The organism is Nonomuraea sp. NPDC050404 (assembly GCF_040655495.1).
GTDB lineage: Bacteria > Actinomycetota > Actinomycetes > Streptosporangiales > Streptosporangiaceae > Nonomuraea.
This window is the reverse complement of sequence record NZ_JBFAKB010000029.1, coordinates 62338-120008: the sequence shown is the minus strand read 5'-3', so window position 1 is coordinate 120008 and position 57671 is coordinate 62338. Positions and strand designations below refer to the sequence as shown.

The 57671-nt window shown below is 67.9% G+C and carries 46 protein-coding genes, 4 tRNA genes and 2 pseudogenes (1 of these 52 running past the window's edge); 20 read left to right on the top strand and 32 right to left on the bottom strand.

Features of this window, described 5'->3' with window-relative positions:
- The 5 genes in view from AB0I81_RS50910 to AB0I81_RS50890 are tightly spaced (at most 12 nt apart) and all read right to left on the bottom strand, a layout consistent with a single transcriptional unit that may run on beyond the window.
- Positions 1 to 762: the 5' portion of a methyltransferase domain-containing protein gene (locus AB0I81_RS50910; protein WP_360674520.1), read on the bottom strand. It extends 366 nt beyond the left edge of the window; only the first 762 of its 1128 coding nucleotides appear in the window; its start codon is at positions 760 to 762; its stop codon lies beyond the left edge, outside the window.
- Positions 759 to 1199, bottom strand: a complete 441-nt coding sequence (locus tag AB0I81_RS50905; RefSeq protein WP_360674517.1) for a lasso peptide biosynthesis B2 protein — start codon at positions 1197 to 1199, stop codon at positions 759 to 761. Before AB0I81_RS50905 ends, AB0I81_RS50910 begins: the two co-directional genes overlap by 4 nt.
- A complete protein-coding gene (locus tag AB0I81_RS50900) occupies positions 1196 to 1450 on the bottom strand; it encodes a PqqD family protein (RefSeq protein WP_360674514.1) in 255 nt (84 codons plus the stop codon). The genes AB0I81_RS50905 and AB0I81_RS50900 overlap by 4 nt, the downstream gene beginning before the upstream one ends.
- On the bottom strand, positions 1428 to 3278 hold the full coding sequence (locus AB0I81_RS50895) for an asparagine synthase-related protein (RefSeq protein ID WP_360674512.1): 1851 nt from the start codon (positions 3276 to 3278) through the stop codon (positions 1428 to 1430). Before AB0I81_RS50895 ends, AB0I81_RS50900 begins: the two co-directional genes overlap by 23 nt.
- A 12-nt stretch (positions 3279 to 3290) precedes the next feature.
- A complete protein-coding gene (locus AB0I81_RS50890; protein WP_360674509.1) occupies positions 3291 to 3425 on the bottom strand; it encodes a lasso RiPP family leader peptide-containing protein in 135 nt (44 codons plus the stop codon).
- Positions 3426 to 4684: 1259 nt separating this feature from the next.
- On the opposite strand from AB0I81_RS50890, the gene AB0I81_RS50885 reads away from it, so the two are divergent.
- The 5 genes from AB0I81_RS50885 to AB0I81_RS50865 all read left to right on the top strand — a co-directional run bounded on the left by AB0I81_RS50885 (position 4685) and on the right by AB0I81_RS50865 (position 10592).
- The gene (locus AB0I81_RS50885; RefSeq protein WP_360674506.1) at positions 4685 to 6019 is read left to right on the top strand and encodes a helix-turn-helix transcriptional regulator; all 1335 of its coding nucleotides are present in this window, start codon (positions 4685 to 4687) and stop codon (positions 6017 to 6019) included.
- Positions 6016 to 6558 (top strand): GNAT family N-acetyltransferase, encoded by a 543-nt coding sequence (locus AB0I81_RS50880; RefSeq protein WP_360674503.1) that lies wholly within the window; start codon positions 6016 to 6018, stop codon positions 6556 to 6558. Before AB0I81_RS50885 ends, AB0I81_RS50880 begins: the two co-directional genes overlap by 4 nt.
- A 1004-nt stretch (positions 6559 to 7562) precedes the next feature.
- On the top strand, positions 7563 to 8336 hold the full coding sequence (locus AB0I81_RS50875; protein WP_360674500.1) for a hypothetical protein: 774 nt from the start codon (positions 7563 to 7565) through the stop codon (positions 8334 to 8336).
- Positions 8337 to 8640: 304 nt separating this feature from the next.
- On the top strand, positions 8641 to 8892 hold the full coding sequence (locus AB0I81_RS50870) for a helix-turn-helix domain-containing protein (protein ID WP_360674496.1): 252 nt from the start codon (positions 8641 to 8643) through the stop codon (positions 8890 to 8892).
- Between the two features lie 5 nt (positions 8893 to 8897).
- Positions 8898 to 10592 (top strand): tyrosine-type recombinase/integrase, encoded by a 1695-nt coding sequence (locus AB0I81_RS50865; RefSeq protein WP_360674493.1) that lies wholly within the window; start codon positions 8898 to 8900, stop codon positions 10590 to 10592.
- A 750-nt stretch (positions 10593 to 11342) separates the two neighbouring features.
- Here the strand turns inward: AB0I81_RS50865 and AB0I81_RS50860 are convergent.
- The 9 genes and pseudogenes from AB0I81_RS50860 to AB0I81_RS50820 form a co-directional block, all read right to left on the bottom strand.
- The gene (locus AB0I81_RS50860; protein WP_360674490.1) at positions 11343 to 12125 is read right to left on the bottom strand and encodes a tyrosine-type recombinase/integrase; all 783 of its coding nucleotides are present in this window, start codon (positions 12123 to 12125) and stop codon (positions 11343 to 11345) included.
- Positions 12126 to 12175: 50 nt separating this feature from the next.
- Positions 12176 to 12406: pseudogene (locus tag AB0I81_RS50855) on the bottom strand (transposase); the annotation flags it as partial.
- Between the two features lie 139 nt (positions 12407 to 12545).
- Positions 12546 to 13760: a cytochrome P450 gene (locus AB0I81_RS50850; protein ID WP_360674487.1), complete on the bottom strand. Its 1215-nt coding sequence runs from the start codon at positions 13758 to 13760 to the stop codon at positions 12546 to 12548.
- Positions 13761 to 13949: 189 nt separating this feature from the next.
- Positions 13950 to 14924 (bottom strand): 4-hydroxy-3-methylbut-2-enyl diphosphate reductase, encoded by a 975-nt coding sequence (locus AB0I81_RS50845; protein WP_360674485.1) that lies wholly within the window; start codon positions 14922 to 14924, stop codon positions 13950 to 13952.
- Positions 14925 to 14960: 36 nt separating this feature from the next.
- A complete protein-coding gene (ispG, locus tag AB0I81_RS50840) occupies positions 14961 to 16073 on the bottom strand; it encodes a flavodoxin-dependent (E)-4-hydroxy-3-methylbut-2-enyl-diphosphate synthase (protein WP_360674631.1) in 1113 nt (370 codons plus the stop codon).
- A 17-nt stretch (positions 16074 to 16090) separates the two neighbouring features.
- The gene (gene dxs / locus AB0I81_RS50835; RefSeq protein ID WP_360674482.1) at positions 16091 to 18073 is read right to left on the bottom strand and encodes a 1-deoxy-D-xylulose-5-phosphate synthase; all 1983 of its coding nucleotides are present in this window, start codon (positions 18071 to 18073) and stop codon (positions 16091 to 16093) included.
- A gap of 91 nt (positions 18074 to 18164) precedes the next feature.
- Positions 18165 to 19268: a terpene synthase family protein gene (locus tag AB0I81_RS50830; protein WP_360674479.1), complete on the bottom strand. Its 1104-nt coding sequence runs from the start codon at positions 19266 to 19268 to the stop codon at positions 18165 to 18167.
- Between the two features lie 41 nt (positions 19269 to 19309).
- Entirely contained in the window at positions 19310 to 20374 is a 1065-nt protein-coding gene (locus AB0I81_RS50825) for a polyprenyl synthetase family protein (protein WP_360674476.1), read from the bottom strand.
- Between the two features lie 148 nt (positions 20375 to 20522).
- Positions 20523 to 21893, bottom strand: coding sequence for a cytochrome P450 (locus tag AB0I81_RS50820; RefSeq protein ID WP_360674628.1), 1371 nt, complete (start codon positions 21891 to 21893; stop codon positions 20523 to 20525).
- Positions 21894 to 22415: 522 nt separating this feature from the next.
- On the opposite strand from AB0I81_RS50820, the gene AB0I81_RS50815 reads away from it, so the two are divergent.
- On the top strand, positions 22416 to 23996 hold the full coding sequence (locus tag AB0I81_RS50815) for an IS1634 family transposase (RefSeq protein WP_360674625.1): 1581 nt from the start codon (positions 22416 to 22418) through the stop codon (positions 23994 to 23996).
- Between the two features lie 147 nt (positions 23997 to 24143).
- Here AB0I81_RS50815 and AB0I81_RS50810 read toward each other — a convergent pair whose 3' ends face one another.
- The 3 genes from AB0I81_RS50810 to AB0I81_RS50800 all read right to left on the bottom strand — a co-directional run bounded on the left by AB0I81_RS50810 (position 24144) and on the right by AB0I81_RS50800 (position 25418).
- Positions 24144 to 24530, bottom strand: a complete 387-nt coding sequence (locus tag AB0I81_RS50810) for a hypothetical protein (RefSeq protein WP_360674474.1) — start codon at positions 24528 to 24530, stop codon at positions 24144 to 24146.
- Between the two features lie 47 nt (positions 24531 to 24577).
- The gene (locus AB0I81_RS50805) at positions 24578 to 24814 is read right to left on the bottom strand and encodes a hypothetical protein (protein WP_360674471.1); all 237 of its coding nucleotides are present in this window, start codon (positions 24812 to 24814) and stop codon (positions 24578 to 24580) included.
- Positions 24815 to 25013: 199 nt separating this feature from the next.
- Positions 25014 to 25418 (bottom strand): hypothetical protein, encoded by a 405-nt coding sequence (locus tag AB0I81_RS50800; protein WP_360674468.1) that lies wholly within the window; start codon positions 25416 to 25418, stop codon positions 25014 to 25016.
- A gap of 583 nt (positions 25419 to 26001) precedes the next feature.
- On the opposite strand from AB0I81_RS50800, the gene AB0I81_RS50795 reads away from it, so the two are divergent.
- Together AB0I81_RS50795 and AB0I81_RS50790 are read left to right on the top strand one after the other, a co-directional pair.
- Positions 26002 to 27306 (top strand): helix-turn-helix transcriptional regulator, encoded by a 1305-nt coding sequence (locus AB0I81_RS50795; protein WP_360674465.1) that lies wholly within the window; start codon positions 26002 to 26004, stop codon positions 27304 to 27306.
- A gap of 543 nt (positions 27307 to 27849) precedes the next feature.
- The gene (locus AB0I81_RS50790; RefSeq protein WP_360674462.1) at positions 27850 to 28314 is read left to right on the top strand and encodes an STAS domain-containing protein; all 465 of its coding nucleotides are present in this window, start codon (positions 27850 to 27852) and stop codon (positions 28312 to 28314) included.
- On the opposite strand, the gene AB0I81_RS50785 is transcribed toward AB0I81_RS50790, so the two are convergent.
- From AB0I81_RS50785 to AB0I81_RS50760, 6 genes are all read right to left on the bottom strand, one after another.
- Positions 28298 to 28552, bottom strand: a complete 255-nt coding sequence (locus AB0I81_RS50785; RefSeq protein WP_360674459.1) for a hypothetical protein — start codon at positions 28550 to 28552, stop codon at positions 28298 to 28300. The two genes, AB0I81_RS50790 and AB0I81_RS50785, sit on opposite strands and share 17 nt — an antisense overlap.
- Positions 28553 to 28696: 144 nt before the next feature.
- Positions 28697 to 29128: a calmodulin-binding protein gene (locus tag AB0I81_RS50780; protein ID WP_360674456.1), complete on the bottom strand. Its 432-nt coding sequence runs from the start codon at positions 29126 to 29128 to the stop codon at positions 28697 to 28699.
- 279 nt (positions 29129 to 29407) lie between these two features.
- Positions 29408 to 29818: a hypothetical protein gene (locus tag AB0I81_RS50775; RefSeq protein ID WP_360674453.1), complete on the bottom strand. Its 411-nt coding sequence runs from the start codon at positions 29816 to 29818 to the stop codon at positions 29408 to 29410.
- Positions 29769 to 30062 (bottom strand): hypothetical protein, encoded by a 294-nt coding sequence (locus AB0I81_RS50770; protein ID WP_360674451.1) that lies wholly within the window; start codon positions 30060 to 30062, stop codon positions 29769 to 29771. The genes AB0I81_RS50775 and AB0I81_RS50770 overlap by 50 nt, the downstream gene beginning before the upstream one ends.
- An 885-nt stretch (positions 30063 to 30947) precedes the next feature.
- Positions 30948 to 31023, bottom strand: a tRNA-Lys gene (locus tag AB0I81_RS50765).
- 49 nt (positions 31024 to 31072) lie between these two features.
- The gene (locus AB0I81_RS50760) at positions 31073 to 32227 is read right to left on the bottom strand and encodes an acyl-CoA dehydrogenase family protein (protein WP_360674448.1); all 1155 of its coding nucleotides are present in this window, start codon (positions 32225 to 32227) and stop codon (positions 31073 to 31075) included.
- A 100-nt stretch (positions 32228 to 32327) separates the two neighbouring features.
- Here AB0I81_RS50760 and AB0I81_RS50755 point away from each other — a divergent pair, with 100 nt between their 5' ends.
- Positions 32328 to 32633 carry a PspC domain-containing protein gene (locus AB0I81_RS50755; RefSeq protein WP_360674445.1) on the top strand — a complete coding sequence of 102 codons (306 nt, stop codon included), beginning with the start codon at positions 32328 to 32330 and terminating at the stop codon, positions 32631 to 32633.
- A gap of 36 nt (positions 32634 to 32669) precedes the next feature.
- On the opposite strand, the gene AB0I81_RS50750 is transcribed toward AB0I81_RS50755, so the two are convergent.
- Together AB0I81_RS50750 and AB0I81_RS50745 are read right to left on the bottom strand one after the other, a co-directional pair.
- Positions 32670 to 33953 carry an MFS transporter gene (locus AB0I81_RS50750; protein ID WP_360674442.1) on the bottom strand — a complete coding sequence of 428 codons (1284 nt, stop codon included), beginning with the start codon at positions 33951 to 33953 and terminating at the stop codon, positions 32670 to 32672.
- Between the two features lie 110 nt (positions 33954 to 34063).
- Entirely contained in the window at positions 34064 to 34405 is a 342-nt protein-coding gene (locus AB0I81_RS50745; RefSeq protein ID WP_360674439.1) for a metallopeptidase family protein, read from the bottom strand.
- 90 nt (positions 34406 to 34495) lie between these two features.
- On the opposite strand from AB0I81_RS50745, the gene AB0I81_RS50740 reads away from it, so the two are divergent.
- The 7 genes from AB0I81_RS50740 to AB0I81_RS50710 all read left to right on the top strand — a co-directional run bounded on the left by AB0I81_RS50740 (position 34496) and on the right by AB0I81_RS50710 (position 42192).
- Positions 34496 to 36028, top strand: coding sequence for a metallophosphoesterase (locus AB0I81_RS50740; protein WP_360674436.1), 1533 nt, complete (start codon positions 34496 to 34498; stop codon positions 36026 to 36028).
- Positions 36006 to 36078, top strand: a tRNA-Glu gene (locus tag AB0I81_RS50735). The genes AB0I81_RS50740 and AB0I81_RS50735 overlap by 23 nt, the downstream gene beginning before the upstream one ends.
- Before the next feature lie 96 nt (positions 36079 to 36174).
- Positions 36175 to 36249, top strand: a tRNA-Asp gene (locus AB0I81_RS50730).
- 5 nt (positions 36250 to 36254) lie between these two features.
- Positions 36255 to 36328, top strand: a tRNA-Phe gene (locus tag AB0I81_RS50725).
- 143 nt (positions 36329 to 36471) lie between these two features.
- Positions 36472 to 37878: a hypothetical protein gene (locus AB0I81_RS50720; protein WP_360674433.1), complete on the top strand. Its 1407-nt coding sequence runs from the start codon at positions 36472 to 36474 to the stop codon at positions 37876 to 37878.
- Positions 37879 to 38352: 474 nt separating this feature from the next.
- Positions 38353 to 39288 (top strand): DUF4394 domain-containing protein, encoded by a 936-nt coding sequence (locus AB0I81_RS50715; RefSeq protein ID WP_360674430.1) that lies wholly within the window; start codon positions 38353 to 38355, stop codon positions 39286 to 39288.
- A gap of 141 nt (positions 39289 to 39429) precedes the next feature.
- Complete coding sequence (locus AB0I81_RS50710; RefSeq protein WP_360674427.1) at positions 39430 to 42192, top strand: BTAD domain-containing putative transcriptional regulator; 2763 nt, start codon at positions 39430 to 39432, stop codon at positions 42190 to 42192.
- Between the two features lies 1 nt (position 42193).
- Here AB0I81_RS50710 and AB0I81_RS50705 read toward each other — a convergent pair whose 3' ends face one another.
- Together AB0I81_RS50705 and AB0I81_RS50700 are read right to left on the bottom strand one after the other, a co-directional pair.
- The gene (locus AB0I81_RS50705) at positions 42194 to 45124 is read right to left on the bottom strand and encodes a BTAD domain-containing putative transcriptional regulator (RefSeq protein WP_360674424.1); all 2931 of its coding nucleotides are present in this window, start codon (positions 45122 to 45124) and stop codon (positions 42194 to 42196) included.
- 110 nt (positions 45125 to 45234) lie between these two features.
- Positions 45235 to 47274, bottom strand: a complete 2040-nt coding sequence (locus AB0I81_RS50700; protein WP_360674421.1) for a cellulose binding domain-containing protein — start codon at positions 47272 to 47274, stop codon at positions 45235 to 45237.
- A gap of 110 nt (positions 47275 to 47384) precedes the next feature.
- Between AB0I81_RS50700 and AB0I81_RS50695 the strand changes: the two genes are divergently transcribed.
- Positions 47385 to 48356, top strand: a complete 972-nt coding sequence (locus AB0I81_RS50695) for a LuxR C-terminal-related transcriptional regulator (RefSeq protein WP_360674419.1) — start codon at positions 47385 to 47387, stop codon at positions 48354 to 48356.
- Positions 48357 to 48490: 134 nt separating this feature from the next.
- On the opposite strand, the gene AB0I81_RS50690 is transcribed toward AB0I81_RS50695, so the two are convergent.
- Positions 48491 to 52051, bottom strand: coding sequence for a S8 family serine peptidase (locus AB0I81_RS50690; RefSeq protein WP_360674416.1), 3561 nt, complete (start codon positions 52049 to 52051; stop codon positions 48491 to 48493).
- Positions 52052 to 52188: 137 nt separating this feature from the next.
- Here AB0I81_RS50690 and AB0I81_RS50685 point away from each other — a divergent pair, with 137 nt between their 5' ends.
- Positions 52189 to 52845, top strand: a complete 657-nt coding sequence (locus AB0I81_RS50685; RefSeq protein ID WP_360674413.1) for a maleylpyruvate isomerase N-terminal domain-containing protein — start codon at positions 52189 to 52191, stop codon at positions 52843 to 52845.
- Positions 52846 to 52860: 15 nt separating this feature from the next.
- Here AB0I81_RS50685 and AB0I81_RS50680 read toward each other — a convergent pair whose 3' ends face one another.
- The 3 genes from AB0I81_RS50680 to AB0I81_RS50670 form a co-directional block, all read right to left on the bottom strand.
- Positions 52861 to 53676, bottom strand: a complete 816-nt coding sequence (locus tag AB0I81_RS50680; protein WP_360674410.1) for a hypothetical protein — start codon at positions 53674 to 53676, stop codon at positions 52861 to 52863.
- A gap of 172 nt (positions 53677 to 53848) precedes the next feature.
- Positions 53849 to 54343: a hypothetical protein gene (locus AB0I81_RS50675; RefSeq protein WP_360674408.1), complete on the bottom strand. Its 495-nt coding sequence runs from the start codon at positions 54341 to 54343 to the stop codon at positions 53849 to 53851.
- 105 nt (positions 54344 to 54448) lie between these two features.
- Positions 54449 to 55003 carry an exonuclease gene (locus AB0I81_RS50670; RefSeq protein ID WP_360674405.1) on the bottom strand — a complete coding sequence of 185 codons (555 nt, stop codon included), beginning with the start codon at positions 55001 to 55003 and terminating at the stop codon, positions 54449 to 54451.
- Between the two features lie 293 nt (positions 55004 to 55296).
- On the opposite strand from AB0I81_RS50670, the gene AB0I81_RS50665 reads away from it, so the two are divergent.
- Both AB0I81_RS50665 and AB0I81_RS50660 read left to right on the top strand, forming a co-directional pair.
- Entirely contained in the window at positions 55297 to 56034 is a 738-nt protein-coding gene (locus tag AB0I81_RS50665; RefSeq protein WP_360674402.1) for a methyltransferase, read from the top strand.
- Positions 56018 to 56845: a hypothetical protein gene (locus AB0I81_RS50660; RefSeq protein ID WP_360674399.1), complete on the top strand. Its 828-nt coding sequence runs from the start codon at positions 56018 to 56020 to the stop codon at positions 56843 to 56845. Before AB0I81_RS50665 ends, AB0I81_RS50660 begins: the two co-directional genes overlap by 17 nt.
- A gap of 125 nt (positions 56846 to 56970) precedes the next feature.
- Here AB0I81_RS50660 and AB0I81_RS50655 read toward each other — a convergent pair.
- A pseudogene (locus AB0I81_RS50655) lies at positions 56971 to 57671 on the bottom strand (hypothetical protein); the annotation flags it as partial.

Below are 57671 nucleotides of genomic sequence, written 5' to 3'. Positions count from 1 at the left end.
AGGGTCGGTGGGGGCCTGCTGGGGGCGCGGGCCATACAGGGGGTCGCCGGCAGCCATGAAGTCGCTGGAGGTGACCCCGCGGCCGACCAGCCCTCTTCGCTCCTTGAAGGTGATCGCGAGGGTCGGGTGGAACCCGGCGTGGAAGGTGGGCGCCAAGATCATTCCGTTGGGTGCTAGCTGGGAGAGCCAGCCGGGGCTCACCCCGGTGATGCCGCAGGTGACCACGATGCGGTCGTAGGGACCGCGTGAGGGGTGGCCGAGGTAACCGTCCGCCACGTGAGCTGTTGCGTTCCGGACACCGGCTCGTTGCAGACTGGCGTTGGCTTCGGAGACGATGACGTCGCTGATATCGACGCTGTCGACGGGCCCTTCCGTGATCGCTGCGATAAGGGCGGCGTTGTAGCCGGTGCCTGCACCGATTTCGAGCACGCGGTGGCCTGGCCGAAGGTCGAGGGCTTCCAGCATGCGCCCGACGACTCTGGGCATGCTGGCAGAGGACGGGCGACCGGCGGCGTCGTGCGGCCGGTGGGTCATGAGGGCGATGTCGGAGTAGATCTTGTTCAGCAAGTCGTCGCTGAGGTCTCCGTTGACCTTGATGTAGGCGTTGTCGTTCTCGTAGAAGCCGGGGATGAACAGGTGCCGTTGGACGTTGCTGAATGCTCGGTGAACGACTTCGCTGCGGATGGCGTCGATCTCCCGCAGATTGTCGGCGAGCGCCGCCATCCGATCGGCCACGCTCGCGGGTGTGTTCCGTGCTGTCATGCGGTTTCTCCTGACGGGACAGTGAAGACGACGGTGTAGAGGGCGATGGTCGATGGGTCCTCGCCGATGGGACGTCCCTCGGCTTCGAGCCACGCGTGGGACATGAGCGGCGGATAACGCATGCCAGTGCGCCAGGTGGGCCAACTCCGGTGACGGCGTTGGCACAGGAACGCGGTGGCGGTGGAGCGCAGGAGGCAGCCGCGGTCGCTGCCACACCGGGGGCTGATGGTCGTGATGACGGATCGGGCGTAGGCCGTCTGCTCGGCGGTCGCCGCTGTCATCGTGCGGGCGCGTCCGGCCAGATAGGCGGCCAGCATGCGCGGGGAGTCACGGTACAGCAGTAGCAGGTACCACGCGGATATCAGCGCCAGGCGTCCCTCGAGGTGTTCTCGGCGTGTCAGGGGAACGGGCTCTGGCAGAGCGGCGAGGCTGCTCATGTGATCCTCTCCATCAGCAGGTCGGCACGGGAGAGTTGGCTGACGAGCGCCTTGACGTCAGCGTGCGCCTGGGTGCTGGTGACGACGTAGGCGTTGCTGAGCTTGTCGGCGGCCTCAGCGAGGCTGCGTCCCTCGATGAGGGCATCCACGACGAGGGCGGCGGTGGGGTTGAGCGCGAAGTATCCGCCGGCCTCGACATCGAACAGCAGGTGGCCGTGACGCCGGACGTTAGGCCCCAGATGCCAGGACATGCGCACCTTCTCCCTTGAATGTTCGAAGCCACAACTCCAGGGCGATCGTCTCGGTCAGGAAGGCCAGGGGAACGTTGCCGACGATCCCGTCCGGCCCCACGGAATCAACGGCGTGGTGCAGAGCGGCAGGGTCGATCAAGCCTGCTTGGGCCAGGGCACATCCCGGGCCGAAAAGGTCCAGTACGGCGTCTCTGTTCTTCTTCAAGCCGTGGAGGAGGTCATGGTTGTGGTGGCCTTTGTCTCTCCGGGTCAGGAGGTCTGGAGCCGCGGGGTGCAGGGCTGTGGCAAGCAGTGGCTTGGGTCGGTACGGGGTTGTGCGCTCCTCGGGCCTGGTGCCGAGGCACGCTTCGATGACCGACTGGTCGAAGTAGGGAAAGTGGCTGGCCACCCCCAGCCGGGTGAGCGCCTCCTGGTAGAGGCCGGAGCGCCGCGCGCTCGCGTTGATCAATGCCAGCGTGGCGTGGGTGAGCCGATCTCCGCTGGGTCGCGGGACGGATCTCGTGACAGCGAGAACCTGGTTGACCGCCTCCGGCGTCGCCCACGGGGGCATCTGGGCGCGGGCTTCCCACCCGAGGAGCGTGGGCGGTTGGCCGTCGGGCCGCCAACGGCCGGGGCGGTGGGAGACGCCCCGGGTGCTGACAGCGATGCTGGCGAGCAGAGAGAGCGCGGCTATGCCGTGGAGAGCGGCGTATCCGCGGAGGTGGCGGATGCCGACCCTGGGGTTGCGCCATAGCCCGGAGAGGTAGGCCAAGGGCGCGAGAAGAACCTCATCCCCGCCCTGGCCGTTGAGGTGTGCTCCGCTTCCGTATCCGGCGATGACCGTCGCGGTATGGCGGACGCGGGCGCAGGAGACCGCGAAGGAGATCGGCTCATCGAGGGTGATCGCCGTCTCGGCCATGTCGTCGAACAACGAGGGGTACCTGCTGGCGTGGAGTACTCGATGTTCGACGCCGGCCAGCCGGGTTGCGCAGCGCTGGGCCCACCTGGCATCAGGGTTGTCCGGTGTGGCCGAGGCGACGGTGAGGAGCAGGGTGTCGCCGGTGGGCCTGGCGAGGCTCGTCAGCGCGGCCAGGGCGGTGGAGTCCAAACCTCCGGAGAGTTGAACGCTCACCTTCGGTGCGGAGGAGGCTCGGATGGCCACCGCGTCAGTGAGCGCCACGGAGAGCCGCTCTGCGCCTTCGGCAAGGTGAAGTGTCGGTTCCGGTGGCGACCAATACCGCTCGACCGTGACCGCTGCTCCGCCGAGCTGGATGCGGTGTCCCGGCGGAACGGGTGTAACGCCCCGGAAGGGGGAAAGCATCGAGCACCGCAGCGTCGCAGGCATTTCCGGGGCGAGTAGCCGTGCCGCCAGCCAACGCTCGTCTATCTCGCTGCCCACCAGCTCGGCGAGAACGCCGGCCCGGTTGCCCGCGATGACCTTGTCGGCGAACTTCGCATAAAACAGACGGGCCAGCCCTGCAGCGTCGCCATACGCCTGCGTTTTCCCGCCCTCTGAGAGGATCAGGTAATAGCTTCCGGGCAGCCGGGCAAGGCGGTCGTGATGGCCGTCCTTGGCGGCCTGGTCAACGGCGCGTTGCAACTCCTTCGCCGATATGGGGCAGAACCCGGCGACCGCTACGCGGAACGGTCCACAACTGGAGAGGCGAAGGTCGTTGCTCTGGTGCCCGGACGGGTTCTCCCGATAGCCCCGCCCGACGATCCAGGGGCGTCCTGTGGCGTGGCGAGCGAGAACATGCCCTCGAACGACCAGAGATTGTCGGGCCGCCCGAGGGAGGTTCTCGTCAGGCAGCACGCAGAACCATGCAGGCTGCTGCTCGACGAAACTCATTGGCTACCTTGGCTATTGGGTGTAGTACTGGCCAGCGTCGGAGTCGTCGCTGTTGCCGGTGCTGACGGTGCCCATCGTGCTGGCGGCGAATGACCCGACCGGGATGACCTGAGGGGGCTGGTACGAATCTGTGGTGCGGGATCGCATGGTGTCCTCCTTGTGGGGGAGCGGAAATTCATCATGGCGTGCAACGGGCCGCCTTTGTGGGGCTTGCGCAGCGCTGATAGATGGCTGTGAAAGGTGTGCGGCCTCCTCGCTGGCCTCCTTTCGTGGCCGTGTAGGCGGGCGAATTGCTAAATGGCTGGCGACGTCATACGCGGATCATTCTGCGCGGCTTTGCAACGGCATGGAACTGGCCGCTCGCAGGCGTTCGTGCGCCGCTTTAGCAGCCTCCCGCAGACCTTCGAGGTCGGGTTTCTCCGTCTGGCGTCGCTCAGCTTGGCCAGGCAGAGGCGAGGGCGGCGCGGTTGGTGGAACGTACGGCATGGCTATCAACTCCGAGGCACGTTGGCGGCTCTTGGCCCGTGCTAGTCGTCGTCGCGCTTCCTTGCGAGGGAGCGCGGACAGTCGGGGTGGCGGCATCGTGGAGGAAGGCAGAAGACACCAGGGGCTGATGCTTCTGCCTTCCCCGCCTGGCCGACGACTGCACGCATCTGCCACGACTCGCGCAGTCGGAAGATGAGCGGCCAGGGATGGTCGTCCCGCAGCTTGCAAGGGACGGTGTTGTTCGGATCCCACCTCGACGTCTGCGGGACGAACGGCACCCGCCAGCCAGAGCGGTGTCTGTCTGGTGGACGCCTGGCTGCGCGATTGCGGCGAATCTCCCCATCGCCCAGCAGTCGCGCCAAGACGTGACGCCGCCGCTGCCGTTCCTCGATGGAGCAGCAGACCGGTCGCCCACGTCTCGTTTCATAGCCTGCCCCTCTGTCTCGGGACAGGAAGCACGCCGGTCGGAGGGGCTGATCGCGCATAAGCTGCGGCGACCGCGTTGAGCCACTGGGGCGGGCCCTCACGGACGAGGCAATCCCAAAGTTCCTGGGGTGTGGGTCGCATGAACCAGATGCCCCGCACCGCAGGCCCCTGATAGAACGCGGTGAGCTGCTGCCTGTAGGGCCCCCACAACACCAGCCACCAGCCTGCCGCCCGCGATTGCACCGCAGCGGCCCAAGCAGATCCCGTCGTGTGATCAACGGGACGGGCGCCGCGCTGCTCGTGTGCGGTCCCAGGCATGTTCGGTGTGACGGTCATCAGGGCCCTCGCGTTTAGAGAGAAAGGGATCACCGCACGTCCTCCGATTACGTGCGTGTTCTTTTCTGTGGTGCCATCATGAGATGGCGTCTGGGACGCGAGAAAGCTGCACTCCACGGTCAAATGAAATGACCGGCTGACCGCAAACAGGTGTTCGCATGAAAAATGATATTGGCCCAGAAGATGGAATGATGTCCGCAAAGCGTCTTTTGGGCGCTCTGATGGCGCATTGGCGTAATCTTCGCGGCTACAGCTTGGGTGACGTCGAGAGAGAGTTGCGTATCGACGGCTCGAACCTGAGCAAGATGGAGCAGGGCAAGCGACTCGTGCCGGAGCCGGTGCTGAAAGATCTTGATCGTTTCTATGAGGCCAGCGGGTTGCTTATCGCCGTCCGGGATCTGGTCATTTCAGTTGACCGTATGACCGGGGTTTCCGGCGAATCGGACATCGGGCATGCTGAAGACGTGGACAAGGTGCGTCGCCAGCTTCTCGCGACCCTCGCGGCCTTGAGCGGAGCAGCGGTGCTCCCGGTTGAGGGGATCGGGAACCTCAGATTTGTCATCGACCGTCATGCCGCTTCGACAAGCGTGCAGGACTGGGAAGAGATCGCCTGGGAATATGCACATCGGCTGAAATCGCAGCCCATCACCGACGTGATCTACGATCTGACGCTGGACGTGGCTGATCTGCAGAAGATCTTCGGATCGGTCGACCGCACTGCCGGTTGGGGGCGGGTGGACGCACAGTTCAAGTTCCTGCTCGCCCGCGCTCTCGGATTGGCCGGGCAATCGCGGGAAGCTCGCCACTGGTGGAACACGGCCAGACACGCCGCCCAAGAGAGCGGAGATCGCCAACTGGTGGCGCTATGCCGAGGCTGGGAGAGCACGCACGGCATGCATGAAAACCGACCACCGGCCTTGCTGCTCGCTCACACGGAGGAGGCCCTCGCGGTGGTCGACGGTGTCCCCTGCGCAGGGGCCGCCGAAGCGCTGACGGCCCAGGCCCAAATCCGGTCCATGCTGGGGGACGATGCTGGCGCCCGCAGGTCGCTGGACCAGCAGGCTCGGATCTTCGAACGACTGCCCGCGTCGGTGACTGAAGACCGGGGCTCACTCTTCGGCTGGCCGGTCACCCGCATGCTGCATACCCGCGCATATGTCGCCACCCGAGGTGATCACGGCAACGCGGCCCAGGTGCAGGAGGAGGCACTCAACGCCTACGCGCCGACTGATCTGCGCGCGATCACCCAGGTAAAGCTCTACCAAGCCAGGGCGCAGGTTGCCGGCGGAGATGTCGGCCAAGGGATGGCTCACGCCCGAGACGCTCTTGGGGAACTTCCGCCCGATCAGCGCACCCTGTTCACGCACTACAGCGCGACGCTGGTACTCCATGCTGTCCCGGCCGAGCTGGATCGCCGGGCTCGTCCGGCGGTTGAGGAGTATCGAGAGCTCCTGGCGCTGCCGCAGCCCTCCCAGAAAGTGCGTGATCAATGACTATCGATTTTCGACATCGCCTGGGCCCGGACGCCGCCGAGGCAGTGTTGAGCGTGGACTATGTGGACACCTACGAGCTGATCTACTCCGAGCCGCCCTACAGCGGCCTCTCCCCGTACACGCGCGCCGAATTCGTGGCACGGACGACTGCTCAGATGAAGCGTCCAGGCTTCGAACTGGTGACGGCGCAGGATGGGGCGGCCCTTGTCGGCTTCTGTATCGGGTTGACCATGGAAGCAGGTCGCTGGTGGGGCGGTGCGACAACCGGTGCACCGAGCGAGGTGCTCGACTCGCCCAAGGCAGCCATCATCGAGTTGATTCTTCGCAAGGAACACCGCGGTCGAGGCCTCGGCAAGCGGCTCCTGAGCGAGATGCTCGCCGGCCGCACCGAGCCGTATGCAACCCTGGCAGCTCACCCCTCCGCCGCAGCGCACGCGATGTACGAGCGGTGGGGATGGCAATCAGCAGGCCCATCGCAACCCGTGGCGGACGGCCCCACACTGGACCTGATGGTTCTGAACCTTCGCGAGGAATCCTAATCCGACCCGAGCCATGGGGCGAAGATCCCTCCATCGGCAGCTTGATCACGGAGAACTCGCGGAGGTGCGCGGCAGCCGTCGTCCGGTCCTCTGCCTATGGCTGGCTGTGTTAATCGCCGGAATCGGATCCTTTGCGACAATCTTGGCGTCTCGGTCGTCCACCCGTCGCTGGCATTACGGCGGTCAGCTCGGTCACCGTGGTACTACGTGACCACCGTCTCCCGAGCAGAATGTTCTTTTGCAGCGAAGGTTGAGCATTGTCATCGAAGGTTGAGTGGCCGCCAGGTTTCTCACCGATGGTTGAGCGCGCAGGTCGGAGCGCTGCATCGAAGGTCCGGGCGGGGAACCGCTACGGCCCCAGGCACCTGCGCGGCCGTGCCGCCACTCCTTGAAGTGCTGCACAGCCCTTCCACCTGCGGTTTCCCCTCACTCAAGGTTCAGTGAGAACGCTCAAACTTCGCTGCGAGCGGTCACAGAAGGTGCGCTAGTGGCCGGTGACGGGCGTTGCCCGGAAGCTGCCCGAAACAGCCGTGACCTGCGAAAACATGTGCTCTGAAGGTCTTCCGGGGATGGGAGGTGCGAGAGTTCGGGTCGCTATCTCGTAGTGCGGTCACACCAGATGCTCGTGCGAGCATTTGACCGGTTCGGCGGGCCACCGACGGTGGTTGAGGGGCCGGGAGCCTGCGAGTGGTGACGTCTGGCGGAGCCGCGCCAGGGGTGGCATTGCCGAAGCTTTGCTGGACGGCTTGTCTTAACTCGGGGGTCGCGGCAGGTATTTGGAATAGTGACAGGGATCGGTGGCCCGGCACTTCGGGGGCCACACCCGCATGACCAAACCGATGACGACTACCTCAACCGCTTCCACGTTCACCAACTCTTCCACTGTTTCTGGGCCTGCCACGGCCGGCCCCTCATCTATCGCATCCGAACCAGACGCACGCGAGCCTGACGTCCGACTGGTTCGCCCGGCACACGACGCGAAGCGGAGGCATCTGCCGCAGTCGGTGTGGCTGGCGGCAGCCGACACCGAAGCGGTCGCGACCTGCCCGGCGGGCTGCTGCCATCCGGCCAGCGGCCCGCTGGCCCGGCATCTGGTCGCGGCGTGCGTTCAGCCGGGCGAGACCGTGGTCCATCTCGGGGCGAGCGATCACCAACTCGCCTCGGCAGCGCTGACGGCGGGCTGCTTGCCGGTGGCCGTGTTCACTGACGCGGCCCTGGCGGGCGTGTCCTGGGCTTGTCTGGCCCGCATCCACGCCCATCACGACTTGGAGGCCGCCGAGCTCCGCGTCACCGATCCTGACGAGTCTCCGGCGCTGGCCGATCTCGCAGGCAGTGCGGGGTTGGTCGTGGCGGAGCAGACCTGCTGGCAACCCCTGGGCCGGTCCACCGGACGGCCGAATTCAGAGACCGGAGCCGAGGTTTTCGGCGTCGCCTGTGCGGCGGAGCTGATCCAGCTCGGCGGGCATCTGGTGGTGGTCACCGGCCTGCACCAGGAAGAGAGGGTGGCCGATCCGGTGCCGGAGATCATCGCTCTCGCCCGCGCGGCAGGGCTGGTGTATCTGCGGCACATCATCACCCAGCGGCATCCCGCGCGGGGCGAACGGATCGGCCTGGATCTGTCCCGCCGAGCCCAGGCCGCGATCGAGGAGCCGCCGGGGTACGCCGAGTTGCCGCCGAACACCCGCACCCACAGCGGCCTGGTCATCTTCACCAAGCCCAGGAGGTCCGCGGGTTCACCGAACCTGAGGGATCTTCGAGCTGAGCGCGAGCTGGAGTAGCGCCGATGGTTCCCGGCGTCCTGGCCCGCAATTCGGGCCGGGCGCTGGGGCGCGGCGTGAACCTACGGATTCTGGCTTGACGCGGGCCATGGAGGTGGGCGTCGATACCGCCGCCACCAGCCCGCCCGCACCGGAACCCCGTGGTGATGGGGCTGTGGCCGCCCGTCCATGAACGGCCGGTCACACCCCACCCCGGGATGCCGGACAGGACCGGGCGGGGGCGTAGCGCCCACCACAGCCCGCCATGACCGAAGGGGTCGCGCATCCGACGCGTCCCTGTTCATCAACATCACGGAGGTGATGCATGACCACCAGCACAACCCCACCCGGCCCCTCGACACAGCAGGAGCCGGAGGTGATCAGCCTGCTCGCGGCCGGTCGGTTGCTCGGCCTGAGCCGTTCCACGATCTACCGCCTCGCCAAGGCAGGGACGTTTCCGTGCCGGGTGCTGCGCATCGGCGGCCGGTACGCGGTGCCGGTACGCGGGCTGCGGACGCTACTCGACCACACCAACCAGGACGGCAGCCAGAGCCGTCCGGCATGCGAGGAAGGATGACTACGATGACGAAAGATGCCAAGAGGGCGGCGGGCAAGGAGTTGACCGTCGCTAAGGGCACCACGTTCAAGATCTGCAGGTGCATCGACCCCGAGACGGGCAAGAACATCAGCAAGACCTGTCCCAAGCTGCGCCGCTCGCATGGGGAGGGCGGCGGCCGGTGGAGCACCACCCACGGAACCTGGGCCTACCAGCTCGAACTCCCCGCCCACGCCGACGGCAAGCGACGTAACCCGCTGCGGCGCAGCGGGTTCACCACGTTGGAGGATGCCGAGGGCGAGCTGGATCACGCCCGTGGCCTGCTCATGCTCGACGCCGATCCGGCCGTGCGGCGGCAGATCACCCAGTTGATGCTGTCGGTTCTGAAGGACACCCGGGGCCTGCCGGATACCGAGGAGGTGCGGCGTAAGGTCCGCACCCACCAGGACCTGAACCGGCACATCACGGTGGCCGAGTGGCTGGAGGAGTTCCTCAAGCGCAAGCGGTCGATCGAGGCGACCACGAAACGCTCCTACGAGTCCCACGTGCGGCTCTACCTGAAGCCGTACCTGGGGGAGATCCGGCTGGACAGGTTGCGGGTCTCCGACATCGCGGGCATGTTCGACGCGATCGAGGAGTTCAACGACATCATCGCCACCGAACGCGCCAGCGGCGACCCGGCCCGCATCACCTCGGTCCGGTACCGGCGGCCGGTCGGCCCGACCACCCTGCACCGCATCCGGGCGACGTTGCGGCACGCGCTGAACATCGCGATCAGCCAGGACCGGCTGCTGGACTTCAACCCGGCCGCCGTGGTCGAGCTGGCGCCCGCCGTCCGCCCTAAGCCGGTCATCTGGACGCAGGAGAAGGTCACCCAGTGGCGCAAAGACCATGCCGGGCACGTGGACCGGCTCAAGCGGGCCCGCGCGGGCAAGCGGGTGGACCCGATCGCCGCCTACATCGGCGCGACCCGGCCGTCGCCGGTGATGGTATGGACACCCGAGCAGACCTCGGCGTTCCTCGCCTACGCGCGCCGCGACCGGCTGTTCGCTCTGTATCGGCTGATCGCGGTACGCGGTCTGCGGCGCGGTGAAGGAGTGGGAGTGCGCTGGCCGGACGTCATCTTCGAAAAGGGCAGGATCGGCGTGCACTGGCAGATCACCCAGCTCGGCTGGGACCCGATCCAGGGCACCCCGAAGACCGACGCCAGCGACCGCGAGATCGCCGTCGACGCCGAAACGATGGCGATCCTGAAAGAACACAAGAAGCGCCAGACCAGCGAGCGGCTGGCCGCGGGCGAGGACTGGATGAACTCGGGGTTCGTCTTCACCGACGAGATCGGCCGTCCACTGCACCCGCAGCAGGCCACCGACCGCTTCTACTGGCTGTGCTACCAGGCCGGGCTGCCACCGATCCGGCTCCACGATCTCCGCCATGGCGCGGCCACCACGATGCTCGCCGCCGGGGTGGACATCAAGATCGTGCAGGAGACGCTCGGACACAAGTCCTCGGCCTTCACCCGCGACACCTATACCAGCGTCTACCCCGAAGCAGCCGCCGCAGCAGCCGAGGCGACGGCAGCGCTGCTCGCCGTACAACCGTTGCCCGCGCCGACATCGTTGCCGTCGGTGCCCCGCACCACCCGATCCGGAGCAGAGAACGGGCCGGGTGATGCCGGTGGGTCGGTGATCCAGCTACCACCGGCGCGACGGCCCCGCTAACCTTCGGGAGGCAGATGTGGTCGGGGAGGCGGGTCGGTCGACCTGCCTCCCCGATCTTCTTGCCGCATTGCCTTCTGTGTTGTCAGGGGTATCGGGGCCACCTGTCCAGCCAGATGTCGATGATCGGGTTGTCCGGCTCGTCGCATTGTCCGATGTGCTCGCGCAGCAGTTGGTCCCAGACGGCGCGTGCTTGTGGATAGCGACCTCGTGCTGTTTCTTCACGGTGGCCGGTGCAGGCGCGTCGCAGCACCAGATAGTGTCCGCCCTGGCAGGCGAACTCCAGTGCGCCGCAGCGGCATAGGCCCCTGGTTCGAGGTGGGTCGCCGGTTGAGCTGTGGTACGGCTCCCACTTGATCATGGTGTTTCGTCTCGACGGTCTGCGTCGTACACGACTGGATTCGGACCCACCGTCCAGATAGGGCCCAAGGGCATGCTCCTTACTGGTACTGAGAGGGCCGGTCAGGTGGGACGGAGGCCGCAGCCGTGCCTGTGGCGCAGAAGCGCATCCGCGTCGAGCTGCGTCCGTCCGCGCGGCGAGGCGGGTTGGTGGAGGGGGAGGTCATGCCGCCGATTGAAGCCCTAGCCCCGTTTTCCGCATGTGAGTGATCTTCAGCGGAGGTCTCGTGGATCGATGTCTAGAAGGTCCAGGAGATGGAGTTGGAGGTCGGTGGGTTGCGGGATGGTCGAGGGTGATTGGGGTGCCGTTAACGAATGTGTTATCGGCCGCCAAAAGGCCTATGGCCTGGCTTGTTAGTTGGACGCGTGGTCCCGGCGTCGGCGTGCGGCGCGGATCTCGGCGTCGGCGATCTTGTCGTCGAGCAACGCGTACAGCTGCGTCGTCTCGGTGGAGGCGTGGCCGAGGCGGCGGCGGACGGCCTCGATGGAGACGCCCGCATTGATGAGTTCGGTCGCGTGGGCGTGGCGCAGCTGGTGGATGTCGATCTCGACTCCGGCCTGCGCGCAGTAGGTCTGCCAGCGGTGGTGGGCGGCATCGTAGGACAGCGGGCCCCCGCGGCCGTTGATGGAGGCGCGAAACAGCGGCCCGGCGCTGTAGCCGGCGCGGTACAGGTAGAGCTTGAGCAAGGTGACGTAGCCGCGATCGTCGAGCAGGACGGTGCGGACGCTGCCGCCCTTACCGTGGACGCGGACGTGTTCGTCGTCCAGCCGCAGATCGAGGTCCTCGACGTACAGGCCGCAAACTTCGGAGGCGCGGGCGCCGCACACGTAGGCGGTCTCGAACAGCACCCGATCGCGCAGCCGGTCCAGCGGCAGATCTTTACGCGGCCGCCGCGAGCAGATCACCGCCAGCACCTTGGCCACGTCGGCGGCCGCGGCCGGACGGGGCAGGCGCTTGGGCACCTTGACGGTGTCGATGCGGTCCATCGGGTTGGCGGCCAGCAGGTTGTGGCGGACGGCCCACTTGGCGAAGGAGGCGACGGCGGCGCGCTTACGCTTGCGGCTGGCCGGCGACAGCCAAACGAGAGCGGATCGCGGTGGTGCGCGAGCAGATCCGACGACCGTGGGACTGAACATCTCAACAGCCAGCGCGTCCGTGAATCACCCGCATGCAATATCGCAACAGCCACGGTTCCTGCGCGGGTGTCCCACTCGCGCCGCCGATAGCCGTTGCGCGAGTTGACGCGCTGCTCCGACACCTCGCCGTAGCCGCCGGTGCCGTAGGGCTGCTCGACCTCGGCGTCCATCATCATCTGCGCCATCCGCACGACCATCTCACGCAGCACATCGGGCGAGGCGGTGGCGAGGGTCTCGTCGAACCACTCACCCTGAGCAGGCAGAATGTCTTTAGCGGCCACTTCTCGTTCTCCTTCTTATGCCTTCGACAGCTGTGAAGGATCGCGGAGTGGCCGCCCTCATGTCACATCGATCTTCCCGCACGGGCATTAAGGTGACGAACAGGTCCAAATCAGTACACCACCCCCGTGGACGCTAACGTCACCAGCAGACCGGAACCTCGCGCAGGCGGCCGGTGAGCAGTCCGTCCACGCGCTCCAGTTGCGTTTCCGGCACGGCTAAGTCCAGAGTCGGCAGTCTATGTAGCAGCACCTCCAGTACAACCTGTAGCTCGGTGCGGGCCAGCACTTGCCCTAGACACGTGTGCGCACCGACGCCGAAGGTCATGTGCGGGTTGGGATTGCGGGCCAGTTGGAACTGCGTGGCGTCTTCGAACACGTCCTCGTCGCGGTTGGCCGAAGTTTTCTCGCAGATTACGGTGCTGCCCTTGGGTATGCGGATGCCGCTGACCTCAGTCTCGTCCCTCAGGTATCGGGGGTCGCCGAAGCCGGCGTTGGCATCCATCCGCAGCGACTCCTCCACAGCGGTGCGCACGAGCGAAGGGTCGGCCAATAGCGTCTCCCATCGGATGCGTTCGGCCAGTAGCATGGCTACCATCTTGCCGACCATGCTCGCGGTGGTGTCGTGCCCCGCGATCAGCAGGGCTATGCCAGCGCCTAGTATCTGTGAGTCGGGTAGCCCGCCGTCCTCAGGTCCGCCCTCCGCAATCAGCTTGCTCAGCAGGTCGTCTCCCGGGGCGGCGCGCTTGGCGGCGATGTGGTCGGACAGGTACTGGAAAAACTCGACCTGCGCGGCGTCGATCTCCGACTTTTCGTAGCGGGTGAGGTTGAGCATGGCGTCCGACCAGGAGGAGATACGGTGTTGGTCGGCGCTGGGCACACCGAGCATGTCGCAGATCACGTAAGCCGACAGCGGGAAACCCAATGCAGCCTGCAGGTCCGCGGGAGCACCGCGCGCGACCATGTCGTCGATCAGGGTTTCGGCGGTCTGCGCTATAGCGGGCCGTAGCGCGTTCATCCGCGTGGTGGTGAACCACTTGATAACCAGCCGCCGCCAGTGCTGGTGCTCTTCCTTGCCGTCGGGCAGGATCGCGATCAACTGACTGTTGAGCACTCCACCATCTTCGGTGGTCGACAGCCGGGCCGCGTCGGGCTCGGTCAGCCGCCAGGTGAAGCGGGGATCGGAGAGAACCTGCTTGATGTCCTCGTAGCGGGTCAGCAGCGTCGCCGGGTCGCCGCTGGGTAGTGTCACCTGAGCGACGGGACGTCTCTGGCGCAGCTCTGCCCATTCGGCGGGAGGGTCGAGTGCGGCGTTGCCGCTGAACGGATAGTTCAAGATTTGTTCGTTGGTACTCATGCGATACCTCCTTTGAGGCACCTCGCGGATGTCGTCATCCCGGCACTGCTGATGGGCCAGTCAAGGGTGGCCGGCATGGGGCGCTCACTGTCGCCTCTGCGCTGAGCACCTCCCACGCCTCAGCGTGGCGTCAGCCTTTATGTTGCTCGGTGGTCCGCGGCACCGCCGTCAGCGGAAGTTCGGGACTGCCTACTCGCTCGTGGCCGGATGGGCGTGCGTCGCGTTACGCAGGTCGTGCCGCAACTCACGGGGCAGCGAGAAAATCATGTGTTCGGTCACGGGTGTGATGTCTTCGACCTCCTCGAAACCATACTTCGCGAGGTGGACGAGCACTCCTTGGACGAGTTCCTCTGGCACCGACGCGCCGCTGGTCACTCCAATGGTGCTGACCTCGAGTAACCAGCTCTCATCGATCTCGTTGGCATGATCGACGAGGTAGGCGGCGGCGGTCCCATGCTCGCGTGCCACTTCCACCAGGCGTACGGAGTTCGATGAATTCGCCGATCCCACAACGATGACCAGTTGGGCGCGGGCGGCGATCTCCTTGACTGCCGTCTGTCTGTTTTGCGTGGCGTAGCAGATGTCGTCGGATGGGGGATCGGTCAGCATCGGGAATCGCTCACGTAGCTTGGTTACAGTGGCGAGGGTCTCGTCCACCGACAAGGTGGTCTGGGCCAACCACGCCACTTTGTTGGGGTCGTGCACCTGTATGGACGCCGCTACGTCGGTGCCGTCCACCAGATGGATATGTTGGGGAGCCTCACCCATCGTCCCCACGACCTCTTCATGACCTTCATGTCCAATCAGCAGAATGTCGTACCCCTCCGCCGCGAAGCGTGCGGCTTCCTTATGGACCTTTGTCACCAGGGGGCAGGTCGCATCGATGGTGCGCAGTCGAAACGTGGCGGCCTCCTCACGGACGGCGGGTGCGATGCCGTGGGCGGAGAAGATTAGGGTCGCTCCGGGCGGTACTTCCTCGGTCGTGTCCACAAAGACAGCGCCCAACGTTTCCAGTCGTTGAACGACGTATACGTTGTGTACGATCTGTTTTCGCACGTAGATGGGTGCTCCGTAAGTTTGGAGCGCGTATTCGACGGTCTTGACGGCGCGATCGACCCCGGCACAGTAGCCGCGAGGTGTCGCGAGCAGGATACGGCGAGGCATGAAAGCACCTTTCATCATCGTGCTTGCCAGGAAGAGCTATTCGGCTGAAGAGGTATCGTCCGCCCCTTGTGCAAGGCAGAGCGCCTCTTCAATCAGCGTTTCGACGATCTGCGACTCGGAAACAGTCTTGACGACTTGCCCCTTGACAAAGATTTGCCCCTTTCCGTTGCCAGCGGCTACTCCGAGGTCTGCCTCGCGTGCTTCGCCAGGGCCGTTGACGACGCATCCCATGACAGCGACCCGAAGAGGGATGGGAAAGTCCTGGAAGGCAGCGTTGACCTGCTCGGTCAGTTTGTAGACATCGACCTGTGCGCGCCCGCAGGAGGGGCAGGAGATGATCTCGAGGCGGCGTTCGCGTAAGCCGAGGGCCTCCAGGATTTGAATGCCCACCTTGACTTCATCGACGGGAGGCGCTGATAGGGACACCCGGATGGTGTCGCCGATGCCCTCCGCCAACAGCACGCCGAACGCCACCGCCGACTTGATCGTCCCTTGGAACGCCGGGCCCGCTTCCGTCACCCCCAAATGCAAGGGGTAATCACACTTCGCTGCCAGTTGCCGGTACGCCTCAATCATCACCATGGGATCGTGGTGCTTAACCGAAATTTTGATGTCGTGGAAGTCGTGCTCTTCGAACAGTGAGCATTCCCACAGAGCACTCTCCACGAGCGCCTCCGGTGTCACCTGGCCATACCGTTCGAGGATCCGCTTGTCGAGAGATCCGGCGTTCACGCCGACCCGTATGGGCGTTCCGGAGTCCATCGCCGCACGGGCTATCTCCCCGACCTTGTCATCGAATCGCTTGATGTTGCCTGGATTGACCCGTACGGCAGCACAGCCGGCCTCGATCGCCGCGAAGACGTACTTCGGCTGGAAGTGGATGTCGGCGATGACGGGGATCTGGGACTTCTTCGCGACCTGCGGGAGGGCTTCGGCATCGTCCTGGGACGGCACCGCGACGCGGACGATCTGGCAGCCGGCCGCGGTGAGTTCAGCGATCTGCTGCAAAGTGGCGTTTACATCGGCGGTAACCGTCGTGGTCATCGACTGCACGGTCACCGGCATGCCACCGCCCACTGGAACGTCGCCGACCATGATCATGCTTGAGCTCCGGCGGCGGATGATCCCACCAGGCGGCGGCACCGGCATGCCGAGCGAGACGGCGTTCACGACGATTCCTTGGCCGACGGCCTTGATGCCGGAAGGTCGGCCAGGTCATGCATGTTCATCGGCCTCCTGCCATGGTGCCGAGCCCCGTAGGCTGCTCCGCCGTCACAGAGCAAGCCCATGAGGACGAGGGCGAAGCGCTGAGGGGTGAGTCCGATCTCCTCAAGGATCTCCGCGCGGCCGGCATGGCCGAGAAAGCGTTGCGGAATGCCGAACGTACGAACCGGCACATCCACGTCATGATCCCTGAGGAGCCTCGCGACGGCGTCGCCCACGGCCCCCACCTGGCCGTTGTCTTCGACAACGGCTACCAGGCGAGCCAGCGCGGCGGCATCGACGAGCGCGGGATCGAGAGGCTTGACCCACAGTGGATCGATCACCATTATCTGCGGACCGTCATCGAGGCGCAGGAGGCGAGCAGCCCGCACACAGACCTCAGCCATGGGCCCTACGGCGATCAGAAGGATAGGTGCCAGATCCGGCGAGCCGTCGGTACGCAGGAGAATGTCCATTCCGCCGAGATTGCCGATAGGCACCATATCTGTCGGGACTGGGCCTTTCGGATATCGGATGGCGGTAGGCCCATCTCCATCCGCAACGCACTCTCTGAGGAGCCTGCGCAGGCGGGCGGCGTCGCGCGGGACTGCGATCCGCAGGCCGGGAACGAGGCTGAGCAATGAGAGATCCCACATCCCGTGGTGACTCGCGCCATCGTTCCCGGTGATCCCGGCACGGTCGAGCGCGAAGGTCACGGGAAGCCTGTGCAGCGCCACATCCATGAGCACTTGGTCGAACGCCCGGTTGAGGAAGGTCGCGTAGATCGCTACTACAGGGTGCAGACCGCCAAGGGCGAGACCGGCCGCGGAGGTGACGGCGTGCTGCTCCGCGATGCCGACATCAAAGACGCGATCGGGGAACCGCTTGGCAAATGAGGCCAGTCCAGTGGGATGCAACATGGCCGCGGTGATCGCGACAACGTCAGGGCGCTCGGAACCAATATCGGCCAGTTCGTCACTGAAAACCTGGGTCCACGTGAGCCCTGGCTTGCGTAGCTGCTGGCCAGTCTCCGGATCGAAGGCGCCGGGCCCGTGGAGGCAGTCCTCCACATCATCCTCCGCGGGGGCATAGCCACGCCCCTTCCTCGTGATGCAGTGGATGATCACAGGCCCGCCGAACCCGCGTGCCGTTCTGAGCGCTTGTTCTACTCCAGGAATGTCATGTCCGTCGATGGGGCCGACGAACTTGATGCCCAGGTCCTCGAACAGAGCCTGGGGCGCCAGCAGGTCCTTGACGCCCTTCTTTATGCCGTGCAGCGCCTCATACATCGATGCTCCGACGACAGGGGCATGGGGCACGGTGCGTTTGATGAGATCGAGCGCGTGCTCATATCCTGGGTTCAGGCGAAGTGAGGCCAGGTGCGTGGCCAGCCCGCCGATGGTCGGTGAGTATGAGCGGCCGTTGTCGTTCACCACGATGACGACCTGCCTGCCGCTTCCAGCTGCGACGTTGTTCAACGCCTCCCACGCCATCCCGCCGGTCAGCGCTCCGTCGCCCACGACCGCGACCACAGTCCGCTCACGCTTGTCAGTCAGCTCGAACGCCTTGGCCAGGCCATCAGCGTAGGACAGCGCGGTTGAGGCGTGAGAATTCTCGATGATGTCGTGCTCAGATTCGGCCTGGCTCGGATAGCCGGACAGGCCACCGCGCTGCCTGAGCGTCGCGAAGCCCGGCCCCCGGCCTGTGAGCAGCTTGTGCACATACGTCTGGTGACCGGTGTCGAACAGAATGCTGTCGCGGGGGGAGTCGAATACCCGGTGCAGGGCGATGGAGATCTCGACGATGCCGAGGTTCGGCCCCAGGTGCCCGCCCGTCTTCGACACCGCCTCGACCAGGAAACGCCGGATTTCACCCGCGAGGACGGGTAACTGCGCTGGCTCCAGCGAGCGTAGATCCGCCGGGCTGCGAAGGCTCTCCAACAACATAGGATTTCCTCGTCTCTGCCACGTCATTCCGCTGTGGGAACCGTCGACACACCTGCTCGCCCGCACGAGTGAGTGTCGTCGGCCCGCAGTGCTACTCGAGCAGATCCCACCACCATGAGGCCGTGGGCAGGGGAATCGGCTCCGCCGACCCGGGCGGCGGGGTGTCGACGATGGGCAGGGTGTAGGTGACACCGTCCGGTGTCTTGCCGTCCGGGTTGCGGTAGCGCTGGGTGCGCGGGCAGAGGTACCAGTCGAGGACGCCGCGGATGTTCGGGCCCACCCCGTCGAGATAGGTACGCATTGCCGTACTCGCTCCCGGCCTGAGCTGGTCCATCATGCGTACCGCGAAGTGCATCGCCCGATTGTGATAGGACGCTGCGAGCTCCAGTGCTTCGGACAGACCGCAGCCCGAGTGGTGCATGATCAGGCCGACGATGTTGAACGGGACGGTGGAACCGTCATGATCGGTCTGGGTATGCCGGACGTCCCACAACTCCTTGCCGTAGGACGCCAAGTCGTTGTCGCACCCGTGCATGAACGCCCAGGCCTCGTGCAGCGCGCGTACGGCGGGTACGTCCCACTCGTGGCTCGGCACCTCGCAGTCGCGGGTCAGCTCGACCATGGCGGCCGACGGCGGGGTCCCCACCGCCCCGCCGCGCAGAGTGACGTACTCGTTGAGCCCCGGATAGGTCCCGGCCAGTAAGTATGACTGGTGCAGGACGACACTGAAGAAGTGCGTGCGGTGCCCCTGCACCCACCGCCGGAAGACCCCGGGCGGAGCGAGGTCGTGGCAGCGCTGCGCGATGTCGCACCAGGCGTCGGCGAACGGGCTGCCGCGCTCCAGTAGGCCGGAGTCCGGCACTTCGAGCGTACGCAGCATGCGCGCCAGCATCTCGCTAAGCCGCCCCAGGTCACGGCCGACCGGCCCGAGTTCGGTGTACATGTCGTCCACGACCGCGTAGTAGACCGCCCAGTCGATGACGAGTTGCACCGACTCGTCGCTGCCCACGGGGTAGGACATCGCGAGTCCCTCGGCCCAGTTACCGATGGCCAAGAGCGCCCGCTCCTGCTCGCCGCCGCTCATTCCCACCTTGTCCAGCCATTCCACGCAGCGCTGTGACAGCTCCGGTTGCCTGGGGTGGATGGCGAAGGGGTACGGGCAGTACAGCGGCGGGATATCGATGTGGATCGACATGTGCTTCTCCTTGCAGAGAGTCCGACAAGGGGGCGGGCGGTTCAGCGCGAACGATGAGCGGTGCCGGCGACCAGGTCCCCCAGTAGGGGTGCGGCCGCCGGGTGCAGCCGCCCGCCGGACAGGACGGCCATCGCCCGGCGGCAGCGTTTATCGATCATCTGCTCCACCGCGGCGCGGGCACCAGTGGTCGTGAGAATCCAGGCGGCTTCGGTAGCCCCGTCCTGGTCCAACGCGGGGTCTCCGACCAGGGCATCCAGCCGGGCACGCTGGCAGGCGTCGGCACGCTGGCGCGCGATGGCCAGCAGGACTGTGGCCTTTGCCTCCCGCAGGTCGTCAGTCACTGGCTTTCCGGTAACCGACGGGTCGCCGAACACGCCGAGCAGATCATCGCGAAGTTGGAAGGCCTCACCGAGCGCCCGGCCATACGTCGAGCAGGCCGCGAGCACTTCTCGATCGGCACCGGCCAGCAGCGCGCCGAGCAACAGCGGATGCTCCACGGTGTAAGCGGCCGTCTTGCGGCGCACGATGTCCAGGGCCTGCTCCACGGTACACCGCCGCCCTCCGGTAGCCAACAGGTCGCGGTACTGGCCGGACAGGGTTTGTGCCCGCATGTCATCCAGGGCGGGCCACAGCCGCGCGGCCTTTCCGGCGTCCAGCTCGGCTGCTTGCACCAACTCGTACGACCACCCCAACGTCAGATCGCCGAGCAGGATCGCCGTGCTGGTGCCGAACCAGGCAGGTCGTGGGTGATCGGAATGCAGGGTGGTAACGGCCTGCTGTACGGTAGGGCGCCCACGCCGCGTGAGGCTTTCGTCCATGACGTCATCGTGGATGAGAGCGAACGTGTGGAACAACTCGAGCGAGGCGGCGATCCGCACAACCATGGGATATGGCTTCTCTTCACCGCCCCCTCCTGCGCGCCAGCCACATATGCACAGCACCGGCCGGAGGCGTTTGCCTCCGGACAGGAATTCACGCAGCATCCCGATGAGCATCACCACCACCGGGTCGTCGCTGTGGCGGTCTTGTTTCTGCTCCAGAAAGTCCGCCAGCACGTGATCCACTGCTACGTGCTCCGGCAGCACGGCAGTGACGGTCGTAGACATAGGCGTCCCCTGATTCGTCGTGGAGTGCCTTGGGCGGTCTCGCGCAGCGAGGCCGCTAACGTGTCGAGCTGTTCCAGGGCTTCCGACAATCCGGCCCTGGCCATGTCAGGAGTTGGGCGGACTCATGATGCGAGCTCTACGAGGACGCTCACCTGGCGTCGACGGTCATGCGTAGCGAGCTGAGGCGGGGAAATATGCTGCTGACACTGCGCACGTCCTGGCCCGGGACCAGCGCCAGCGACCATCGGGGGAGCAGAACGACCAGCGTGGCCAGTATTTCGGTCCAAGCGAAGTATTCACCGATGCAGCGGTGCCTGCCTTCACCGAATGGCGCGAAGGCGCCCGGCGGCAGCGCCCGCTCGTCGTCCCTCAGCCAGCGGTCCGGATCGAGCCGCAGCGGATCTGGATAGAGCGAGGCATCCCGATGCAGCGCGTAGGGGCTGTAGCCGATCTGGGTACCGATGGGGAGGGCAACACCGCCCAGCGACAGCGGTTTGACCACCTGCCTGATGATCATCAGGACCGGGTGCAGCCGCAGCACTTCCTGTACGACTCGCCGTGTGTAGTCCATCTGCCCTACCAGCTCGCTAACCGAGAGACCCTTGCCGAGCAGGGTGTTGATCTCGTCCAGCACCTGAGCCTGGACATCCGGCCGTCGGTCCAGTTCGTACAAGACCCAGGTCAAGGTGGTCGCAACGGTCTCAATGCCGACGAACAGCGCACCGATCACCTCGTCGTAGACCTGGTCCATGGTCAAGGGCTGGCCCGTTTCGGGATCCTGGGTTTGCAGGAGCATGCCGAGCGCGTCGCCGTTACCCCCCTCGCGTTCGAGCCGCTTCGTGATCACCTTATTGGTGACCTCGCCGAGCTCACGCAGAGCCTGATCGAACAGGCGCATCCGGGGAAGCGGGAACCGCTCCAGAATCTTGGGGGACTGCACCCGTATCAACAGATTGTCCGTGAGTATCGGCATCGTGCGGCGCACGGTATCGACCATCTCCGCCGACAGGCCCACCCCGAACAGAGAGTCGGCGGTGTTCTCTGTGATGAGGTCGTAGACGGCATGATCCACTTCCACCGTCTGCCCATCTTTCCAGGAGCTCGAGAGCCTTTCGGCGTTGGCCTGGATGTGGCCGACGTACTTTCCCACGGTATTACGGTGAAAGGCGGGCTGCAGGAGACGTCGCCAGTGCAGGTGCACCTGCCCCTCAGCGGTGATGAGCCCGATCTTGGAGACCAGGTCGTGGCGTACCCGGTCGAACATGATTCCACGACGCTGGACGCTGTGCGCCTCGGTGACCAGGATCGCATGAACAAGTTCTGGCCTGGTCAGCATGTAGATGGAGGTCCTGCCGATGTCCATTCGCACGACGTCGCCTCGGGCGCCGAGGGCATCGAAGAAGGCGAAGGGGCTGCGAAGCAGCGACCAAGCATGGCCGATGAACGGCTTTGCTTTCCGAGCGATGGGAACGCCGGAAGGTTTTCCGAAATTCTTCCCGGCAGACGTAAAATGTCGCATCACGGTGCCCCCTTAGGAGCCGTCACTAACTCACAGTACGGTATATGCGGAGGTTGCGAGGTACACGAGCCAATCCCCTGCCAGCCGCCAAGTTGGCAGGCGCGCCATATCACCTTCCGCGCTCTGCGAATCATGATGCATACGTGGACACACCGGGATGGTAGCCAAGAAAACATTTCCAGTCCAGCCTTTCTGCACACCAATCCGCGACCTACATTCTCCGCTGGACGATCAGAAGTCGAAGAGATTACAGGACAGTACAAAGTGCATTTGATTGCGGACCGCTTTCATGTGCACAATAATTAGCACCATCCGAAACTGTCACCATTGCCCGAGAAGCTGACCAGCCAATGCCGGGCATAAGGACCCGGATGCGCGTCGGCCTCGCCCAGTCCGCACCTAGCCCCGTTTTCCGCACGTTGAGTTAGTTGAAGATCGCTGGACTTGCCCTGGTGATCGTCGCGCGGTATCACGTGGCTGGTGAGACAGCGTGCGCAGTGGGGCCAGGCCAGTGTCGAGAAGATGCTGGGAGCATTGCCGGTGGTGGCCGCGTTCTGCTCGCGGTTGCGGATCCGGGAGTTGGTGGATGCGGCTTGCCCGGTGCGGGACGTGGCCGGGTTGACGCACGGGCAGGCGATCGAGGTGCTGGTGGCCAACCGGCTGACCTCGCCGGCGCCGCTGGTGCACGTGCAGGAGTGGGCGCGTGCGTGGGCGGTGGGCGAGGCGTTCGGGGTGGATCCGGAGTTGCTCAATGATGACCGGATCGGCCGTGCGCTGGATGCCATCGCCCCGCACCTCGATCACCTGGTGGGGTCGGTCGGGCTGGCGGCGATCGAAGCGTTCGGGATCGAGACCAGCCGCATGCACTGGGACATGACGTCCATCTCCCTGCACGGCGACTACGCGCAGGCCGAGGAGGGATTCGCCCGCCCCAGGTACGGCCATCCCAAGGACCGGCGGCCGGACTTGAAGCAGATTCAGGCCGGGATCGCGGTGACCGGCGACGGTGCGATCCCGGTGTTCGCGCGGGCTTTCGACGGCGGCGCGGGAGAGGTCAGCCAGGTCGTGGGAACGATGAAGCAGTTACAGCGCTTGGCCTCGGCCCGGCGGCTGCTCATGATCGGTGACTCCAAGCTGATCTCGTATGGGAACCTGGCCGCGATGGATGCCGAGCGGGTGAGTTTCATCGCTCCGGCCTCCAAGACGTACGTGCCGGCCGGTGACCTGGCCGGCCTGGCGCTCGACCAGGCGACCGCAGTGGATTACACCGCCCAGCGCGATGCGGGTAAAGCCGCAGATCAGCGGAGCTCCTGGCACGTACTGGAAGCCGAAGAAGCGATGACGTTGGCCGGACCACTCAAGAGCGACCCGGTGGTATCGGCACGACGCGTGTTCGTACACTCCTCGGCTCGGGCCCAAGCCGCCGCCAACGCCCGGACGTTGAAGCTGTCGCGTGCCCGCGAGGATCTGGAACGTCTGGGGCGCGGGCTGGGCTCGCGGCACTATCCGGACGCGGGCAAGGTCACCGACCGGGTGGCCGTGATCGCCAAGCAGCGGCGGGTCGCCGCCTACCTGCGGACCACCATCGGCACCGATGCCGACACCGGCAAACCCACACTCACCTGGGAATTCGACCAGACAGCCATCGACGCCGAAGCTGCCACCGACGGCTGGTACGCGCTGCTGACCAACCTGGACCCCGAGCAGGCCGACGCCGTACAGGCGCTGCTGCTGTACAAGAAGCAAGAAGCGGTCGAACGCCGCTACGCCGCTTTCAAGGGGCCCTTGGCCGTCACCACGCTCTACCTGAAGAACAACCGGCGCATCGCCGCCCTGATCACCGTGATCTGCCTGGCTCTGCTCATCTTCTGTCTGGTAGAACGCCAGGTCAGACAGGCACTGGCCACGCACGGGCAGAGCAAGGTCAACGGTCTGTACGCCGGTCGGCCTGCCATCCCCACCGGAAACCTGATCTTCCGTGCGCTCGCTACCATGCGCATCATCCCCGGCAGCGGGACCGCACCACCCATCATCCTCCAGCCGACCCCGGCACAGATCAACCTGCTTGATCTGCTTGGGGTCGACCCTCGCGATCTCCGTTGACGATCACGCACCTGCGGAAAACGGGCCTAGCGATCCGGTACCCAGGTGCGCGACGTCGAGGATGACGGGCACGGCCAACGGACCGCATAACAGGTGCGTCTCTGATCGCGCCCGTGCCCTTCACCGCCCGGGCCGTCGTCGATGCCGTCACTGGGGTGCCGGACGGTGGGCATCCGGACGCTGACCATGGGCGTCGGCCGTGTCGCGCTGGGCGGGGATATGCGGCGCTTGGGGTGTTGTGGCCAGGACGTAGCGGATGCGATCGGCAGCCGTGGCGAGCTGGGTGACGTCGGTGATCGGTGCGTTCCAGGACCACGAGAACAGCCATTGATCGTCCCTCGGGGCGACGGAGATGGTCTCTGTCAGGGTGGGGGCTTCGGGGTTGATCACGCGCAGGCGAGGTAGACGGTTGTCTCGGGGGAGCAGACGAGCGTGCAGGCCGAGGTTCTGCAGCGCTTTCTGCAGGTTGCCGAGGTGGGCGGCGGCTTCGGTGGCCACTGCGGCGGTCACTGTGGGGGTGATGGGGTCGGGCATGGAGGACTCCGAACTTGGATGGAGGGCTGCAGGGGTGGGTGTGCTGTTCATGGGGTGGGCGGGGTTGGCGGCTGGGGGTGTTCGGGGCAGGGTTGGGCGCGGCGGGCGTCTCGTCGGGCGAGGTAGACCGCGCGCAGAGCGGCCACGAGGCAGGCGCTCAGCAGGCCCACCACCACGGCTGCGGAGATCGGTTTGGTCACACTGGCCGGGGCCAGCAGCACGAAGGCGATGTAGCCGGCGGTCAACAGCAGCGCCAGCGCACTGATCATCTTCGAACGGGACATGACGAGGAGCTCCAATCGCGGGAAGCGGATTCGAGGAGGCCGGGGGCGGCGGTGATCCAGCCGACGAGAGCGGCGGCGGGGATCGGAGGGCGCGGCGGTGGAAGGCCGTACGGGGTGTCTGGGCCGCATCGCCGCCGCGCCGGTCGGCCTCCCGGGGAGATTTCCGGCACGCCCCGGGCACGTCTTCGCAGGCCGGTTGTCAGAGGACCGTGCCGAGCTTGCGCCAGTCGTTGCCGGGCCTGCGGATCTCGCCCGGGTGCTGCTGGTCGCGGACGCTGACGGCATCGCGGTCGTTGACCGGGGTGTACTCCAGGCACGTCCCCTCGACCGCCTCGTACCGGCTCTGGTCCACGTCGATGTTGTAGAGACCCTCGGCCGACTGCTCAACACCGGGGCCGCGGCCGAGCAGCGCGCCCAGCTTGCGGAAGTCGTCACCGGGCCGCCGGATCTCAATCTCGTGGCGCTCTTTGTCGCGAACGGCGTAGTCGTCGCCGTCCCCGATCACCGCGTACTCGATGCCCGTGCCGTCTAGCAGCGCGAAGTTGGCCTCGTCCACGGTTACCGTTACCGCCCACAGGTCGGGTTGAAGCGATCTGGCTGTCATAAAAGTTCTCCCTTGCGTTGATTCTTCGATGCCGAACACGAGACCCGGCCCGCCGCCCCCCGGCGCAGCGGGCCGGGAGTTTCACGGGCGGGGACCGGCCAAGCGCTGGATGATCGCCACCTGATCATCAGGTCGATGGGGTTGCACGCCACGATCCGCTGCACCCCGGCGGCACCTCCTCCAGCGTGAGCCGCCACGATGGCTTAGCCCTCCAGACCAGCCCCGTTCGTGTGAGGTCGTAGGCGATCCCCCACGAGTGGAAGGTGCTGCGCAGCACGACGAGCTGACGGTCCCGCACGCCGAGCCGCAGCCCATTGCCGTGATCTCGATGTCATGGGCGGTGGGCCCGACGGGAGCGCACAACAACTCGAACATTTCAGGACCTCCATCCCATATGCATGACACCGCGTATTCATTCCGAGAATGAGCGAGCATGATCCGCGGGACGTTTACGCCGTTCAGCAGTAGCGTGACCAGCACAGGGAGCCGCGGTCTAGGCACGGCGTATTGACTCACCTTCACCGCCGTTCACTGGCTCCGGTGAATAGCAGTGAAAGAGATCTCTAGCGCGGTGGAGGCGACGGTGGGTGAGGAGACGTTCGGGCAGGTCCTACGCCGTCTGCGTGGTGATCGAACCCTTGAGGCGGTAGCGAAAGCGGCAGGAATAGCCACCAGCTACGTGCACAAGCTGGAAAACGGGCTCGGCATCCCAAGCCGTAAAGTGTTGCTGGCGCTGGAGGCTGCCACCAATGCGCAAGGTGCGCTTATCGGGGCGGCCGGGAAAGACGGGAAACAATCGGCTCATAATGAGGGGTTTCTTCCCTCTACCGCCAAAACGAGTGCCATGCGTACTCTGGATACAGACGATGCATTCGGGGAGGACGCCACGAACCGCCGCCGACTCCTGGGCGTTGCCGCAGGCTTGGGGATCAGCGCACTGACCCCAACCGAGGCGCTACGCCAGCTCATCAACCTCGACCTGCCCACACCCCACACCGTCGACGACTGGGAACGCGCCTGCGCCGACCACCTGATCGCCGTACGCACCCGCCCACCAGCGGAAGTACAGCAGGACCTGCATTTCGACCTCCTGGCGGCACACCACCAGCTGCACGACATCAGGACACGGCTCGGCGCCGAGGACATCCAGACACGCGGCATGTACCGCGTCGTCGCCGCCCTGGCCGCTTTCCACGCCAACGTGCTGTCCCGACTCGCCCACCATGGAGAAGCGCTGTCCTGGTGGCGCACAGCCGAACGTTCAGCGGACGCCTCCGGCGACATCCACCTGCGACTAGGCATCCGCGGAACCCAGACCGGCCACATTCTGGGCAACAGCCAACTGGCCCCGGACACCGTCCTGAATCTCACCCGCCAGGCCGAGCAACTCGCAGGCGACTCGCGCTCCTACGGCACCGCGTTCATCCTGTGCTCACAGGCGAAGGCACTGACGTTGCTCGGCCACCACGAAGACGCCTACCGCGTGCTGGCGCGCTGCCGCGACATCGTCGAATCCGACCCGGCCAGGCCAACCATCATGCCCAGCTACTGGCGCGGCGGCCAACTGGAATGGACAGACTGCTGGGTCCACGCCGGAGCCGGAGACGAGGATGCGATGGCCGCCAAGCGTGACCAGGTCCTGGCCTCTACCAGCGACTATCAGTACCGCACCTCAGTTGACCTGCTCGTCGCGCTCTCAACGGTGGCCAGCGGCGGCGTGGACGCGGGACTCCAGCAGGTGGCGACAGTACTGGACGAGGTGGAACCGGCTTACCGAACACATGAAATCGCCGTGATAGCGCAGCGAACCTTGCGGGCGGTGCCGATGGATCAGCAAGACCGCCCAGCAGTGCGCGATGTGCGTTCGCTGCTGGCCATCGAGGCCTGACCGGCGGGGCGTCGCTAAAGACGACGCCTTGCCGGGAGGTGGTCGCCAGCGAACGCCGACACCTCGACACTGGGGTCACTCACCGGGTCACCTCCGGCGATGCCAGGACGGGGCACTTAGCAGCGCTCCGGCTTAGGGCCCTCAGGTGGGGGAGTGCCGATCAAGCGAGCTTGCTTACAGCACGCTCCGCTCCAACCATGCGCTGATCGACAGTCTCTTCGGCGGCTCGCCCGCCGCAAGCCGCCGCGCGAGACCCCCAGGTGGTTGCCACGCCGCCACGCCGCCGCGCGTCCGGACGTCTCCGCCAGTGCGTCCCACCGGCGCAGCGTCGTGCGGCCCCCACCGCGCCTGCCCGGGCGCTGACGTGGTCTGCGCTGGTGATCGCATCTGTGAGGCGATGGCCGTTCACCTGGCCTCGCTTTCCCGCGGACGCGACCACGCCTGCCGGCCGGCGCTGAGCTTTACCCGTCCAGCCACGGTTACGCCCGCAGCGCGCCTTCTGGTGCTCCGACTCGCAGCAGTTCATGAGAAGGGGATAGGTCCATGTCGTACCTGCTGCTCAGCCACCACACCCTGCCGTCCGGCATCACTCTGATCGACCTCACCGGGGTGCTGGACGCCTCCACCACATCCCAGCTCGCCGCCTGCATCATCACCGCACGCCGCTCCCGCGCCGACCACCTCATCCTCAACCTGGCCTACGTGCACCGCCTGGCCGAAGCCGGGGTAAACCTGCTGGTCAACGCCGCCGCCCAGCACGCCCGGTACGGCGGCAGCGTGCACCTGGCCCGCGCGAATCATGGAATCGCCCTCATGCTCAAGGTCACCCGCGCCGGTCACACCCTGCCGCTGCACGCCACCATTGACGACGCCCTGCACGACATCCAGACCGCCACCCCCACCGCATGCCGTCCGGATCATGGCCGGCGCGGCACGAGCTCGCGGGCAGCCCCGGCACGGTCCGCCAGCAGAAGGCAGGCCCCGATCCCCGTCAATCAGAGCCCATGAGCACGGCATCGCCCTTCCCGGCCAGATCTTGCCTCCTGCGCCGGGTGGCGGTCTCGGCAAAGGCCCGGCGAGCGGCCATCTCCTGGTAGCGCAGCCGCGCCCCGGCCTGTGCCTGATCCGCCCGCGTACGCGCCCGCTCCGCCCAGGCCATCGCGCTGATCGCCTGTTCCCGGGCCAGCAGGAGACGAACTTGCGCCTGCCGGATGAAGGCCCTTTCCCACGCATCGGCTCCGATCACACCTTCAGCCTGACCTGCCGGGCACGCGATGGCCAGGGGCACGGCCTTCGCAACGGCGAAGAACCGACGGACCCCGCCCACAGGGCGATCCCTCCACCGCCGACAGCGCCGTTTCGCGGCCGCGATGGCAGTTGGCGTCAGGCGCTATGGCACCGGTACTTCGCGTACGAGCCTGGTAGTCCAGCCGCACCAGACAAGGCCGGGCAGGAAGGCCCCGCCGGCCTCGTCGAGGTGGTCTTCGACGTAGGGAATGGTGGCGTCGCAGACTTCGATCGCCACGTCGAAGAAGTCGATCGTGTCGGTGTTCAGGTGGTAGCTCCAGCGCGGGTTGTAGGGAGCCTGGCGCTTGATGATGCGTCCGATGACGTGCGGTCGGTCCTGGCTGGTGCCGCTGAGTAGGTCACGAGCGTGCTGGATCTTGCCGGGGTCCGTGAGCTGGACGACGAACTCTTGGCGGGTGATGTCGCTCATTATGAAGTAGGCTGTGGGCGCTGCTTGGGCGGGTGCGGGGGCAGCGGCGCCGAATGTCGCGATGGCGGTGAGAACCGCGAGAATTCTCGTCAGGGTGCTGGGCATGAAGACCTCTTTCACTACGCGCGACTACTTTAAGTCGCGCTCGCATGCGCTAAGTAATCACGCGAAGGTGAGAACAGCCCCTAACGTCACGGTGACAACGCAGTCACTATCTGCAACGGCCACGTTGAGCTGGCTGTTCTTCGATCCTTACGGGATGCCGGCGCATCCCTCGAACATGATCGCTTTCCTGAACAGGTCGTTGAGGTGGTCCCGGAATCGGGCGAGTTTGATGTTGACGGCTTGGTGATTCACAAGCCGACGCGGTCGCACACCGGCTGATCACTTACCGGCCCGCTCGCCTTCAGCTTCCGGCGTCGGATCAGCTGATGGGGGCTGGGTGAACCGCTGGGCCCGGAGGTGGGCCGCCGCCTGCTCGCGTGCCTGTCTGGCCCGGCGGGTGCTGGCTTGGGCGCGCTCTTGGGTGTCCTGCACATCCGCGAGGAACTGATCCTGCCAGACATTGCCGCCGTCATGGCCGCCCGTCTCCGGCGATGGCGGCCTCACCATCTGGCGCTCGATCTCGGCCTGCTCCCGATCGCCCAGGGTCGCCTCCCGATCACGCGCGGCCTCGGCTCGATCCGTCGCGTCGGTCTGACGGTCCTCGCGCGCCCGCCGCCGATCCTGTCGACCGGCCTCCTCATCAGCCTGCGCCGCCGCCCGCTCCCGGCGTACCGCGGCCCCACTCTTCACGCAACACGGCGCGATCCTTACGGCCGTGCTCGCGAGCATCCCGCCATTCCTGCTCCACCCCGGCGAGGTCCCGACCGCCCCCCGGCTCGCCGGTTCCGTCCCGCTGATCGTCGATGGCTTGATCACGCCGTTCGGCCTCCCACAGCACGTCGCGGAAGGTCCGATCGGCAGCATCGGCCGCCGCCCGGCCCCGCTGCGCCTCACGACCCCGCTCGACGGCGGCACTGTCGCGCTGCTCGGCCACCTCATCGCGTCCGCGAGCGGCACAATCGCGCTTCTCGGCTGCCCGGTCCCGGGCCGCCGCGGCATCGGCACGAGTTTCCGCGCGCTCGCCTGGCGTGACAGGACCGCCTCTGGACTGCTCGGAAGGCGCTCGCGCAGCTCCCTGGCCATCCGTTCGGCCTCGGCGCCAAGCGAATCACCGTGCCCGGCTCGCTCGGCCAGTTTCTGCAGCAGGGCCGCGAGCTCCCATACCTCCCGCTCGTTCAGCATGCCAGGGACCTCCTGCCGGGGATGCTGCCCCCCTTCTTGTGACGTTAGCCCCAACTGAGCCAGGTCACCAACCGACCATAATCAAGACCTGGCCAGCACGTTCTCAACGCCACCAAGCGCTGCTACCTCCCACCGGCATTCCGGACCTCGCATCAGCTTTGAGTGCTGTCCAAGCTGACCCATACGCGATGCCGCTTCTCGGCTGACGCAGTCACCTACGTGTCTGACGTGCCTCAACGCCCTTCAATCTGCTCACCAGCTCGTTCGCTTGACAACCCCAGATCACGAACGCGGCCCTGGTGGGCAAGGGTGCTGTTCGACGTCTCGATCGGTTTCACGGAGGCCGGCGCGCTCTCCCATCCTGGAGAGAGCTTGAGAGAGGAGATCCAGCGAACGTGTCCCGCCCCTTCAAACCCCCAGCAGACCCTTCTGTAGGGTGCCCCTTGGGCCTGGCATTACTGCCCCGCCCGAAAGGCGGATAGCCGACGTCGCAAACTGGGACAACTCGGTCTCGCTATTGGCCCGCCGATGTGCCGGACGCGTGCCGAAGAGCATCTGACGAGCATGAACTTGACCGACTGCGCCTCGCAGAAGACGCCCGAGAATCGAGAAATTGCAGGTCGGACGGGGTGTGGAGTGGTAGGGCGCCCGGGGCTCGAACCCGGAACCTACGGATTAAAAGTCCGCAGCTCTGCCAATTGAGCTAACGCCCCTCGCAACAGCAAGGGTACAGAGATTACCGCCCTGCCCGCGACGCCTCCATCACCGGTAAGCCGCCATCCCGGTAAGCGCCTCCCCAAGCACCAGCGTGTGCACTTCCTGCGTGCCCTCGTACGTCAGCACACTCTCGAGGTTGTTCATGTGCCTGATCACAGGGTACTCCAGGGTGATCCCGTTGCCGCCCAGGATGCTGCGGGCCTGGCGGGCGATGTCCAGGGCCGCTCGTACGTTGGCCAGCTTGCCGAAGCTGATCTGCCGGGGCTCAAGGCGTCCCGCGTCCTTGAGTTCTCCGAGGTGGAGTGCGGTGAGGCCGGCCTGGGCGGTGCCGACGTACATCCAGGCGAGCTTGTCCTGGGTGAGTTGGAAGCCGCCGATCGGTTTGTCGAACTGTACGCGGGTCTTCGCGTAGTCCACGGCAGCCTCCAGGCAGGCGCGGGCGGCGCCCACCACGCCCCAGATGATGCCGAAGCGGGCCTCCGAGAGGCAGGACAGAGGGCCGCGCAGGCCCACGACCTCGGGGAGGACGGCCGAGGCGGGCAGGCGTACGTCGTCGAAGTAGAGGGATGAGGTGACCGAGGCCCTAAGGGACATCTTCTTGTGGATCTCAGGGGCGGAGAAGCCGGGCGTGGAGGTGGGTACGACGAAGCCGCGGACGCCGTCGTCCGTCTGGGCCCACACCACGGCGACGTCGGCGATCGAGCCGTTGGTGATCCACATCTTGGAGCCGTTGAGTATCCAGTCGGAGCCGTCCTTCTTGGCGAAGGTCCGCATGCCGGCGGGGTCGGAGCCGTGGTCGGGCTCGGTCAGGCCGAAGCAGCCGATCGCCTCGCCGGCGGCCATCCGGGGCAGCCATTCCTGCTTCTGCTCCTCCGAGCCGTACCGCCAGATCGGGAACATGGCCAGCGACCCCTGCACCGACACGAAGGAGCGCAACCCGGAGTCGCCGGCCTCCAGTTCGCGGCAGGCCACCCCGTACGAGATCGCGTCCGTGCCCGCGCAGCCGTACCCTTGGAGGTGCATCCCCAGCAGCCCGAGGGAGCCGAGGGCGGGGGCCAGGTCGCGCGCCGGGAAGACGGCCTCCTCGAACCAGTCTCCGACGTGCGGCAGGACGCGGTCGGCGACGAAGGACCTGACCGTGTCGCGGATGAGGCGCTGGTCGGCGTCGAGCTTGTCGTCCAGGCGCAGCAGGTCGTCCATGTCGGGTCCTCTCCCAGGTACGGGTGCAAGGGGGACTACCAGGGTTCTACCAGGGGCAATCCTGATGTGCGAATGCCGGGTGCCCGGGCAGTCTTGAGACATGAGCGAATACAGCGGATACAACGTCAAGAAGCTGCGTCGGACCCAGAAGGGCAGGATCATCGCGGGCGTCTGCTCCGGGGTCGGCCAGTACGTCGGGATCGACGCCAACCTGGTCAGGATCGCGCTGGCGATCGCGACGCTGTTCGGTGGGATGGGCGTCGCGCTGTACGCGATCGGCTGGCTCCTCATGCCGGACGAGGAGCACGACAGCTCCATCGTCCAGGACCTCGTCAACAAGCAGCAGGACCGCCGGTCGAACCCGACGCACACGGACTGGAGCGGCGAGCAGAAGCCCCAGCAGTGAGCGGGCTGAGGCATGGGCCGGAAGGTCCAGCCGTGGTCAGGCGGTGGCCTGGGCGCGTACCTGGGCCGGTTTGTCGCGGGACTCGGTCCAGATCATGGCCAGCACGGCCGCGCTGATCACCCCGGCGATCCCCGCCAGCGCGATCACCGGCTCAGGGCCGAGTCTCTCCGCCGCGAAGCCGCCCACCAGGATCCCGAGCCCCTGTACGGCCATCAGCCCCGACTGCACGAGCCCGAACGCCTGGGCGCGGCGTTCGGCCGGTACACACTGCACGAAGGCGGCATTGGCCGCGAGCTGGTACGCCCCACCGATCCCCGACAGAACCCACGCCGCCAGGACGACGGCCAGAGGCGGGCGGATCGCGGTCACGATCAGGGGCGCGCAGCTCAGGATGGCCATCCAGCCCATGAGCCGCAGCCGCCGCGCGGGCGAGACGAACCTGCTGAACAGGAACGCCCCCAGGACCGTCCCCGCGGGCATCGCCGCCATCAGCAGCCCGGTGATCACCGGAGCGGGCAGCGCGTCGGTGGCGAGCCTGGCCGCGTACGGCGCCGCGATGCCTTCGGGCAGGATGTAGAAGCCGCACAACCAGGCGAACAACACCAAGGTCCGCAACTTGCGCGAACCGAACACCAGCCGGGCCCCGCTCGTGGTCATCGTCCACATGGACGGCTTGGACGCGTCGCGGTTGGCGGCGGGCCGGCGGCTCACGCCCGAGATCAGGATCAGCGCCGATCCCAGGAAGGTGGCCGCGTCAAGGGCGAGGGCGCGGTACGGGCCCATGGTGGCGATCAGCGCTCCGCCCGTGGCGAAACCGAGCATCTGCACCGCCTGGTTCGTCATGTTCTGCAGCGCCGAGCCGATGACGTACGCGTCCCCTTCGAGCACCTCGGGCAGCAAGGCCGCCCGCGCGGCCGAGAACGGGGCGCTGAGCAGCACCACCAGGAACACCAGCACGCACAGCGCCCAGAACGGCACGCCCGGCACCGCCATCACGCCCACCAGCGCCGCCCGCAGGACGTCGCAGGTCAGCATGACGCCCCGGTGCGCGAACCGGTCGGCCAGCCCCGCCAGCAGCGGGCCACCGACGATGGAGGGCAGGTACGTCAGCGCGTACACCGCCGCCGTGGCCAGCGCCGAGCCCGTTCTGTCGTAGACGAGGACGGCGAGCGCCACCTGCGCGAGTTGGTCGCCGAGGAGTGACAGGCCCTGGCCATACCAGAGCGCCCGGAACTCCCTGATGGCGATGACTTCCCGGTATGTGACTTGTCGTACTGCTCCGGCACGGCGATGCCGTCCCGGCGGCCGTTGCGCCCGCATGGCCCCCACTGGACTCCGCTGTGCCTGACTCAGGGTACTCGCTATGTGACCTAAGGTGCCCGACGGGTGGGGCGGGCCGCAACCGAAAGCAGCCAACCAAAAGCAAAGGGTTACCAGCCCAGTTCGTGAAGCCGGGCGTCGTCGATGCCGAAGTGATGGCCGACCTCATGCACGACCGTGATGCGGACCTCGTCGATCACGTCGTCCTCGCTATCGCAAATTTCACATATGGGATTGCGGTAGATCTCGATGCGGTCGGGCAGAACTGCTGAGTACCAGTCGCCACGTTCGGTGAGGGGGACACCGGTGTACAAGCCGAGCAAATTGGGCTCGGGCGGGTCATCGACGACTGTGACGACGACGTTGCTCATGACGCGCGTGAGCTCCGCCGGGATCGTGTCCAACGCCTCGGCCACGAGCTCTTCGAATTTCTCCCGCGTAACCTCGATCACCCTCGCCATTCTAGGTAAGCAAGTAACCGTATGAAGTTCGCGCACAGGTCAAAGGCCATTCTTCGATCACGTGGCGCGAGGATCGCGGCTGTGCTCCTCGTGGCGGCCGTGGGCGCCTGGCTCGGGATCTTTCTCAGCGGCACCGTACGCGCGCAGGTGGGCCCCGTGGAGACCGGCATGTCCCTGCGGCCGGCCTGGGACGGCGAGACGGTCGTGGACGCCAGCCCGCTCGGCACGCTCACCTTCCAGACCCACGCCGCGCCGCTGCGCCTGCGCATCACGCTGGAGAACATCGATCAGGAACGCGCCAAGGTCCTGCTCGAAGACCCGCGCCTGGCCGACCGCCTGCCGGGCGTGATCGAAGAAGACCTGCTGGAGGGCGTCCGGGCCCTGCTGATCCGCTCGTTGCTCTGTGCGGGCGCCGGAGCGCTCATCGCCGTCCTGATGGTCTTCAGACGCCCGAGAACGGCCCTGGTGGGCCTTCTGGCGGCTTCTGTAGCCCTCGCCGCCACGGGAGCCCTCGCGGCTCTCACGTTCCGTCCCGATTCGCTCGTGGAGCCGCGCTACTCGGGCCTGGTGGCCGCCGCCCCGTCGCTCGTCGGCAGCGCGGAGTCGATCGTCACCCGCTTCGAGTCGTACCGGTCCCAGCTCACCAAGCTCGTGACGAACGTCTCGAAGCTCTACGAAACAGTCTCGACCCTGCCCCTGTACGACGCCGACCCCAAGACCATCCGGGTCCTGCACATCTCCGACATCCATCTCAATCCCATCGCGTGGAACGTCATCCGCTCGCTCAAGGACCAGTTCGCCGTGGACTTCGTCGTCGACACGGGCGACATCTCCGACCATGGCACCAAAGCGGAGAACAAGTTCGTCGACGAGATCTCCACCCTGAAGGTCCCGTACGTGTTCGTACGCGGCAACCACGACTCGATGACCACCCAGAAAGCGGTCGAGAAGCAGAAGAACGCCATCGTCCTGGACAACGAGTCGAAAGAGGTCGCCGGGCTGAACATCTACGGCCTCGGCGACCCCCGATTCACCCCGGACAAGAGCGTCACCGTCGACTCCGACCCGGCGGCCCTCACCCGGTTCGGCGCCGCCCACCTGGCCAAGGCCAGGGCCGCCAAGCCGGACCTGATCGCCGTGCACGACGGGGAGGTCGGCAAGGGCTTCTCCGGCGGCGCCCCCATGATCCTGGCCGGCCACACCCACGAACGCAGGACCAACATGTTCCCGACCGGCACCCGCATGCTCGTCCAGGGCAGCACGGGCGGAGCCGGGTTGCGCGCGCTCGAACACACCCAGCCGACCCCCGTACAGGCCTCGGTCCTGTATTTCGACAAGGAGAGCAAACGCCTCCAGGCCTGGGACGACATCACGCTCGGCGGGCTGGGGGAGCAGTCGGTGTACATCCAGCGTCACGTGGAGCCCGACCCACAACGTATGATTTCCCCGGAGCCAACGACCGCCCCGTCGCCAACGGGATCGGTTACTGGCACGCCACCTTCGCCGGTCGCCGGTCCGCCACTTTGGCATCAAGGGCAATCGTCCCCTATGCTTCAGAGGTCTCCCGACGGAAGGCGACAGGGAAACCTAAGCCCCCATCGTCTAGCGGCCTAGGACACCGCCCTTTCAAGGCGGCGGCACGGGTTCGAATCCCGTTGGGGGCACCGCGAGCGTTTGGCGCACCAAGAAAACGGCTGGTCGAAGACCACCGAAGAGCTGGTAAGCTAAACGAGCGCAAACAGAACGAAAGCAAGAAGCAAGGTCCTGTAGAGCAGTTTGGAGTGCTCGCCACCCTGTCAAGGTGGAGGTCGCGGGTTCAAGTCCCGTCAGGACCGCTCTAGGTCAGGTAGCTCAGTTGGTACGAGCGTCCGCCTGAAAAGCGGAAGGTCGGCGGTTCGACCCCGCCCCTGACCACATTATATGACCAGCAGAAACGCCCCGAACGAATCATCGTCCGGGGCTTTTTTGATGCTGCCAACCGCAACGGCCATACCGGCGACATACCGGCGCTCACTACGCTGACGGGCTCGTACCTGATCTTGCCCGAAGGAACTCCCGTGATCCGTCTCGCGCTCGTGACCGTCTTAGCTGCCCTGCTGTCGATGACCCCCGGCGTATCCCTTGCCGGGACTCCGGGTGCGCTGGGCACGGCGGGCAACCTCATGCGTGAGGAGCAGCCGCGCGCCGACGGCATCAGGCACGTGGACACCAAGGCGATCATCGCGGGGCTGAAGGCGCTCAACGCGAACACCTACGTCTATCCGATGGCCGGCGACAACGTGCACTGGACCGATCTGCGGGAGGAGTTCCTGCCGGCGGCGGACGCCGCGGGGATCGACGTCTGGGTGCTGGTGTACTCGCCGAGCCAGCAGGGCTGCTGCGTGTCCCGGCCGTTCAAGCACGACTACGTCGCCTGGTCCCGGGAGATCGCGACCCTCGCCAAGAGCCACCCGAACCTGGTCGGCTGGACGGTGGACGACTACGCCTACGACCTCAAAACGTTCACCCCCGCCTACGTCGGGCAGATGCGGTCGGTGGCCAGGGCGATCAGTCCCGCGCTCAGGTTCGTGCCGACCGTCTACTACGCCCAGTTCACCGACGCGTTCATCGCCGAGCAGATCCCGCTGGTGGACGGGGTGGTCTTTCCCTTCCGTGATGAGCCGTACCGGGACACCTCCTGGTCGTGGAGCCTGTCGTACCAGGTGCGGCAGCTCGCCGAGCGGTTGCCCGGCACCGAGGTGTACCTGATGCCGTACGCGCACCCGCTGAGCCACGCGGCACAGAAGCCGACCGTGTCCTACGTCGAGGCGGTCACCAGGAAGGGGATCGAGCACGTCCGCAGCGGGGAACTCGCCGGGGTCCTGCAGTACAAGCTTCCGTTCGTCTCCCGTGACCAGGCATGGACGCGTCCCGCGGGCGACAACCTGGCTCGTACGGGCGGCGGGCGGTTGAGCTTCGTTGTTCAGAAGCAGACGGTCACCAAGGCGGGCATGGCGTGCGGCGCGACGCGGAAGACCGTTCTGACCTCCGGGGCGGCCAGGCGGGTGGTGAGCTTCTGGCACCGTGACGGCCGCGGGCCGCAACATCCGGCCGGATACCACGTCAAGCAGCTCCTGCTCAACGGCAAGGTGGTCTGGGAGCGCGACGTCGCCTCCGACGCGGCGAATACCTGGGCGAAGGCGACGGTCGACCTCACGGCCAAGCTGAGCGGGGTGACGAGCGCGACGCTGCAATGGCGCCTGTACGAGCGCAAGGGCGTGAGCGACTACTTCATCGACGTCAGCGTGGACGACATCGCGCTCACCGGCCTGGCGATGGACGACCCCGGCGTGGAGAACGCCGCGGTCTGGACGCCCGCCCTGGCCCGCCAGGGCGGCGCGGTCTACTGCTCCGCCCAGATCTACCACGAGAACTACGGCGCCGACCTCGGTGCGCGCATCGCCAAGTTGTACGCCGCCGGGTGAGGCTTGCTTCTTCGGGAGAAACGGCATTGACATGGCGCTGATTTACTGTTCGCACGGGCGGCAATACAGCGTGCGATTGTGACTTGCGTGCGTTTGGCGGAAATGGAACCTAATGCGCCGGAGTGGCGGTCTAACGACAGACGAAAGGACGAAGAGTAAGCGGGCGGCGACGCGCTGAAAGGTCCGGGGTGCGGCGGTTCCGGGGGGCGATGGTGCTGGTCTCGCCCCTATCTGCCGTTTCGGCCGGGTTTTGTGGCGAGCCGGCCGCGCGTGTTCTCGATAGTGGGTTCCGTCAGCGGCGCGGTTGCGTGAAATAACAAACGGGCCCCTACGGTGGAAGCGCTTTTTCACATATGTCACGAGGACAGTTCCTCCGCCGCCAGGCAAGCTGTTGCTGCTCACAAACACGCCGGTAAACGCAGGTGACAACGGCTGTCAGTGCGGTTGCCGGCGTACCTCGCCGGAGGAGGAACGATGCAGGGACGAATCAAGAAGAGGATAGCCTCGGTGATCGCGCTCGCCGCCGCGGCGTCGGTGGTCGTCGTCGGGTCGGCAGGGACAAGCCAGGCGTCGGCCGGCGCAAGCCAGGCGTCGGCAGGGACAAGCCAGGCGAAGAACGCGGCGGTCATGACCACGCCGAAGCTCCAGGCGTTCGGAATCACGGCCGACGGCACGCGGATGGCCGCGTTCAAGACCGACGCCCCCTGGCAGCTCGACTGGTTCAGGCGGATCACGGGCCTGGTCACCGACACCGCCGCGATCGGGATCGACTGGCGCATCCAGGACCGCAAGCTCTACCTGGTCGGCAACTACGGCGGCATCTACACGATCACGTTCCCGACCGACACCCAACCGGACGTGATCGTCTCGAAGGTCTCGCAGCTCACCGTGGGGCTCAAGGGCACGGCGTTCGGCGTCGACTTCAACCCCGCCGCCGACCGGCTGCGCGTGATCAGTGACACCGGGCAGAACCTGCGGCACGACCTCAACACCAACACCACGGTGACGGACAGCTTCTTAACCTCGGCGCCGGGCAGCATGCCGATCACCGACGTGACCGCCGCCGCGTACACCAACAACGACCTCAACAACGCCACCGCGACCACGCTGTTCGACATCAACACCTACACCGACCAGGTCGTCATCCAGTCGCCGGCCAACCTCGGACTGCTGTCGCCCACCGGATCCCTCGGCGTGGACGCCGACCTCAACGCCGGCCTGGACATCTTCTCCGACCTGAACAGTAGCGGCAAGACCGTCGCCAACACCGCCTTCGCCACCCTCCTGGTGAACGGGGACCCGACGCTCTACATGGTCGACCTGCTCACTGGCACGACCACCCCCGCCGCCTCGGACCCGGTCTTCCCCGCGGACATCCGTGACATCGCCATAGCCCTCGACACCTACTGACACCCCTGGTTCGACCAGCGACAGTCAGCCCGCGCCTGCTCCCGGCGCGGGCTTTCCCGCGTTCGCGCCCGCTCGAAGACCTCCGGCGACATAGGTTTCAGGAAACGGCGACGGCGGAACGCGGGAGAAGGAGCACGGCGAGTGCCCGAAGTGACGATTCGACTGCTCGGTCCGTTCGAGGTACGGCTGCGGGATCGTACGGTGCGGATCAACTCCAAGCGGCAGCGGGCGTTGCTGGCGAGCCTGGCCCTGACCGCCGGCCAGGTCGTGCCGGTCGAGGTGCTGGCCGAGCGGATCTGGGGGGCCGAGCTGCCGGCCAGCCCGCGTGAGGCGGTGCAGAACAACGTGCATCGGCTGCGCCGGCTGCTCGGGCCAGAGCTGGTGCGGAGCGCGGTGGACGGCTACCTGCTCGACGTCGATCCGGACGAGGTGGACGCGGCGCGGTTCGGCACGCTGGCGCGGGCGGCGGAGCAGGCCGAAGGGGAGGAGCCGGCGCGGGCCCGGGAGCTGCTGCGGCAGGCGCTGGAGTTGTGGCGGGGCGAGCCGCTGGGGGATGTCGCGTCGGACTCGCTCGAACGGGATCACGCGCCCGCGCTGACCGAGCGCCACCTGGCGGCCGTGGAGCGGCGGATCGATCTGGACCTGCGGATCGGTGACCGGGCGCCGAGCGAGCTGATCGCCGAGTTGCGGACGCTGACCGCGCGGTTCCCGGTGCGGGAGTCGCTTTGGGAGCGGCTGCTGACCGTGCTGATCGGAGATGGGCGTCAGGCCGAGGCGCTGGAGACGTACGAGAGGGTGCGGAGCCTGCTGGCCGCCACGCTCGGCGCCGATCCTTCGGCCGAGTTGCGCCGGCTGCACCAGCGGCTGCTGGCCGGCGAGGCCCCGAGCCCGGAGCCCGCCGCGCCCGAGCGATGGCGGGTGACGCCGCGGGAGCTGCCGCAGGCGCCGGGCGGGTTCGCCGGGCGGGCGGCCGAGCTGGCGGCGCTGGATGAGGAGCTGGACCGGTGGGGGGACGGCGCGCTCGGGCTGGTGGCGATCCACGGGGTCGGCGGGGCGGGGAAGTCGGCGCTCGCGGTGCACTGGGCCTGGCGCCGGCAGGAACGTTTCCCCGACGGGCAGCTCCACCTCGACCTGCGCGGGTACGGGCCGGGGCAGCCGGTGACGCCCGAGGCGGCGCTCGGGCGGCTGCTGCGGGCGATCGGCACGCCGCCCGAGCGGGTGCCGGGCGACGCGGGGGAGGCGGCGGCGCTGCTGCGCAGCAGGCTCGCCGGGCGGCGGATGTTGCTGGTCCTCGACAACGCCTACGACGCCGAGCACGTACGGCCGCTGCTGCCGGGCTCGCACTGCTTCGTCATCGTCACCAGCAGGAGCGGGCTGCGCGGGCTGGCCGTACGCGATGGGGCGCGGCGGCTGGTGTTGCGGGAGTTGCCCGACGCCGACGCGCTGGAGCTGCTGACGGCGGCCATCTCGCGGGAGCGGGCGGTGGCCGAGCCGGAGGCGCTGGCCGAGCTGGCCCGGCTGTGCGGGCGGTTGCCGCTGGCGTTGCGGATCGCGGCCGAGCTGGGCTCGCGGTATCCCGACCGCTCGCTCGCCGCGCTGGTGGAGGACCTGCGGCAACATCGCAGCCCGCTGGACGCCCTCGCCGACACCGATCCGGTGTCCGACCTGCGTACGGTGTTCTCCTGGTCCTACGACCTGCTTCCGCCCGACCTGGCCGGCACGTTCTCCCGCCTCGGCAGCTACCCGGGCGGCGACATCGGGGTGCCGGGCGCGGCCGCGCTGCTGGACGTGGCGCCGCCCGCGGCGCGCGGGCTGCTCGACCGGCTCGCCGCCGTGCACCTGGTCGAGGAGCCCCGGCCGGGCCGGTTCCGGCTGCACGACCTGCTGCGCGAGTACGCCGTGGAACGGGCGCCCGAGGACGGCGCGCAGGCGGCGCTGCGACGGGTGCTGGACTGGCACCTGAGGGCGGCGCACCACGCGCGGATCGTGCTCGGCTACTCGCGTCCCGCCCCGATCCTGGGCTCCATCGATGAGAGCGCGGTTCCGCTGCCCGAGCTGCGGAGCACCCGTGAGGCCTTCGACTGGTTCGCAGAAGAGCGCGAGACGCTGGTCGCGGCCGTCGGCGCGGCGGAACGGAACGGACTGTCGGAGCACGGCTGGCAACTGGCCTACGACCTGCGGGACTTCTTCGACAGGACGCGCTACTTCGCGGACTGGCTGGCGGTCGGCCGGTGGGGGCTGGAGTGCGCCCACCGGCTCGGTGATCCGCTGGCGGGCTACCGCGCGGCGCTCTCGCTCGGCGGTGCGCACTCCTTGAGCGGCGCGTACGACGACGCCGAGGCGATCTGGAGCATCGCCCTTGAGCACGCCGAGCGCCTCGGCGATCCCGCGGCCGTCTCCCGCGCCCTGAGCGTGCTCGGGCTGAACTGCGAGCGGGCCGACGACTTCGACCGCGCGTGCGAGTACGGCGAACGGGCCGTGGCAGCCGCGCGGTCGGCGCCCGACCTGATCCGGGGACACGCGCTGCTCAACTACGGGGCCACCGAGGTGCGGGCGGGGCGCTACGCCTCCGCCATCGGGCACAACGGCGAGGCGTTGGCGATCTACCGTGCGCTGGGCGCCCAGCAACAGTCGAGCGCATTGATCAACCTCGCGTGCGCGTACGAGCGGATGGCCGACTACCCGCCGGCGCTGGCGCACTGCCAGGAGGCGCTGCGGCTCGTTCGCGAGTGGTCCGACCTGAGCGGGCAGGTCAGCGCGTTGACGACCCGGGGCGACATCGAACTGGCGATGGGCCGGCCGCAGACCGCGCGCGCCTCATGGGAGGAGGCGCGCGGGTTGCTTGAGCCGGCGGATCCCGGGAACGCGCAACTCGTGCGGCGGCTCGAAGACCTGGACCGCTGAGTCAGGTGTACTCGGCCAGCGCCGTCAGCGCCTCGGCGCGGCCGGATTCGGCGCCGAGCTCCGCGAAGATCGCCGCCGCCGCACGCAGCTGTTCGACCGCGCCCTCCGGGACCACCTTTCCGAGCGTCAGCCGTACCCGGGCCTCGATCAGCCTTTCCGGCACCCGCTGGGAGAGCCACAACGCCCGGTTCAGGCTCGCCTCGGCGCCGGTGCGGTCGCCCAGCCCGGCCTTCACCTCGCCCAGCGTGTGCAGGACGTATGCCTCGCCGATCGAGTCGCCGGCCTGGTGGGTGATGGAGAGGGCCAGCTTGCAGTCCTCGATGGCCTGGGCGTGCTCGCCCTGGCGGTGGTACACCTGGGCGCGCCGTTTGAGCAGCTGGGCCGCCGTCCTGCGGGCGTTCGCGGGCAGGATGACCAGCGCCCGGTCGAGCAGGGCGGCGGATTGTGCCAACTGCCCGCGCAACTCGTGGATCTGCGCCAGGTAGCCGAGGGCGTGCGATTCGGAGCCCACGTCCCCCACCTGCCGCAGCAGCCGTACGGCCTGGCCGAGCCCGTCCTGCGCCCGGTCCAGATCACCCTGCCAGTACCGGACGGTGGCCAGCGCGCGCATGGCGAGCGCCCAGCCGTGATCGTCCCTCAGCTCGCCGAACAGTTCGAGCGCCGGCGTGAGCTGGCGGACGGCCTCGGGAAAACGCCGCTGGACCAGGTACAACATGCCCAGGGACAAGCGCATCGCGGCCTCGCCGCGGCGCTCGCCGGCACGTTCGCAGACGGTCAGCGCGTTGGTGGCGATGGCGTGCCAGTCGTCGAAGTGCCCGCGGGCGGCGTGCAGGATGGCGCCGCCGGACACCAGTTGCCAGCACAGTCCGCTCCAGCCGAGCGCGGCGCTCTGGGCGACGGCGGCCCTGAGATTGGCGCCGTCGGCTTCCAGCCAGTCCAGCGGATCGACCACGGACGTCTGCCTGAACTCGTGCCGGGGCGTCCAGCGCCGCGCGTCGCCGACGATGGTGGCGCAGTTCGCGGCGCCGTACTCGCTGATCCTGGCCTGCTCGGCGAGGGTGAGGAAGCCGCCGAAGACCCTGCGCAGCGCGTCGTCCCGATCCCGCGAGGACTCTTCGGCGTCGGCGCGCTCGCGGGCGAACAGGCGGATGAGGTCGTGCAGCCGGTAGCGCCGCCGGCCGGCGGCGTCATGCCCGAGCGCCTGCAGCAGATGGGCGTCGACCAGCTGTTCCAGCAGGTCCTCCGCCCGTTCGACCGTCACGTTCATCAGGGCCGCGAGCTGCCAGGGCGCGATCCCGCCCGGCGCGTCGATCAGCCCCAGCCGCCGGAACGCCCGGCGCGCGGACTCGGGCAGGTCGCGGTAGGACAGCTCGAAGCTGCCGCGCACCTGGAGCTCGCCCTGGCTGAGCTGGTCCAGCCGGTTCCGCTCTCCGGCCAGCCTGTCCGCCAGCTCCGCCAGTGACCAGTCGGGCCGGTTGGCCAGGCGGGCCGCCGCGATCCGCAGGGCGAGCGGCAGGCCGTCGCACAACTCGCTCAGCCGTACGGCGGCGCCGGGATCGACCGCCACCCGCTCCGTCCCGGCCACCCGCGCCAGCAGATCCCTGGCCTCGGCCACCGACAACACGTCCACCGGTACGGGATGCGCACCGTCGGCCGCCACCAGGCCCTCAAGCCGCCGCCGGGTGGTCACGATCACGCAGGACCGCGCCGATCCGGGCAGCAGCGGCCGGACCTGGGCCCCGGAGGCCGCGTTGTCCAGCAGAATCAGCATCCGCCGCTGATCCACCATGCTGCGGAACAACGTCGCCCGCTCCTCGGCGTCCGCCGGGATCTGCTCGCCGGGGACCCCGAGCGCGCGCAGGAAACGTTCGAGCACCACCCCGGCGGGCGTCGGCCCGGCGTGCTCGTGGTAGCCGCGCAGGTCGGCGAACAGTTGCCCGTCGGGGAACCGGCCGGCCATGCGATGCGACCAGTACACGGCCAGCGAGGTCTTCCCCACCCCGGCCACGCCGCTGATCATCGCCACGGGCAGGTGCTCGGCGGAGGTGCGCTCCAGCAGCGCGTTCAGGGCCTCAAGGGCGCGTTCACGGCCGCTGAAGGCCGACACCACCGGAGGAAGTTGCGCGGGCCGCGCCACCGTGGCCGGGGCGACCAGGTCGGATGGGGCGTCATGGATGGACGGGTCGTCGCGGAGTATCGCCCCCTGCAACTCCTGCAGCGCCCGGCCGGGCTCCAGCCCCAGCTCCTCGTCCAGGATCCGGCGACCCTCCTGGTAGCTCTCCAGCGCGTCGGCGTGCCGTCCGGAGCGGGCCAGCGCGAGCATCAGCCAGCGCCGCAGGCTCTCCTGCAGGGGATGCTCCGCGACCAGGGCCGACAGGTCGCCCACCAGCTCACGGTGCTGACCGATGGCGAGCTTCGACTCCACCCGGCGTTCGATGACCGTCAGCCGCAACTCCTCCAGCGGGCGGGCCGCCGCGGCGATGGCCGGGTTGTCCAGGCCGTCGAGCACCGGCCCGCGCCACAGCGCCAGGGCCTGGTCCAGGAGGTCCGCCGCCTCGGCCGGCCGGTCTTCCGCCACCGCCTCGCCGGCCCGCGCCACCAGCCGCCGGGCACCTTGCACGTCGAGCAGCGCCGCCTCGGTGAGCAGCCGGTAGCCGGCCTCGGTGGTCGCGATCACTTCTGCGGCGCAGCCGGCCTCCCTGAACGCCTTGCGCAGCGCGTGCACGTGGATGGCGACCTGCGAACGTACCGAAGCCGGTGGGCTCTCCCCCCACGTGCCCTCCACCAGCCGATCGACGGAGACGGAGCGCCCGGCCTCCAGCAGCAACATCGCCAGCAGGGAACGGGGCCGGACGCCGCCGAGACCTATCGCACGCTCTCCCACACGGGCTTCCAGCGATCCCAGGATCCGGAACTCCACCAGAACCGTCATCGCCCCGCCTTCGCCAAACGCCCGGAAAGGCAAAGTCAATCACAGAAGGGCCCGACGGTCCCGTGACCTACGGGATGGGGAGAGCACGGTCGTGCCCTCCCCATGGGGGATCACTGGGAGGAGCAGACCGTGCCGTTCAGGGTGAAGACGGAGGGCAGCACGTTCGGGCCGCTGTAGTTGCCGACGTAGCCGATCGTGGTGGAGGCGCCGGTCGCGAGGGAGGCGTTGCCGGCCTCGTTGACGACCTTGACCGCCGACCCCTCCTGCGTCCAGACGCCGCTCCAGCCGCTGCCCAGGCTCTGCCACGAGCGCGGCCAGCCGAAGTTCAGCGTCCAGCCGTTGATCGGGGCGCCGTTGTTGGTGAGGTCGATGGCGGCGACGTAACCGCTGGCCCAGTCGGTCTGGATGGTCAGTTTCACGGAGCAGGAGCTGGTGGCGGGGGTGCCGGTGGTGAAGGTCAGGGGTGGTGAGGGCTCCGACTGGGCGCCGCCGGCGTCCCTGGCGATCACGTTGACCGTGTAGCGGGTGCCCGGCTTGAGATTGGCGACGGTGAAGCCGGTGCCGGTGGTCTCGCCGAGTTGTTCGCTGATGGCGCCGTGCTGGCGGTTGATCTCGTACTTGGCGATCGGGCGGCTGCCGGGTTTGGCGGCCGGCCAGGTGATCGTGGCGGTCGTGTCCGTCACGGCGGAGACGGACGGCTGGCCGGGGGTGCCAGGACGGCCGGTCTGGGAGCCGCTGGGGCGCAGGACGAGGGTGGTCAGGGAGAGTGGCGGCAGGGTCTGGGCGGTCGCGCTGCCCGAGGACGACGTGGTGATGGTGGTGGCGCCGTTCGTGTGGGTCAGCACAGTCGGGGCGCCCGATGCCGGGCTGAAGCCGGAGTAGTCGATCTCGACCGGATGCGACGTGCCGGAGGCGGTGTTGATCAGCAGGACGGCCAGGTCGCCGTTCGGGCGGCGGGCCGCGTGCACGCTGACCGCGGGCTCGTCGGTGGCGGCCCGGATGAACCGGTCGCCGGGGCGGGCGAACTTGCTCATCATCTGCAACGCGTAGTACGGCGCGAACGGCGTGTTCAGCGGCGGCTCGCAGACGCTGCCGTCGGAGGTGCACCCGCCGCTCGACAGCAGGCCGAAGTCGCCGTAATCGGTGTGCCCCTCGACCTGGCTGACGGTGCCGATGCCGTTGTGCACGTTCCACCAGTCCACGGTGAAGACGCCGCCCGCCAGCAGGGTGGCGTAGGCGTCGGCGGCGGCCAGCGCGCCGGGCTGGGTGTTGGTGCCGTTGGCGTTCGAGCCCGTGTTGAACTCGGTCATCGCGATGCCGATCCGCTCCGAGCCGGGGCCGACGTACTTGGCGAGCTGGTCGCGGGTGAGCTGGATGATGTCGGGTACGTGGCCGGTCTTGTCCAGAGCGCCCGGGTACCAGTGCAGGATCACGAAGTCGATCTTCGATCCGGCGGCGGACAGGACGGTCTTGTTCCAGCTTCCGCTGTCGCCCTCGCCGGTGATGGCGTCGGGCCAGTTCGCCGGGGTGGTCAGCACCGCGCCGACCTTGATGGTGGGATCGACGGCCTTCATCGCGTCGGAGTAGGCGATGACGTGGCGGGCGTACTCGTTCGGGCTCTTGTCGGCGTGGTTGTCGGCCTCCCAGGCGGCGCCGTAGTGGCCGTTGCCGTAGTTCTCGTTGCCGATCTCCCAGTACTTGATGCCGTACTTCTTGGTGATGTTGGCGTGCCGCACCCAGGCCGCGGCCTCCTCGGCGGTGCCGGTGCCGTAGTTGGCGGTCACCATCGCCTGCGCCCCGGTACGGCGTACGCCGCCCATGAACGTGTCGAAGTCGGTGTTGGGCGCCACGTAACCGCCGGGAGCGGTGTGGTCGGCCCAGTGGTAGATGTCGGAGTAGGAGCCGCCCGGATAGCGCAGCACCTTCATGCCCGCCGCCTTGAGCAGGTCGGAGGTCTCGTTGGTGCCCAGGTTGCTGTCCCAGATCGCGTGGTTGGTGCCCAGGCCCGTCTCCGGGACGGTGGCCAGGGCGGCGCGGGCGTTGACGGTGACCGCCACGGCGGCGCTTTCTTCCGCGTACGCGGAAGGGGCTTGTAACGCGGCCAGCGTCAGCACGACGGCCAACGCGGCTCGCAGGGGAACGTTCGGCATCGGCGCACCTCGTGCTGGAGGACGGGAAGCATCAGGATCATGAGGGGGCGGGCCGAGGTCCGTCAATCGCGGCTGAAACTTTCAAAGGGCGAAATGCCATGATGGACGGCATGCTGGGGCTGAACGAGGAGGAGGAGCGGGCCTACCGCTTACTCGTACGGGCACACGAGACGGACGCCGAGGGCCTGGCCGACGAGCTGGGCACCACGACGGAGGCGGCGGCCGCCACGCTGGCGGGCATGCGCGGCGCGGGGCTCGCCCGCGAGGTGACGGCGGGCAGGTACGCGCCGGTCGCGCCGGAGCTCGCGCTCGGACCCCGGCTGGCACACAACCAGGAAAGACTCGACCGGGCCCGCCAGACCGTGGCCCTGCTCGCCGACGAACACCGCGCCGGCCTGCGCCGCAGGGACGCCGACCACCTGATCGAGGTGCTGCCGAGCCGCGCCGCGCTGCGCGAGCAGGTACGCCGGTTGCAGGACGGCGCCCGCGAGGAGGTCCTCGCCTTCTGCCGCGCCGGTCACGTGGTCATGCCGTCGCAGGACAACACCGAGGAGCTGGAGGCGCTCGGGCGCGGCGTGGCCTACCGCGTCATCTACGAGCAGGCCCTGCTGGAGGAGCCCGGGATGGTGGCCAACGTCGCCTACGGGATCAAGCTGGGCGAGCAGTCCCGCGCCGTGCGCACGCTGCCGGTGCGGATGATGATCTACGACCGGGCCGTCGCGCTGCTGCCGCTGGTCCAGCACGCGGGCGGGCTGACCGAGACCACGGCCGCCCTGGTGCGGGACAGCAGCCTGCTGGACGCGCTGATCGCGTTGTTCGAGGCCCAGTGGGAGCGGGCCACGCCGATCAGGTCCCCGGAGGAGGGGCAGGTCACCGACGCCCTGCAACGCTGCCCGCTGGACTCCGACGAGCTGTACCTGCTGTCGCTGCTGGTCGCCGGGGTGCCCGAGAAGACGATCGCCAGCCAGCTCGGGCTCAGCCTGCGTACCGTGCAGCGCCGCGTCTACCACCTGATGCGGCTCGCGGGCGCGCAGACCAGGATGCAACTTGCCTGGCATGCGGCCCGCGAGCGCTGGTTGTGACTCCTTCACGTCAGCATCACGCGCCCGCTGGAGGCGCCCAAATCGAGCCCGCGAGCGCTGGTTGTGACTCCTTCACGCCAGCGTCACGCGCCCGCTGGGGGCGCCCAAATCGAGCCCGCGAGCGCTGGTTGTGACTACTTCACCCCGTACGCCCTGGTGACGGTCTGCTCGAACCGGCTGCCCGAGTCGCCCGTCGCCGTCACCCGCAGGGACACCCCGGTATCGGTGGCCTTGTGGGAGACGAGCGTGGTGTAACGGCCCCGGCCGAGGGGGATGAGCGCGAGCTTGCGCCAGCTCTTGCCGTCGTCGTAGGACAGCTCGGCGGTCAGCCTGCGGGCCTTCTCTGCGGTGAAGCCGATCTTGACGGGAAGCGTTCTGTGGACCCTGCCCTCCAGGTCGGCGGGCACCTCGTAGTCCACGCCGAGCAGCGGCAGCGGCCCGTCGCCGGCGGACCTGAAGGTCCACTTCGTCTCCGTCGCGGTGGCGTAGCGCCAGTTCTCCGAGGTCCTGGTGGTGGACAGCTCCATGCGGTACTCGGCGTCCCCGGGTACGGCGGGGAAGGTGCCGCGCAGGTTCTCGCGCTCCTCGATCAGCTGGCCGTCGCGGTAGAACCGGGCCGTGCTGGTGTCCTTGTCGCCGCTGCCGCCCTTGTAGCCGTAGTGTCCGGCGGCGTCCACGAACTCGGGGACCTCGACGGACAGGACGTCGCCCGCCCGGGTGGCGGACTGCGCGGCCGGGCGTACGACCGGGGTGAACCAGTGCTCCTTGACGACCTCGGCGGGCCGGTAGGAGCGCGGCTTGTCGGTCAGGCCGCCGCGCAGCCGGTTCTGCGACTCCCAGGTGAGCATGTGCTGGACGACGTGCTGCCACTGGGTGTCGCCCGAGCTGACGTACTCGGCCCTGCGCAGCGGCGTCGGCACCACCCGCTGGGTCTCGAACTGCAGGTCCAGGTCGTACTGCTGCCAGGGCCGCCAGCCGTAGCGCTGGTCCTTGCCGTACCGCTCGCCGCCCGACTCGTGGTACCCGGCGTCGACCAGGGCGGTGTTGCGCCAGCTCACCTCGTGCACGATCCGCTCGGGCACCCGGCCCGTGGAGACCTGCATGACCTCGTACAGGTACGGCGTCGCGAACGCGCCCTTCACCTCCAGCACGCCGCCCTTCAGCAGCGCCTGCCCGCGGTCGTGGGTGATCAGCAGCGTGGGCAGCGGGTCGCGGGCGCCCGACGGGTTCCACGGCTGCCACATGGCCCGACCGTCGGGCCCGATCACGATCGCCGCCACGGCTCCGGCCTCGGCCAGGCCCTTGAGCTTGCTCGTCCAGTCGCCGAACGACTTGCTGGTGATGACCGCGGCCTTGCCCTTGAGGTCGCCTCCCGCGTCGCCGTCGGCCAGCCGCCAGCGGTGCGTGCCCTTGATCTCCGGCGACCTGATCGCGGGCCTGACCACCAGGTCGGCCCTGCCGAGCCGGGCCGAGACCCGGGGCGCGGCCAGCTGCCAGCGTGAGGCGAACTCGAACGTGCCGTTCTTGACCTGCGGCGTCGGGGTGACCGCGAGGCCCTCGACCGAGGGGAAGTTCATGGCGCCCAGGCTGATCTTCCTGGAGCCGTAGGTGCGGTGGGTGAAGTAGGTGGCGATGCCCTCCTGGATCACCGGCTGCGAGGTCCTGATCTCGACCGGCACGGCGGTCCTGGCGTCGAGCACCACCTCCATGTCGGAGGTGACGGCCAGCTCGGGCATGACGACGAGGGTGTCGATGGGCAGCTCGTCGCTCGGCTCGCCCAAGATCGCCTGCGTGTGGTACGTGCCCTCCGGCACCTCCACCGTCCAGCCCTCGTGCTCCTTGAGGATATAGCCGTAGGCGTCGTCCCTGCTGGCGGCGCCGTACATGGCGATCAGCGGCACGCGGTCCGGGTTGCCGTCGCGGCCGACCGCGGTGAAGTGCACCTTGTGCATCTTGCCGCGCCTGGTCAGCGCCAGCGTGGTGTGCACGGAGGACGAGCCGTCCGTCGCGGTGACGTAGCCCGTGTGCCTGCCGTGGGCGAGCTTGGCCAGGTCCACCCGCGCCTCGACGGTGGCGCTCGCGCCCGCCTCGACCGTGACGGTCGGGACGGACAGCGTCACGGCGCCCGCGCCGGGGGCGTCGCCGTCCAGGTTGCTGAAGGTGGGGGAGAGGGTGAGGGTCACGGGGGACTGGCCGGAGTTGCTGTAGGTGATGGTCCCGCCGGGGGTGCCGGTGGCGCCGTCCTCATGTACGCCCAGGCTGAGCGAGGCGGTGGCCGTCACGGTCTGGCGTACGGCCGCCGCGGCGTCCAGGCGTCCGCCGCCCTGCTCGAACGCGGTCTGGCCGTCGATGGTCTTGGCCGTGGACACCAGGGCGTCCTTGAGCCGGCCCGCCTGCCAGTCCGGATGGCGCTGGGCCAGCAGCGCGGCCGCGCCCGCCACGTGCGGCGTGGCCATGGAGGTGCCGTTCAGCCTGGTGTGCAGGTCGTCCACGGGCGTGCCCAGGCCGGTGCCGCTCGCCCTGGCGGCCGTGATGCCCACGCCGGGTGCGGTGATGTCCGGCTTGATCGCCTCGTCCAGGCGGGGGCCGCGGCTGGAGAAGGGGGCGAGCGCGTCGTTCCGGTCCACCGCGCCGACGGTCAGCGCGGACGCGGCGGCGCCCGGCGAGCCCACCGAGTACTCCTCGCCGTCGTTGCCCGCCGCCACCACGAACAGGGTGCCGGTCTTCGCGGTCAGCGTGTCCACCGCGACGCTCAGCGGATCGGTGCCGTCGGTGGCGCCGCCGCCGAGGCTCATGTTGACGACGTCGGCGCCGCTCTCCTGCGCCGCCCACTCCATGCCGGCCAGCACCTGCGACTCCGAGCCGCTGCCGTTCCTGTTCAGCACCTTGCCGATCGCCAGCTCCGCGCCGGGGGCGACGCCCTTGCGCAGGCCGTTCGAGGCGGCGCCGGTGCCCGCCACGGTGGCGGCGACGTGGGTGCCGTGGCCGTGTTCGTCCTTGGCGGAGGGGTCGTCGGTGAAGTTGCGGGCCTCAGCGATCTTGCCGGTGACGTCGGGGTGGCTCTCGTCGATCCCGGTGTCCAGGACGGCCACCTTGACGCCCTTGCCGTCGTACCCGTCCTGCCACGCCTGCGGCGCGCCCACCTGCGGGACGCTGTGCTCCAGCGAGACCTCGACCTTGCCGTCCAGCCACACCTTGGCCAGGCCGTCGCTCAGCCGCGGCTCGCCGCCCTGGCTCCACAGTGTGGGTAAGTCATTCTTTTCCGCCCGCAGCGTACGCGCGTTCACGCTGCTCAGCGTGACGGCCTTCGCGCCGGCGTCCTTGTAGGACAGGATGAGCGGCAGCACGTCGCTGCTCTCGTCGTCGTAGCCCTGTTCGATCAGGTCGCCGACCGAGAACAGCCGCTCGTCCACGAGGCCGCCCGACAGGTACGGCACCATGTCGGCGGGCGTGACCGTAAGGTCGCCGTCCTCCTCGCGGGTGAAGAACCTGATGTCCTCCCGTCCTTCGCCCGGCTTGACGGTCGCGGCGCGCTTGCCGCCGGCGAACTCCTGTACGGTCACCACGTCACCCGTGATCAGCGTGACCCGGTGTGACGTTCCTTCGGCCGCGGGCTCCGGCTCGGCGGCATGCCCCGGTACGGCGAGCATCGCCAGGCCCATGCCCGTGGCGGTGAGGAGGGGGATCCATCTCATGAACGAAACCGATCTGTCGTGCTGGTTTACCCGCTCACGAGAATGAGGGATCATGCTCGTGAGCGGCAGCCCTTTGGCCTGGGCAAACAGCGACATGTCATGAATGCGACAGCCGGGTTCTTTGCTATCGTGCCGCGGTGGATCTCTTCTCGCGTTCGTGGACGGCGTTGCTCGCGGCGGTGGCCGGGCTGTCCGACGAGGACTTCGAGCGGGCGTCCGGGTGCCGGGGATGGCTCGTGCGGGACCTGGTGTGCCATCTGGTCATCGACGCCCAGGACGTGCTGATCACCCTGGTCACGCCCAGCGAGGGCGAGCCGACCGTGGACGCGGCCGGCTACTGGAAGGTCTCGCAGACGCCGCCCACCGGTGAGGATCCGCTCGACGCGCTGATTCCCCGGCTGGCCGCCGCCTATGGGGAGCCGCGGTGGCTCAAGTTCCACCTTGACGACGTGGGGTCCGCCGCGGGGCGCGCCGCCGTGCTCGCCGATCCCGGTCTTCTGGTCAGCACTCAGGACGAGGTGCTGACGGTTGGGGATTATCTGTCCGCGTACGTGCTCGAATGGACCCTGCACCACCTCGACCTGATCGCGCACCTGCCGTCGGCCGCCGGGCCGCCGGCCGAGACGCTCGGGGCGGCTCGGGCGGCGCTGGAGAAGATCGCCGGGGCGGCGTTCCCCGCCTCGTTCTCCGATGTGGACGCGTTGCTGGTCGGCACGGGGCGGCGCGCGCCGACCGGCGCGGAGAGGGGAGACCTCGGCGAACTCGCGGCGAGGCTCCCGTTCGTCCTCGGCTGAGTGGCAGGGCGTCACCTAGTTGTACTTGTAGAGCCTGGTGGCCTTGCGGTGGTCGTTGTTGAACAGCGAGGCCCGGTACATGCTGATCGGCAGGTCGCCGTGTTCGGCCTTGCCGCAGGTGCCGGCGCCCGCCAGCTGGTGGATCTCGTAGCGGGTTGTGGGGTCGCCGCCCACGAAATACTCGGCGCGGGCCTGGAACTTGTCTGCGCCGGTGTCGCAGGCGTATACGAACGTCTTGCGCTCGGAGAAGCACATGGTCGCGGCGCCGTTGGTGGTGGTGCACCTCTTGGACTTGGCGCCGGCGGCGGCGGGAGTGGTGCGGGTATCGCGTTTGACAGGATATTTCGCGACATTTCGGACGGTCTTCCAGCGGCTGTACTTGATGCGTTCGTCGCCCGCGTAGAGGGCGGCGCGGAAGGTCACGGTCTTGCCGATCTCGCGGCTGCCGCGGATCTCGCCGTCGCGGCCCAGGTTGTGGATGACGTACTTGGTGCCGAGGTAGCCGTTCAGGTAGTACTCGACGGCGGTGTGCCGGTGGTCGCCGGCGGTGTCCTCGACCGTGATGCCGGGTCGGTCGCTTCCGTCGGGGCCCACGCACGCCTCCACGCCCTTGAACCGGGCGCAGACCGGCTCATCGACGGCGGTCGCGCTCGGCGCGGCGGTCGCACTCGACACGGGCGCCTGCGCTGCCTGGACCTGGGGCTGGGCCTGGGCCTGGGCTTGGGGCTGGGCCTGGACTGCGGTGCGAGGTGGTGTGGCCGTGGCCGCCGCCCCGTCGGCGCTTAACGCGGTGGCCACCATCACGACCGCCGCGATGACTGTGCGACGCAATGCCACTTGAACCTCACCAGCCTCATCTGTCACATGACTTTGCCTGGATGTGACGCGAAGCGTGCACGAAAGGTTCCGGATATGTCGGCATTCATTCATCAAGGATTCATGAAATGACAGGTGCCGGTGCCCTGGAGGAGAGGGCACCGGCACCAAGAAAGGTCGCCGTCGGTCAGACCGGCGGCTCCTTCCGCTTGGGGGCCACGCTGGCCAGCAGCAGGAGCAGCGCGCTCTGCGCCAGCATGCCGGGCGCGAGCGGCGGGGCCGCCCCCACCGACTTGGTCAGCGCCTGCCACCACTGGGTGAGCGGGGACAGAGAGTCCCAATCGGGGTTCATGCCGCCCATGCCGTGATTGACCGACACGTGCATGTAGACGCCGTACACCGAGGCAAGCAGGACGATCGCCGCCAGCGCGCGCACCACGGTGAGCACGGGCCCGGAGTCGCGCAACAGGAGCAGCACCAGCGCGACCGCGAGCAGCGCCAGGGCCACCCAGGGGATGAGCTGTACCGGGCTGGCCCAGTGGCGTTCGAAGGCGAGCTCCAGCGTGGCGCCCACGATGCCGATCGCGACCAGGGCCAGGATGCCCAGCCGCAGCGCCGTGGTGCCTGCGGGAACGAGCCGGCGGGTCGGCCGCGCGGTCGTACGAGGGGGAGTTGAGGTCATGTGCGGGACCACCGTCCGATGCGAGGTCTCTTTCTAAGTCCGCCTCAAACGTCTCCAGGCATCCTCAGAAGAACCTCAGCGAATTCTGAAGATCTGGTGAGAACTCTAGGAATCCTCGCGTCTCAGCACGGCGTCGAACACCTGCGCCAGCTCGGCCGCGTCCTGCCCCGCGTGGTGCGTGTGCGGGACTTCCGTCAGGCCAAGGCGGTGTTTGATCCTGCCCTTGCGCGACTGGGACCACTCGCAGCCCGTCAGCCCCATCCAGTAACTTCTCAGGTCCACGCCCGAACCGGTGGCCCCGAACGGGCTCTTGCCGGTGAAGCGCATGAAGTACCAGTGCACGAACATCCCGTCCCACACGGCGGGCGCGGCCAGGAACACGGGCCGGCCGATCTTACGCAGCCCGTTCACCCAGCGGGCGGCCGCCGCCATCGCCTCCTCCGGCGCCGGCGCCTCGCGCAGCAGCCGGTCGCGGTCGAGCCCGGAGACGGCCAGCGCCTCGGGCACGAAGTCATCGGAGATCGGCCGCAACTCGGTGTAGAAGGCCAGGTCGTCACGCCCCGCCACCGCCATGCCGAGCGAGATCATGCTGTACGGGCCGGGGATGGGTCCGTCGGCCTCCACGTCCACGGCGACGTACAACTCGGGAAGTTGGGACACGGCGGCAAGGATAGCTGCACGACATCTTCACGACATCCGCACACGGGCCTGGTGGATCGGACAGGGGCAGGCGCGGTGTGCTCGGAAGCGAACCTCATCGCGCCTCACCGCGTCAGGGAGAACTCCGTGCGACCACCGCCCCGACCCCGCTTCCTTTCGCCCCGCGCCGCCCCTTCGTCCCGCATCGCCCCTCCGCCATGCGCCAACCTTCCGCCGCGCACCGCCCCTTCCCCATACACCGACCTTTCGCCGTGCATCGATGCGAAATGGGTTGGAATCGGCGTGGCGGCGCCATGAGCATCGTCTTTATGACGGAGCAGCGCGGCTATATTCCCCTGGTCTCGCCCGAGCACGCCGAACGTATTGCCCGCTGGCACGAGAACGCCTACCGCGCGACCAGGAAAGAAGGCGCCAGAAAGCAGACCTTCTCCTATCTGGGCCGCACTCTGGTGGTGCCGCCGGGCGTGCAGCCCATCACCTCCATGTCGCACCTTCTCGGCGAGGCGGTGCTGGCCGAGGTGCGGCAGGGCGACCGCGTGCTCGACATGGGCACGGGAAGCGGAGTCAACGCCATCCTGGCCGCCCCGAAGGCCGCCGACGTCCTGGCCGTGGACGTCAACCCGCTGGCCGTCGAGGCGGCGCGGCACAACGCAGAACGCAACGCGGTCTCCGTCCGGGTGCGTGAAAGCGACGTCTTCAGGACCGTCGAAGGCGAATTCGACCTGATCGTCTTCGACCCGCCATTTCGCTGGTACGCACCCCGCGACGCGCTCGAAATGGCCACCGCGGACGAGAATTACCGAGCCATGACCGCGTTCTTCTGCGGCGTCCGGCGGTATCTCGCACCCGGCGGCAGACTGCTCGTTTTCTTCGGCACCTCCGGCGACCTGGAATATCTGCGGAGATTGGCGCGCGGGGCCGGTTTCGTCTCCCAGGTCGTGGCACACCAGAGTCTCGCCAAGGAGGACTGGCGGGTCGACTATTACACGTACCTCATGAGGGTGGGTGACGCCCGTGGAGAACTGGATTGACCAGCCGATCGTGGATCCCCTGATCCCCGAGCGGGACCGCGACCGCCTGACCGGCGCGCTGTCACTGCTGCTCGGACGGCCCGACCCCGAGCCGGCGCCCTGGGTGCGCCACCTGTTCGCGGTGGGCGCGGCCTTCGCCGCCGTGGCCGGGGCGGTGCTCGCCTCGGTCGCGTTCAGGACCGGGTACGACAGCGCGGGGCTGGCCGCCGCGATGATGTTCCTGTCCGGCGTCCTCTTCGCCGGCATCGCCCGCCCGAACCCGGGCGCACGGCTCACCCGCCGCTACACCGGCCGCTACGTCATCCCCGCCGAGCTGGACGATGCCGCCCTGGACCTGGTGGCGCGGGCCAGGAGAGCCGTCGAGGACGTGTCCACCTCCCGCGTGCACCGCCAGGGCCTCCTCGACGCGATCGCCAACGACGTGGTGCTCCCGCAACACATGTGGGACATCGCCCGCCTCGTACGCACCCAGGCGGACCTCCGCGCCGAACAGGCCGAGGCGCTGGCGCAGGAGGTGATGACCCCCGAACTGACCGCCGTGCTCGGACCCCAGCAGGAGGCACTGCGACGCTCGGTGGCGGCGGTGACCGAGCGGGTGTGGGAGCTGGAGGTGTACGCCGCCAGGGTCCGGGAGGCCGATGCGGCGCTGCGGGCGAGCGAACTGCAACGCAGCAACGACAGATACCTCGACCTGCTGGCCCAGACGGGCGACACGGAAGGCGTGCACACCCTGACCGCCCAAGCGGACGCCCTGACCCAAAGCCTCCGCAAAGCCATAACCGCCGCCCACCCCCTGACCCTCACCCCGTGAGTCTGACCTCGCCCGTGAGTCTCACCGTGAGGCTGCTGCCCCCGCCCCGTGACCTTTTGCCCCACTCCATGTCCCTTAGCCCCACGCCCACACCCTCAACCCCACCCCACCACGCCCCGGCGGGGTCAGAAATCCCGCCATTCGTTGAACCATGACGCGGCCTCCGCTCGGGGCACGCCGGCCCGTTCGGCCAGTCCCATGAAGGCCGCGCCCGCCTCCTCCCGCATCACCGTGTCGATCATCCTGTGCCGCTCCTCGACCGCGTTGAGCGCCTCCACGAACTCCCGCAGCACACCCCGGGCATCCGCCACAGCGGCCGGGTCATCGTCACTGGCCAGCAACCCGACCGCCCGCTCCGCCACCGCATAAGCCCGGCACGCCGCCTCACCGCCGCGCTTGTCCTCATCCACCCAGTCCCGCAGCGGATTGTCGATGTTGATCGCCAGCCACTTGTCCGACTTGGCCCGGCTGAGGCGCACCACCACCTCGCTGTCCTTGTACCGCTGCCTGATCGGCCGCACCTGACTGCTCCTGAGACAGTCAGCCGTGAGCCGCCGCAACGACCCCTCCGGCAACGGCAACATCTCCGCCGTAACCCCATAAGCGTCGATGAGCTCCAACGTATGCAACCGAGCCAACCCCGGCAGCCCACCCAGCCCGCTCAGCCCGTCGGGCACGCTCGGCCCATCCAGCCCACTCAGGCCGCCCAGCTCGTCCGGCCCGCTCAGGCCGCCCAGCTCGTCCGGCCCGCTCAGGCCGCCCAGCTCGTCCGGCCCGCTCAGGCCGCCCAGCTCGTCCGGCCCGCTCAGGCCGCCCAGCACGTACG

Bases quoted from the DNA above. Each gene is read 5' to 3' on its own strand.
- AB0I81_RS50865 (WP_360674493.1), top strand. From the start codon at position 8,898: ATGACGAAAGATGCCAAGAGGGCGGCGGGCAAGGAGTTGACCGTCGCT.
- AB0I81_RS50830 (WP_360674479.1), bottom strand. From the start codon at position 19,268: ATGTCGATCCACATCGATATCCCGCCGCTGTACTGCCCGTACCCCTTC.
- AB0I81_RS50750 (WP_360674442.1), bottom strand. From the start codon at position 33,953: ATGCGGGCGCAACGGCCGCCGGGACGGCATCGCCGTGCCGGAGCAGTA.
- AB0I81_RS50905 (WP_360674517.1), bottom strand. From the start codon at position 1,199: ATGAGCAGCCTCGCCGCTCTGCCAGAGCCCGTTCCCCTGACACGCCGA.
- AB0I81_RS50700 (WP_360674421.1), bottom strand. From the start codon at position 47,274: ATGCCGAACGTTCCCCTGCGAGCCGCGTTGGCCGTCGTGCTGACGCTG.
- AB0I81_RS50850 (WP_360674487.1), bottom strand. From the start codon at position 13,760: ATGAGTACCAACGAACAAATCTTGAACTATCCGTTCAGCGGCAACGCC.
- AB0I81_RS50820 (WP_360674628.1), bottom strand. From the start codon at position 21,893: ATGCGACATTTTACGTCTGCCGGGAAGAATTTCGGAAAACCTTCCGGC.
- AB0I81_RS50810 (WP_360674474.1), bottom strand. From the start codon at position 24,530: ATGCCCGACCCCATCACCCCCACAGTGACCGCCGCAGTGGCCACCGAA.
- AB0I81_RS50695 (WP_360674419.1), top strand. From the start codon at position 47,385: ATGCTGGGGCTGAACGAGGAGGAGGAGCGGGCCTACCGCTTACTCGTA.
- AB0I81_RS50845 (WP_360674485.1), bottom strand. From the start codon at position 14,924: ATGCCTCGCCGTATCCTGCTCGCGACACCTCGCGGCTACTGTGCCGGG.
- AB0I81_RS50870 (WP_360674496.1), top strand. From the start codon at position 8,641: ATGACCACCAGCACAACCCCACCCGGCCCCTCGACACAGCAGGAGCCG.
- AB0I81_RS50860 (WP_360674490.1), bottom strand. From the start codon at position 12,125: ATGTTCAGTCCCACGGTCGTCGGATCTGCTCGCGCACCACCGCGATCC.
- AB0I81_RS50825 (WP_360674476.1), bottom strand. From the start codon at position 20,374: ATGTCTACGACCGTCACTGCCGTGCTGCCGGAGCACGTAGCAGTGGAT.
- AB0I81_RS50790 (WP_360674462.1), top strand. From the start codon at position 27,850: ATGTCGTACCTGCTGCTCAGCCACCACACCCTGCCGTCCGGCATCACT.
- AB0I81_RS50755 (WP_360674445.1), top strand. From the start codon at position 32,328: ATGAGCGAATACAGCGGATACAACGTCAAGAAGCTGCGTCGGACCCAG.
- AB0I81_RS50800 (WP_360674468.1), bottom strand. From the start codon at position 25,418: ATGACAGCCAGATCGCTTCAACCCGACCTGTGGGCGGTAACGGTAACC.
- AB0I81_RS50760 (WP_360674448.1), bottom strand. From the start codon at position 32,227: ATGGACGACCTGCTGCGCCTGGACGACAAGCTCGACGCCGACCAGCGC.
- AB0I81_RS50815 (WP_360674625.1), top strand. From the start codon at position 22,416: ATGCTGGGAGCATTGCCGGTGGTGGCCGCGTTCTGCTCGCGGTTGCGG.
- AB0I81_RS50805 (WP_360674471.1), bottom strand. From the start codon at position 24,814: ATGTCCCGTTCGAAGATGATCAGTGCGCTGGCGCTGCTGTTGACCGCC.
- ispG (WP_360674631.1), bottom strand. From the start codon at position 16,073: ATGCCGGTGCCGCCGCCTGGTGGGATCATCCGCCGCCGGAGCTCAAGC.
- AB0I81_RS50705 (WP_360674424.1), bottom strand. From the start codon at position 45,124: ATGACGGTTCTGGTGGAGTTCCGGATCCTGGGATCGCTGGAAGCCCGT.
- AB0I81_RS50885 (WP_360674506.1), top strand. From the start codon at position 4,685: ATGAAAAATGATATTGGCCCAGAAGATGGAATGATGTCCGCAAAGCGT.
- AB0I81_RS50900 (WP_360674514.1), bottom strand. From the start codon at position 1,450: ATGTCCTGGCATCTGGGGCCTAACGTCCGGCGTCACGGCCACCTGCTG.
- AB0I81_RS50715 (WP_360674430.1), top strand. From the start codon at position 38,353: ATGCAGGGACGAATCAAGAAGAGGATAGCCTCGGTGATCGCGCTCGCC.
- AB0I81_RS50880 (WP_360674503.1), top strand. From the start codon at position 6,016: ATGACTATCGATTTTCGACATCGCCTGGGCCCGGACGCCGCCGAGGCA.
- AB0I81_RS50895 (WP_360674512.1), bottom strand. From the start codon at position 3,278: ATGAGTTTCGTCGAGCAGCAGCCTGCATGGTTCTGCGTGCTGCCTGAC.
- AB0I81_RS50665 (WP_360674402.1), top strand. From the start codon at position 55,297: ATGAGCATCGTCTTTATGACGGAGCAGCGCGGCTATATTCCCCTGGTC.
- AB0I81_RS50780 (WP_360674456.1), bottom strand. From the start codon at position 29,128: ATGCCCAGCACCCTGACGAGAATTCTCGCGGTTCTCACCGCCATCGCG.
- dxs (WP_360674482.1), bottom strand. From the start codon at position 18,073: ATGTTGTTGGAGAGCCTTCGCAGCCCGGCGGATCTACGCTCGCTGGAG.
- AB0I81_RS50690 (WP_360674416.1), bottom strand. From the start codon at position 52,051: ATGAGATGGATCCCCCTCCTCACCGCCACGGGCATGGGCCTGGCGATG.
- AB0I81_RS50890 (WP_360674509.1), bottom strand. From the start codon at position 3,425: ATGCGATCCCGCACCACAGATTCGTACCAGCCCCCTCAGGTCATCCCG.
- AB0I81_RS50675 (WP_360674408.1), bottom strand. From the start codon at position 54,343: ATGACCTCAACTCCCCCTCGTACGACCGCGCGGCCGACCCGCCGGCTC.